Annotated in this window: 54 protein-coding genes, 2 tRNA genes and 2 pseudogenes (2 of these 58 only partly in view); 25 read left to right on the top strand and 33 right to left on the bottom strand. The window is 36.5% G+C overall.

Going from position 1 to position 57,671, the window contains the following annotated elements:
- Window positions 1–19: the 3' portion of a hypothetical protein gene (locus CY0110_RS16225; RefSeq protein WP_035799660.1), read on the top strand. Its footprint begins 299 nt before the window's first position; only the last 19 of its 318 coding nucleotides appear in the window; the start codon falls outside the window, past its left edge; its stop codon occupies window positions 17–19.
- On the opposite strand, the gene CY0110_RS16220 is transcribed toward CY0110_RS16225, so the two are convergent.
- A protein-coding gene (locus CY0110_RS16220) for a diflavin flavoprotein (RefSeq protein ID WP_008276576.1) crosses the window boundary here: on the bottom strand, window positions 1–1,705 show its 5' portion. Its footprint begins 23 nt before the window's first position; the window shows 1,705 of its 1,728 coding nt (coding positions 1–1,705); the start codon lies at window positions 1,703–1,705; its stop codon lies beyond the left edge, outside the window. The two genes, CY0110_RS16225 and CY0110_RS16220, sit on opposite strands and share 42 nt — an antisense overlap.
- A gap of 363 nt (window positions 1,706–2,068) precedes the next feature.
- Here CY0110_RS16220 and CY0110_RS16215 point away from each other — a divergent pair, with 363 nt between their 5' ends.
- From CY0110_RS16215 to CY0110_RS16185, 7 genes and pseudogenes are all read left to right on the top strand, one after another.
- Window positions 2,069–3,874 (top strand): dipeptide ABC transporter ATP-binding protein, encoded by a 1,806-nt coding sequence (locus CY0110_RS16215; protein WP_008276575.1) that lies wholly within the window; start codon window positions 2,069–2,071, stop codon window positions 3,872–3,874.
- 104 nt (window positions 3,875–3,978) lie between these two features.
- A complete protein-coding gene (gene psb27, locus CY0110_RS16210; protein ID WP_008276574.1) occupies window positions 3,979–4,383 on the top strand; it encodes a photosystem II protein Psb27 in 405 nt (134 codons plus the stop codon).
- A gap of 39 nt (window positions 4,384–4,422) precedes the next feature.
- Complete coding sequence (locus CY0110_RS16205; protein ID WP_008276573.1) at window positions 4,423–5,565, top strand: tetratricopeptide repeat protein; 1,143 nt, start codon at window positions 4,423–4,425, stop codon at window positions 5,563–5,565.
- Window positions 5,566–5,733: 168 nt separating this feature from the next.
- A pseudogene (locus tag CY0110_RS16200) lies at window positions 5,734–6,316 on the top strand (thioredoxin family protein).
- Between the two features lie 24 nt (window positions 6,317–6,340).
- Window positions 6,341–7,120 carry an ABC transporter permease gene (locus CY0110_RS16195; RefSeq protein WP_008276570.1) on the top strand — a complete coding sequence of 260 codons (780 nt, stop codon included), beginning with the start codon at window positions 6,341–6,343 and terminating at the stop codon, window positions 7,118–7,120.
- A 104-nt stretch (window positions 7,121–7,224) separates the two neighbouring features.
- On the top strand, window positions 7,225–8,418 hold the full coding sequence (locus CY0110_RS16190) for a glycosyltransferase (RefSeq protein ID WP_035799674.1): 1,194 nt from the start codon (window positions 7,225–7,227) through the stop codon (window positions 8,416–8,418).
- A gap of 228 nt (window positions 8,419–8,646) precedes the next feature.
- Window positions 8,647–9,732 (top strand): hypothetical protein, encoded by a 1,086-nt coding sequence (locus CY0110_RS16185; protein WP_008276568.1) that lies wholly within the window; start codon window positions 8,647–8,649, stop codon window positions 9,730–9,732.
- A gap of 70 nt (window positions 9,733–9,802) precedes the next feature.
- Here CY0110_RS16185 and CY0110_RS16180 read toward each other — a convergent pair whose 3' ends face one another.
- The 5 genes from CY0110_RS16180 to CY0110_RS16160 form a co-directional block, all read right to left on the bottom strand.
- The gene (locus tag CY0110_RS16180; protein ID WP_008276567.1) at window positions 9,803–10,156 is read right to left on the bottom strand and encodes a DUF1257 domain-containing protein; all 354 of its coding nucleotides are present in this window, start codon (window positions 10,154–10,156) and stop codon (window positions 9,803–9,805) included.
- Between the two features lie 136 nt (window positions 10,157–10,292).
- The gene (gene ycf46 / locus CY0110_RS16175; protein WP_008276566.1) at window positions 10,293–11,801 is read right to left on the bottom strand and encodes a stress-responsive protein Ycf46; all 1,509 of its coding nucleotides are present in this window, start codon (window positions 11,799–11,801) and stop codon (window positions 10,293–10,295) included.
- A 39-nt stretch (window positions 11,802–11,840) separates the two neighbouring features.
- Window positions 11,841–12,191: a hypothetical protein gene (locus CY0110_RS16170; RefSeq protein ID WP_008276565.1), complete on the bottom strand. Its 351-nt coding sequence runs from the start codon at window positions 12,189–12,191 to the stop codon at window positions 11,841–11,843.
- Between the two features lie 221 nt (window positions 12,192–12,412).
- Window positions 12,413–13,435, bottom strand: coding sequence for a glycosyltransferase family 2 protein (locus CY0110_RS16165; protein WP_008276564.1), 1,023 nt, complete (start codon window positions 13,433–13,435; stop codon window positions 12,413–12,415).
- Between the two features lie 121 nt (window positions 13,436–13,556).
- A complete protein-coding gene (locus CY0110_RS16160) occupies window positions 13,557–15,017 on the bottom strand; it encodes a glycosyltransferase family 39 protein (RefSeq protein WP_008276563.1) in 1,461 nt (486 codons plus the stop codon).
- Window positions 15,018–15,191: 174 nt separating this feature from the next.
- On the opposite strand from CY0110_RS16160, the gene CY0110_RS16155 reads away from it, so the two are divergent.
- A tRNA-Ser gene (locus tag CY0110_RS16155) sits at window positions 15,192–15,276 on the top strand.
- A gap of 109 nt (window positions 15,277–15,385) precedes the next feature.
- Here CY0110_RS16155 and lepB read toward each other — a convergent pair.
- A complete protein-coding gene (gene lepB, locus CY0110_RS16150) occupies window positions 15,386–16,027 on the bottom strand; it encodes a signal peptidase I (protein WP_008276562.1) in 642 nt (213 codons plus the stop codon).
- A 141-nt stretch (window positions 16,028–16,168) separates the two neighbouring features.
- Between lepB and CY0110_RS16145 the strand changes: the two genes are divergently transcribed.
- Window positions 16,169–17,482, top strand: coding sequence for a dihydroorotase (locus tag CY0110_RS16145; protein WP_008276561.1), 1,314 nt, complete (start codon window positions 16,169–16,171; stop codon window positions 17,480–17,482).
- A gap of 114 nt (window positions 17,483–17,596) precedes the next feature.
- Here CY0110_RS16145 and CY0110_RS16140 read toward each other — a convergent pair whose 3' ends face one another.
- The 4 genes from CY0110_RS16140 to CY0110_RS16125 all read right to left on the bottom strand — a co-directional run bounded on the left by CY0110_RS16140 (window position 17,597) and on the right by CY0110_RS16125 (window position 20,440).
- Window positions 17,597–17,854 (bottom strand): hypothetical protein, encoded by a 258-nt coding sequence (locus CY0110_RS16140; RefSeq protein ID WP_008276560.1) that lies wholly within the window; start codon window positions 17,852–17,854, stop codon window positions 17,597–17,599.
- Window positions 17,855–17,942: 88 nt separating this feature from the next.
- Window positions 17,943–19,028: a 3-isopropylmalate dehydrogenase gene (gene leuB / locus CY0110_RS16135; RefSeq protein WP_008276559.1), complete on the bottom strand. Its 1,086-nt coding sequence runs from the start codon at window positions 19,026–19,028 to the stop codon at window positions 17,943–17,945.
- A 156-nt stretch (window positions 19,029–19,184) separates the two neighbouring features.
- On the bottom strand, window positions 19,185–20,123 hold the full coding sequence (locus tag CY0110_RS16130) for a glycosyltransferase family 9 protein (protein ID WP_008276558.1): 939 nt from the start codon (window positions 20,121–20,123) through the stop codon (window positions 19,185–19,187).
- Between the two features lie 128 nt (window positions 20,124–20,251).
- Window positions 20,252–20,440 (bottom strand): hypothetical protein, encoded by a 189-nt coding sequence (locus CY0110_RS16125; protein ID WP_008276557.1) that lies wholly within the window; start codon window positions 20,438–20,440, stop codon window positions 20,252–20,254.
- Between the two features lie 113 nt (window positions 20,441–20,553).
- Between CY0110_RS16125 and CY0110_RS16120 the strand changes: the two genes are divergently transcribed.
- Both CY0110_RS16120 and cobJ read left to right on the top strand, forming a co-directional pair.
- Window positions 20,554–20,796 carry a DUF7219 family protein gene (locus tag CY0110_RS16120; protein ID WP_008276556.1) on the top strand — a complete coding sequence of 81 codons (243 nt, stop codon included), beginning with the start codon at window positions 20,554–20,556 and terminating at the stop codon, window positions 20,794–20,796.
- Between the two features lie 51 nt (window positions 20,797–20,847).
- On the top strand, window positions 20,848–22,767 hold the full coding sequence (gene cobJ / locus CY0110_RS16115) for a precorrin-3B C(17)-methyltransferase (protein WP_008276555.1): 1,920 nt from the start codon (window positions 20,848–20,850) through the stop codon (window positions 22,765–22,767).
- 139 nt (window positions 22,768–22,906) lie between these two features.
- On the opposite strand, the gene CY0110_RS16110 is transcribed toward cobJ, so the two are convergent.
- From CY0110_RS16110 to CY0110_RS28665, 7 genes and pseudogenes are all read right to left on the bottom strand, one after another.
- Window positions 22,907–23,293: a type II toxin-antitoxin system VapC family toxin gene (locus CY0110_RS16110; RefSeq protein WP_008276554.1), complete on the bottom strand. Its 387-nt coding sequence runs from the start codon at window positions 23,291–23,293 to the stop codon at window positions 22,907–22,909.
- A complete protein-coding gene (gene vapB, locus CY0110_RS16105) occupies window positions 23,293–23,547 on the bottom strand; it encodes a type II toxin-antitoxin system VapB family antitoxin (protein ID WP_008276553.1) in 255 nt (84 codons plus the stop codon). The genes CY0110_RS16110 and vapB overlap by 1 nt, the downstream gene beginning before the upstream one ends.
- Window positions 23,548–23,806: 259 nt before the next feature.
- Window positions 23,807–24,235, bottom strand: coding sequence for a type II toxin-antitoxin system VapC family toxin (locus CY0110_RS16100; protein ID WP_008276552.1), 429 nt, complete (start codon window positions 24,233–24,235; stop codon window positions 23,807–23,809).
- 5 nt (window positions 24,236–24,240) lie between these two features.
- Entirely contained in the window at window positions 24,241–24,504 is a 264-nt protein-coding gene (locus CY0110_RS16095; RefSeq protein WP_008276551.1) for a hypothetical protein, read from the bottom strand.
- A gap of 406 nt (window positions 24,505–24,910) precedes the next feature.
- A complete protein-coding gene (locus CY0110_RS30440; RefSeq protein ID WP_008276550.1) occupies window positions 24,911–25,759 on the bottom strand; it encodes a TaqI-like C-terminal specificity domain-containing protein in 849 nt (282 codons plus the stop codon).
- Complete coding sequence (locus CY0110_RS16090) at window positions 25,740–28,670, bottom strand: type IIG restriction enzyme/methyltransferase (protein ID WP_008276549.1); 2,931 nt, start codon at window positions 28,668–28,670, stop codon at window positions 25,740–25,742. The genes CY0110_RS30440 and CY0110_RS16090 overlap by 20 nt, the downstream gene beginning before the upstream one ends.
- A 209-nt stretch (window positions 28,671–28,879) precedes the next feature.
- Window positions 28,880–29,008: pseudogene (locus tag CY0110_RS28665) on the bottom strand (DUF29 family protein); the annotation flags it as partial.
- Window positions 29,009–29,305: 297 nt separating this feature from the next.
- Between CY0110_RS28665 and nifJ the strand changes: the two are divergent.
- On the top strand, window positions 29,306–32,938 hold the full coding sequence (gene nifJ, locus CY0110_RS16085) for a pyruvate:ferredoxin (flavodoxin) oxidoreductase (RefSeq protein ID WP_008276547.1): 3,633 nt from the start codon (window positions 29,306–29,308) through the stop codon (window positions 32,936–32,938).
- A 72-nt stretch (window positions 32,939–33,010) separates the two neighbouring features.
- Here nifJ and CY0110_RS16080 read toward each other — a convergent pair whose 3' ends face one another.
- Together CY0110_RS16080 and CY0110_RS16075 are read right to left on the bottom strand one after the other, a co-directional pair.
- A complete protein-coding gene (locus CY0110_RS16080; RefSeq protein ID WP_008276546.1) occupies window positions 33,011–33,982 on the bottom strand; it encodes a hypothetical protein in 972 nt (323 codons plus the stop codon).
- 43 nt (window positions 33,983–34,025) lie between these two features.
- Entirely contained in the window at window positions 34,026–34,316 is a 291-nt protein-coding gene (locus CY0110_RS16075) for a P-loop NTPase family protein (RefSeq protein ID WP_008276545.1), read from the bottom strand.
- 186 nt (window positions 34,317–34,502) lie between these two features.
- On the opposite strand from CY0110_RS16075, the gene CY0110_RS16070 reads away from it, so the two are divergent.
- The 3 genes from CY0110_RS16070 (at window position 34,503) to CY0110_RS30955 (ending at window position 35,497) form a co-directional block, all read left to right on the top strand.
- A complete protein-coding gene (locus CY0110_RS16070) occupies window positions 34,503–34,775 on the top strand; it encodes a BrnT family toxin (RefSeq protein ID WP_008276544.1) in 273 nt (90 codons plus the stop codon).
- A complete protein-coding gene (locus CY0110_RS16065) occupies window positions 34,762–34,983 on the top strand; it encodes a hypothetical protein (RefSeq protein ID WP_008276543.1) in 222 nt (73 codons plus the stop codon). Before CY0110_RS16070 ends, CY0110_RS16065 begins: the two co-directional genes overlap by 14 nt.
- Window positions 34,984–35,359: 376 nt before the next feature.
- Entirely contained in the window at window positions 35,360–35,497 is a 138-nt protein-coding gene (locus CY0110_RS30955; protein WP_008276541.1) for a hypothetical protein, read from the top strand.
- 84 nt (window positions 35,498–35,581) lie between these two features.
- Here CY0110_RS30955 and CY0110_RS16060 read toward each other — a convergent pair whose 3' ends face one another.
- The 4 genes from CY0110_RS16060 to CY0110_RS31660 all read right to left on the bottom strand — a co-directional run bounded on the left by CY0110_RS16060 (window position 35,582) and on the right by CY0110_RS31660 (window position 36,786).
- Complete coding sequence (locus CY0110_RS16060; RefSeq protein WP_008276540.1) at window positions 35,582–35,914, bottom strand: XisI protein; 333 nt, start codon at window positions 35,912–35,914, stop codon at window positions 35,582–35,584.
- Window positions 35,902–36,318: an element excision factor XisH family protein gene (locus CY0110_RS16055; protein WP_008276539.1), complete on the bottom strand. Its 417-nt coding sequence runs from the start codon at window positions 36,316–36,318 to the stop codon at window positions 35,902–35,904. The genes CY0110_RS16060 and CY0110_RS16055 overlap by 13 nt, the downstream gene beginning before the upstream one ends.
- Window positions 36,319–36,415: 97 nt before the next feature.
- Window positions 36,416–36,613 (bottom strand): DUF6887 family protein, encoded by a 198-nt coding sequence (locus CY0110_RS16050; RefSeq protein WP_008276538.1) that lies wholly within the window; start codon window positions 36,611–36,613, stop codon window positions 36,416–36,418.
- Window positions 36,613–36,786 (bottom strand): DUF6888 family protein, encoded by a 174-nt coding sequence (locus CY0110_RS31660; RefSeq protein ID WP_408605578.1) that lies wholly within the window; start codon window positions 36,784–36,786, stop codon window positions 36,613–36,615. The genes CY0110_RS16050 and CY0110_RS31660 overlap by 1 nt, the downstream gene beginning before the upstream one ends.
- Before the next feature lie 129 nt (window positions 36,787–36,915).
- On the opposite strand from CY0110_RS31660, the gene CY0110_RS31655 reads away from it, so the two are divergent.
- Both CY0110_RS31655 and CY0110_RS16045 read left to right on the top strand, forming a co-directional pair.
- On the top strand, window positions 36,916–37,095 hold the full coding sequence (locus tag CY0110_RS31655; protein ID WP_408605577.1) for a DUF6888 family protein: 180 nt from the start codon (window positions 36,916–36,918) through the stop codon (window positions 37,093–37,095).
- Window positions 37,095–37,295, top strand: a complete 201-nt coding sequence (locus CY0110_RS16045) for a DUF6887 family protein (protein ID WP_008276535.1) — start codon at window positions 37,095–37,097, stop codon at window positions 37,293–37,295. Before CY0110_RS31655 ends, CY0110_RS16045 begins: the two co-directional genes overlap by 1 nt.
- Window positions 37,296–37,379: 84 nt before the next feature.
- Here CY0110_RS16045 and CY0110_RS16040 read toward each other — a convergent pair whose 3' ends face one another.
- The 4 genes from CY0110_RS16040 to CY0110_RS16025 all read right to left on the bottom strand — a co-directional run bounded on the left by CY0110_RS16040 (window position 37,380) and on the right by CY0110_RS16025 (window position 41,868).
- A complete protein-coding gene (locus tag CY0110_RS16040; RefSeq protein ID WP_035799667.1) occupies window positions 37,380–38,597 on the bottom strand; it encodes a glutathione S-transferase family protein in 1,218 nt (405 codons plus the stop codon).
- Between the two features lie 134 nt (window positions 38,598–38,731).
- Window positions 38,732–39,082, bottom strand: a complete 351-nt coding sequence (locus tag CY0110_RS16035) for a hypothetical protein (protein ID WP_008276533.1) — start codon at window positions 39,080–39,082, stop codon at window positions 38,732–38,734.
- A gap of 222 nt (window positions 39,083–39,304) precedes the next feature.
- Entirely contained in the window at window positions 39,305–40,969 is a 1,665-nt protein-coding gene (gene mutL, locus CY0110_RS16030) for a DNA mismatch repair endonuclease MutL (RefSeq protein WP_008276532.1), read from the bottom strand.
- 158 nt (window positions 40,970–41,127) lie between these two features.
- Window positions 41,128–41,868 carry a response regulator transcription factor gene (locus CY0110_RS16025; RefSeq protein ID WP_008276531.1) on the bottom strand — a complete coding sequence of 247 codons (741 nt, stop codon included), beginning with the start codon at window positions 41,866–41,868 and terminating at the stop codon, window positions 41,128–41,130.
- A 1,225-nt stretch (window positions 41,869–43,093) separates the two neighbouring features.
- Between CY0110_RS16025 and ltrA the strand changes: the two genes are divergently transcribed.
- The 3 genes from ltrA to CY0110_RS16010 all read left to right on the top strand — a co-directional run bounded on the left by ltrA (window position 43,094) and on the right by CY0110_RS16010 (window position 47,275).
- Window positions 43,094–45,004, top strand: a complete 1,911-nt coding sequence (gene ltrA / locus CY0110_RS16020; RefSeq protein WP_008276530.1) for a group II intron reverse transcriptase/maturase — start codon at window positions 43,094–43,096, stop codon at window positions 45,002–45,004.
- 24 nt (window positions 45,005–45,028) lie between these two features.
- Entirely contained in the window at window positions 45,029–47,131 is a 2,103-nt protein-coding gene (locus CY0110_RS16015; protein WP_035799657.1) for a DICT sensory domain-containing protein, read from the top strand.
- 63 nt (window positions 47,132–47,194) lie between these two features.
- Window positions 47,195–47,275, top strand: a tRNA-Leu gene (locus tag CY0110_RS16010).
- A 9-nt stretch (window positions 47,276–47,284) separates the two neighbouring features.
- Here the strand turns inward: CY0110_RS16010 and CY0110_RS16005 are convergent.
- The 5 genes from CY0110_RS16005 to CY0110_RS15985 all read right to left on the bottom strand — a co-directional run bounded on the left by CY0110_RS16005 (window position 47,285) and on the right by CY0110_RS15985 (window position 52,255).
- Complete coding sequence (locus tag CY0110_RS16005) at window positions 47,285–47,725, bottom strand: hypothetical protein (protein WP_008276528.1); 441 nt, start codon at window positions 47,723–47,725, stop codon at window positions 47,285–47,287.
- A 148-nt stretch (window positions 47,726–47,873) separates the two neighbouring features.
- Window positions 47,874–49,643 (bottom strand): ribonuclease J, encoded by a 1,770-nt coding sequence (locus CY0110_RS16000; RefSeq protein WP_008276527.1) that lies wholly within the window; start codon window positions 49,641–49,643, stop codon window positions 47,874–47,876.
- 115 nt (window positions 49,644–49,758) lie between these two features.
- Window positions 49,759–50,649: a 4-hydroxy-tetrahydrodipicolinate synthase gene (gene dapA, locus CY0110_RS15995; protein ID WP_008276526.1), complete on the bottom strand. Its 891-nt coding sequence runs from the start codon at window positions 50,647–50,649 to the stop codon at window positions 49,759–49,761.
- Window positions 50,650–50,704: 55 nt separating this feature from the next.
- Window positions 50,705–51,748, bottom strand: a complete 1,044-nt coding sequence (locus tag CY0110_RS15990) for an aspartate-semialdehyde dehydrogenase (RefSeq protein ID WP_008276525.1) — start codon at window positions 51,746–51,748, stop codon at window positions 50,705–50,707.
- A gap of 141 nt (window positions 51,749–51,889) precedes the next feature.
- Window positions 51,890–52,255, bottom strand: coding sequence for a VOC family protein (locus tag CY0110_RS15985; protein WP_008276524.1), 366 nt, complete (start codon window positions 52,253–52,255; stop codon window positions 51,890–51,892).
- Window positions 52,256–52,421: 166 nt separating this feature from the next.
- On the opposite strand from CY0110_RS15985, the gene CY0110_RS15980 reads away from it, so the two are divergent.
- The 4 genes from CY0110_RS15980 to CY0110_RS15965 all read left to right on the top strand — a co-directional run.
- Window positions 52,422–53,555, top strand: coding sequence for a glycosyltransferase (locus CY0110_RS15980; protein ID WP_008276523.1), 1,134 nt, complete (start codon window positions 52,422–52,424; stop codon window positions 53,553–53,555).
- A gap of 138 nt (window positions 53,556–53,693) precedes the next feature.
- Window positions 53,694–54,647, top strand: coding sequence for an HAD family hydrolase (locus tag CY0110_RS15975; RefSeq protein ID WP_232285740.1), 954 nt, complete (start codon window positions 53,694–53,696; stop codon window positions 54,645–54,647).
- Between the two features lie 23 nt (window positions 54,648–54,670).
- Window positions 54,671–55,537 (top strand): bile acid:sodium symporter family protein, encoded by an 867-nt coding sequence (locus CY0110_RS15970; RefSeq protein WP_008276521.1) that lies wholly within the window; start codon window positions 54,671–54,673, stop codon window positions 55,535–55,537.
- A gap of 308 nt (window positions 55,538–55,845) precedes the next feature.
- Window positions 55,846–57,671 (top strand): hybrid sensor histidine kinase/response regulator (locus tag CY0110_RS15965; protein ID WP_157464588.1); only part of this gene is annotated, 1,826 nt, incomplete at its 3' end.

Raw genomic sequence — 57,671 nt, 5'->3', positions numbered from 1 at the left:
GGTGGTGAATGGCGGTTAAACCATCGGGGTTAGAAACTCGTCCATTGGTGACTTTACTGTAAACAATCCAATGATCACTACATTCCATGCGACTGACAACTTCGCATTCTAAATAAGCTAACGCATCCACTAAAATCGGTGATCCATTCTTAGCCGTTTGCACATCAATTCCTTCAAAGCGATCGGCTCCAGGGGGAAATCGTTTAAGAAAATGTTTCATTAAGGGTTGATATTTCCCTTCTTCGAGGATGTTTAAAATGAAGCTATCACCCACTTGCATTAAAGACTCGATCGCCCGATCTTTGGCCACAGCAACAGTAAACCCTGGGGGTTCAAAACTCGCTTGTGTCACCCAAGAAGCTAACATTGCCCCGTTAATTTCTCCTTTGTTAGCCGTTAGGATATATAAACCCCCACTAATACGACCGATCGCTTTATCTAAGTCACTATCTAAGGACTTCCGTTGCTTTACCTTGCGATCTTGGGTTAGGTTTTGTCCTAAGTCGGTTCCTGCTTCTTCGCAGAGTTGATAAATGGCTTCACTGGGAGTATCTTTAACCCGAATGGAGTTGAACCCTTTACTTAACCCAGCTTCTCGGAATTTGGTTAATAAGGGATCGATGGGTTCATCATTTCCCCCATAAGATTCAAACATCCCGATATACTGTTTATCCTTAGCTGCAGCAATAATAGTTCCTATGTTACTGGTGGTTTCTTTGTTATGATGACCTTCTAAGGGAGGCATACCTATCACTAAACCAGCAGATCGACTAACGATCTCTTGGACATCTTGAGTATCAGCAGATTTAAGATCCACCATTTCCACGGCCACACCAGTTTTGGTAATACCCTTGGCAATAGCTTGGGAAAGGCGATCGCTGTATCCATAGTCAGACACATAGAACACTGCTACGCTTTTATCGGCTTTGCTTTGTTCTTCGCTCCAAGTGCGATAGCGTTCCACTAATTCATGGAGATTATAACGCAGCAAAGGACCATGACCATTAGCCACCGTAGAAATAGTCCCTAACTTGTCCATGCGTTTCATAGCAGAAAGCACTGATCGCGCGTTAGGACCCATCAAACACTCATAATAAAAGTGATAGTCTGGAGCAATATCATCTAAATGTTCGTCATAAAGCAGATCAGAACAATAGTGCATCCCAAACACATCACAGGTGAAAAGGGTTTCAGTGCCTTTGTCGTAGGTTAACATAGTGTCAGGCCAATGTAAGTTAGGCGCGCTAACAAATTCTAAAACGTGACCTTTTCCTAAGTCCAAAGACTCACCGCTTTTGACTAAAATGCGCTCAAAAGGTTCATGAATAAAGTCTTCTAAGAACTTAATAGCCACTTTAGAACCCACTACTGTTGCTTGGGGAGCCAATTCTAAGATATCTTTCACCAAGCCACTGTGATCGGGTTCAGTGTGACTAATCACTAAATAATCAATGGTTTTAGGATCAATGAGTCCGATTAGGGTATCTAAGTATAACTGACGAAACTTAGCATGGGAGGTATCTATAAGGGCAACTTTATCACCGCGAATGATGTAGGAGTTGTAAGTGGTTCCATTTTGCAGGCCAAACTCAATATCAAAGCGATCGCGATCCCAGTCTAGGGATCGTATGGTGGTGGTATCTTCGGCAATATCAGCAGTTTGTATAGTTAAACGATTTTCTGTTTTGATGGGAGTTGCAACCATATCCCTCTCCGTATAATATTTCCATTTTTGTTTATATTGTGACACGGTTCTTGGATAATGTGACTTTAAGTTACTTATGGAAAGGGTAAGATTCTATTAATCAGTTATCAATTATCAATGAGATGGTTAAATTAGTCGTACTGAGAATAAACACTAACCAAAATAGCCACAGTAGCCGTTACTAATACCCCTAATAAAACATTAAATAGATTAATCGTTTATTCTATTCTATTCTATTTTACTAGATATTTCTGTCGTTCAATATAATTTTAATGAGTTATATTTGATAGAAGTCTAATAAAATTTTTGTCAAAATCAAAAAAATCGGTTAAAATCTGTTTAAAATTCTAACAGTCTAAGGTTATGAGTGATCTTGTTCTTGATGTATCTAATCTCCGTATTGAATTCCCATTACAAGGACAATCAAATAAGGTAGCAGTAGATAATGTTAATTTTCAACTCAAAAGAGGGGAAATTTTAGGAATTGTTGGCGAGTCAGGATCAGGAAAGTCTGTGACCTCTTTAGCTATTATGGGGTTAATTCAAAACCCTGGCAAAATTGTTGAAAGAAGTAGTATTAAATATTATCAGCCCTTACAAGATAAAATTGAATTAACTCAGTTAAAAGAGGAACAATGGACAAAATATCGTGGGAAAGAAATTGCCATGATTTTCCAAGAACCGATGAGTGCTTTTAACCCTGTTTATACCATAGGATATCAGTTAACTGAAGCCATTAAACTGCATCAGAATGTAAGTCGAGAACAAGCTAATCAAGAAGCAATTAAGTTATTAAAAAATGTAAGGGTTTTAAAGCAAACTTGTCCCCACAAACAAGCAACCGATTATTTAAAAAGATATCCTCATGAACTATCTGGGGGACAATTGCAACGGGTAATGATTGCGATGGCTATTTCTTGTCAGCCTACTATTTTAATTGCTGATGAACCCACAACTGCTTTAGATGTAACAGTTCAAAAAGGAATTTTAGAGTTATTAAGAGGTCTTTGCAAAGATAATAATATTGCTATGATTTTTATCTCCCATGACTTGGGCGTGATTAATAAAGTTGCTGATAATATATTAGTAATGCGTGAGGGTAAAGTGATAGAACAAGGAGACAAAGAACAAATTCTCCGTTATCCTCAAGACGGTTATACTAAAGGGTTACTTGCTTGTCGTCCTCCCCTCCATATTAAAGTAGATAAATTACCTACTGTTGCTGATTTTTTAGAAGATAAGAAAGACCTAAATTTATATAAAGAAAGTGATTTAATTTATAAAATCATTCCCCATGATGAAATTGAAGCAAGAACTAAAGAAGCAGAAGAAAAAAAAGTTTTGTTGTCAATAGAAAAGTTGACTGTTGAGTTTGGAAAGTCAGCGTTTTTTGGATTGAAATCTAATAAATTTACAGCCGTTAATAATATTAGCTTTGATGTTTATGCTGGGGAAACATTAGGATTAGTTGGGGAATCGGGTTGCGGAAAATCAACGTTAGCAAGAACAATTCTGAGACTTATTCCAGCAGCCAACGGAAATGTTACTTTTGAAGCCTACGAAATTTCTAAGAAATCTATGAGTAATAAATGGTTACGAAACCTGAGAAAAAATATGCAAATTGTTTTCCAAAATCCCTATAATTCTCTCAACCCAAGATTAACCGTAGGTCAAGCTATCAGTGAACCAATGATTATTCATCAAACTCAACCCAATAGCAATAAAAGAAGAGAAATTGTAGATGCTTTATTGAGCTTAGTGGGATTAGATACAAATAGTTATGATCGTTATCCCCACGAATTTTCAGGGGGACAAAGACAACGGATTTGTATTGCCCGCGCTTTGGCATTAAATCCTCGTTTTTTAATCTGTGACGAGTCAGTTTCTGCTTTAGATGTATCCGTTCAAGCACAGGTTTTGAACCTGTTAAAAGACTTACAAAAAAAGTTAAAACTAACCTGTATTTTTATCTCTCATGATTTAAGTGTCGTCAGATTTATGAGCGATCGCATTATGGTAATGAATCAAGGGGAAATTGTTGAAATAGGAGAAGCAGAACATATTATTAATCATCCTGACAAAGAATATACTAAAAATCTCCTCAATTCTATTCCTGAATTCCCCGAAGATTTGAGATGGACATCAGACCAAACAGTTATCAGTGAATAGTGACCAAATAACTGATAACTGATAACTGACTAGGGCTTCACTCAGTCACCCTTTGTAGGATAGGATAAGAAAAATCTAGAATTATGTAACTGTATTAACAACTTATGTTTTTCAAATCTGCCTTATCTCGTATTCTGGCCTTAGTTTTGGTGGCGGTTGTCGCTTTAACGGGGTGTGGTAATAGTTCTGCTGGACTCTCTGGTAATTATAGCCAAGATACCCTTAAAGTTATCGAAACCTTAACTACAGCCATTGATTTACCCAATGACGCTGAGAATAAACAAGACATTCAGACTTTAGCCAGAGAACAAATTAATGATTATATTTCTCGCTATCGACGGGAAGATCAATCTGGGGGACTTCGTTCTTTTACCACCATGCAAACAGCATTAAATTCCCTTGCTGGTTACTACACTTCTTATGGTAGTCGTCCTATCCCTGAAAAGCTGAAAAAACGCTTAAAACAAGAATTTAAGCAAGCTGAAATCGCTATTAAACGAGGCATTTAGTTAAACTCCGTCGTTAAAGACGGGATCTTTTTGCTTATAATGTTCCAAGGTTTGATCATTCAAGCCTTTTTTTATTACTCTTTTACAAACGCCATGATTTCTAAACTTACTCTCTCTATAATCACAACTATTATATTAGGTAGTAGTATTACCCCCGTTATCGCTTCTGCTGAAGTTCCTATATTATTGTCGCAAAATTATAATAAGGAACAATTAGATGAATTATTGCGCCGCGGTAGAGATTATGTTGATAAAGGAGATTATCAACGGGCGATCGCGACTTATGAACAAGCAGCAAGTTTAGATAATGATAATGCGAAAATCTTTTCAGGAATCGCTTATTTACACAGTCAACAAGGAAACTATCAAGCTGCGGTAAAATATTATCAACAAGCCCTTTCCATTGATTCAAGTAACGCTAATTTTTATTATGCTCTAGGGGATAGTTTAGCAAATACTGGTGATAATAATAATGCAGCCTCTGCCTATTATTATGCCATTCAACTGAACCCCCAATCTGTTAAAAGTTATATTGGTTTAGGAGTTGTTTTACTCCGTCAAGAAGATTATGAAGGGGCAGCCGAAGCTTATAAACGGGTGATTGCCCTTGATCCTAATAATCCCGAAGCGTTTGCTATTATGGGATCATCATTACTACAACAAAAACAACTCGATCAAGCCGTACAATACTTAGGGAATGCAGTTGAACGATTTTCTGGCGATGTAGATTTACGGTTATTATTGGCTACTGCTTATTTACAACAAGGGCAATTAGAATTAGGAAAAGAACAATTAACAAGAGCAGAAAGACTTGATCCAAGCAACACTAAAATTCAGTTAAAAATAGCCCGTATTTATGAAGTACAAGAAAATCTAGATGAAGCTTTAAAAATTTATCGTCGTATCTCTTATCTTAATCGCAAATCACCAGAAGCTTATGCAGGAGTGGGGAGAATTCAATTAGCTCAAAATGATTATTTAGGAGCAATTATTACTTATAAAGATTTAATCGAACTTATTCCCCAAAATCCTGAACCTTATTATTATTTAGGAGTCGCTTTTAAAGAAAGACAGAGAACATCAGAAGCGAAAAAAGCTTTAGAGCGAGCGAAAAAACTTTATCAAGAATATGATAATACAGAAGGAATAAAAAAGGCAGATGAATTATTAGGACAACTCTAACTATAGCTAGTCTATTTGAATCGCGAATTGACTGGTTGACAAAAAGAAAAATCTTAAATTTTCCCAACTCATTTAGACGGGTTATAGAAAAGGTATAATTTAAAATATTCCTAGAGACAATCAATAATTGTCTTCAAAGTGTCTTTAATTCAGTAGGAGCTATATATCATGGTTAAAACCCTTTCTACCATGTTACCTTTGGGAACAAAAGCCCCAGCTTTTTCTTTAGAAGATGTGGTATCAGGGAACAAAATTTCTCTAGATACCTTTGCTGAGAAAAAAGCTTTATTAGTGATGTTTATTTGTGTTCACTGTCCTTTTGTTAAACATCTTCAAGATGATTTAGCAGTCTTAGGAAAACAATATGTAAATAAAGGGTTAGGAATCGTAGCCATTAGTGCTAATGATATCATCAAACATCCCGATGATGCTCCCGAAAACATGAAAAAATGGCAGAACGTTAGGGTTTAATTTTCCTTTTTGTTACGATGAAAGCCAAGAAGTCGCTAAAGCTTATACGGCTGCTTGTACCCCCGATTTCTTTTTATTTAATAATGATAATATCTTGGTCTATCGTGGTCAATTTGATGATAGTCGTCCTGGTAACGATGTTCCTATCACTGGAAAAGATTTAAAAGCAGCTATAGAAGATGTTTTACGAGATAGAAACGTTGATACTCAACAAAAACCTAGTATTGGTTGTAATATCAAATGGAAAGAAGGGAATGAACCACCTTACTTTGGTGTATAAGTAACGAATTGGGAGAATTATCCATTGGGTGGCGTAATTGAACTAGATTTGTTAGATTTAGGGTGGTCTTTGGGTATCATGGCCATTGCAGTGGTTTTGTCCAACTGGCAACGGTTAGGCTTAGAAGGTCAACTTATCGTAGCCACAGGGCGATCGCTTCTTCAACTTTTAGCAGTAGGCTATGTGATCGCTGCTATCTTTGAATTAAACCATCCTATCCCTGTTTTATTCATTTTAGGGGTGATGTTAACCATTGCTGCTCAAGTCACTCGTAACCGTATTCCTCACAAGGGCAAAGGGTTTTTTCCTTTGGTTTGGGGATCGTTATTGGTGAGTAGTGGTTTAACCCTCAGTTACGCCCTCAGTTTAATTATTCAGCCTGACACCTGGTATTCTCCCCAGTATTTGATACCATTGACAGGGATGATCCTAGGAAATGCTATGAATAGTGCTTCTTTATCAGGGGAACGTCTAATTAATGCTATTTCTCATAACCAAATTGAGGTAGAAACCTATTTATGTTTAGGAGCTACACCTAAAGAGGCGATCGCAAATTATCGCAAAGAAGCCATTCGGGTGAGTTTAATTCCTACTTTAAATCAAATGATGGTAGTAGGTTTAGTTAGTTTACCAGGAATGTTTACAGGACAAGTTTTAGGGGGAACGGAACCGCTAAACGCAGCTTCTTATCAAATTTTAATTTTATTTATGATTATGTTGACTAACATTTTAACTGCTATTTTGATAACAGAAGGGGTTTATCGTAGTTGTTTTAATGAACAAGCGCAGTTAATAATTAATTAAGTAAATTTACGAGCTTGGAATAATAAAAATTAAATTATTCTAAGTAATTAGAATCCTATATCAATATAAGTTATATTATTTGATCATAGTGAGAGAGTGAGATGATGGTGAATTTTTTAATAATAATTACGAGTTTATCTTTGATAACCTGGATTTATTTACTCCTATTTAGAGGCTGGTTTTGGTTAAGTAATCAAAGAATTAATAGTAATCTTAAGCCATTAAATCAATATCCTTCTGTGTGTGCTGTTATTCCTGCTCGTAACGAAGCTGATGTTTTACCTATTAGTTTAAAATCTCTGCTAAATCAAGATTATCTAGGGAATTTTTCTATTATTTTAGTAGATGACCAAAGCGATGATAATACAGGAAAAGTAGCCCAAAATATTGCAGAAAAGTATCAAAAAGCTGACCAGTTACAAGTCATTTCAGGACAAGGATTAGCATCAGGTTGGTCAGGAAAATTATGGGCAATGAAACAAGGAATTGAACAAGCCAAAAAACTAGATAATAAACCTGATTACTTACTGTTAACCGATGCAGATATCGAACATCATAATAGTAATTTAAAAGAATTAATAAATCAAGCAGAAAAAGAGAACTTAGCCATGACTTCTTTGATGGTTAAGCTGAGATGCGACAGTTTTTGGGAACGATTTTTGATCCCTGCTTTTGTCTATTTTTTTGAGAAACTTTATCCTTTTTCTTGGGTCAATAATCCTCAAAAGAAAATGGCAGCAGCAGCAGGGGGTTGTATCTTAATTCGTCGTGATATTCTAGAAGAAATTGGGGGAATAGAAGTAGTCAAGCAAGCTTTAATTGATGATTGTTCTTTAGCAGCAGCAGTTAAAGCAAAATTACAAGAAAATCCCACAAAACCTACTCAAGGAATTTGGTTGGGATTAAGTGACAAAACCCTTAGTTTACGACCCTATGATAATTTAGAATCAATTTGGAATATGGTAGCAAGAACTGCTTACACTCAGTTAAATTATTCCCCTTTATTATTAATAGGAACTATATTAGGATTAACATTAGTTTATTTAGTAGCCCCTATTAGTTTAATTATTGGATTAATTATTCAAAATAAAATTATTGTTATTTTAGGAGGAATTACCTGGTTATTAATGACTATTTCTTATTTTCCTACTTTAAAGCTATATCGATGTTCTCCTCTGTGGGGATTAAGTCTACCCCTAATCGGCCTTCTCTATGGTTTAATGACAATAGACTCTGCTTGGCGACATTGGCGAGGAAAAGGAGGCGGTTGGAAAGGGCGTTTTTATGTCAATTCTTAATTAGCATAATTTGTTAATTTTGTTAATTTTGTTAAATTTTACTGGCTTTTTGATATTTTCTATTGTACAAAACACTTAGTTTTTTGAGAAATTCAAGAAAATTATTACAGTTAAGCTAAAATAGAGTAATCCTTAAGTTCAATCTAGCATCATTTTTTGTTAGTTAATTGAACTTATACAATTGAAAAGCTTTTAATCTATAAATTTAATAAAACTATAGATCCTGCTATGGTTGAATCAATTATTAATGCTATTAATAGCCAAAATTACGAGGAAGCGTCTCAGCTACTTCAACAGCTACAGCAAGACGACCCCGATAATATTTGGATTCCATTTTATCAAGCTCGTTTAGCTGAAGCACAAGGAGATGTAACCTTTGCCAATGAACGTTATCGAGAACTTCTACCTAATGCGGTAAACCCCAAGCTAATTAGGCAAATTCGTCAAGGGATTGAACGCATCAACCAACAAGACATCCAACAACGTCAAATCGCTTTAGATGAAGCGATGGCAGAAAGTGGGTCTCAAGAAATGGGGATGTTAATTCTTGAGGCGATTTCTAATGAGTTAAAAAAGACGGCAGCCCAGAAATTTGGGGAAATTATGGACATTGATCCCTATACGGCTAGATTACAACTCCCTAGTCGTTCCTGGCGATTATACCGCACCGGGGCTATGGGTAAGCTAAATTTTCAAGCGGAACAACTGAAACAAGCAGATATTCCGTGTTTTACTGCATTGCTTGGCAAGGTTAATACTTTAAATGTTTACAACGTTTTATATATTGAATCTGTTGAATCAAAAGTTACCATTGTCTATGAACCGAAAAAAGGACAACGGGATATCTTTACATTTGAATGGATAGAGGTAGGACAACGAGTAGAAGGATTACTTCCGATTTTTGAGGAATGTTTTGATATTGGGTTGAGGGGACAGTTAAAACGCACCACAGAAACCCTCGATTATGCGAAAATCTGCGATCTTCATCTTCCTGACAAAAATACTATTATTCGTCTCTGTGATCAACAATATCGTTTCCTCGAAGGAATGTCCTTTTCTGATACCCAAAAAGCTAAAGATGGCCAGGCAACCATGAAGAAAAGCTGGCAACATATTATGGCTTTTATTAGCGAAAAAAATCCTAATCTTCTTACTTTCTCAGAATTTACCCCTTTTGGAGAATCAGCTATTGATTTTCAAGAGTTACTTAAACTAATTAATTCTCATATTAATTTATTACGTCGGGAGGAAACTCCCTGGGATGCTGCTTTCCATTTATATAGTAGTCTGGCTTTTTTGAAAACTTTTTCTTAAAACAATTAAACCCAAAAAAAGGGTCAACCGAGGACTGGTTAACCCCAAGCTTGGGAACGCGCGCTAAATCTTAGCTGTGAAGAACTAAATTGATATTAGCTTTGCCTAAGTTACGCTGCTTAACTTCTGCTAAGGTCTTGTTAACAGCATACTTTTGGTTGATGGAGTTGATTAACTCGGTTTGGTTGTGCTTCTTAGCAACACCCCAAAGGTCAGCAACTAGGTCAAAGCTGCCATCGCTATTGCGAGACCAGCCAAGATCATATTCACCATCAAGAACGGCAACAATATCAGAACGAACGCGCTGACCGTTATAACCTCTTACATCAGCGTCGGTCTTCACGAAAATACCGAGATCGCGTAAAGAAGCTTTTAAAATTTCAGCGTCTGTGATTTTGGTACGCAGAGTGCTAAAGTGAGACATTTTCGATTTCCTCCAGTAGAACAGAAGTTGACAACAACAATTTAGGGTTTGAATGCGTCCTCTTTATGGGACGACTTTTGATAGGCTGCTAGCTATTGGCTAGCCTTTACACCTGTTGGGAGCAGGTGAAAGCTTGTTAAAACTCCAATCGCTGATATTCAGCGACGGAGGCCGAAGCAGGTCGCGCTCTTTGTCGCGCCCAGTCCCGTAGGGCAGTGACCTGTTCAGTCATGGTGCGAGATAGGGGTAAAGTCGATTTGATAGCAGCAATAATATCAAGCTGCGTAAACTCCCTATCTTGAGCAAAAGCTTCGTACATGGCTGCAATGATAGCCTGCTCAATTTCTGCACCAGAAAATCCATCAGAGACCTTAGCCAGTTGCTCAATATCGAAGCGAGAAATATCTGAGCGACGTTTACTAAGGTGAATATTGAAAATAGCTTGACGTTCTTCTAAACTAGGCAAGTCAACAAAGAATATTTCGTCAAATCTTCCTTTGCGTAGAAACTCTCCTGGCAACCGTTCAACACGGTTAGCTGTTGCCATCACAAAAACGGGTGAGGTTTTTTCTTGCATCCAGGTGAGAAAAGAACCAAATATTCGACTTGATGTTCCTCCATCAGAGTCTGCTGACCCGGCGCTGCCGGCAAAAGCTTTGTCTAATTCATCAATGAAGAGAATAGCAGGGGAAATGGATTCTGCTGTTTTGAGAGCATTTCTTAGGTTGGCTTCGGAACGACCCACCGCCGAATCATAGACTCTACCTAAGTCTAATCGGAGCAAGGGTAATCCCCATAACCGCGAGGTGGTTTTGGCAATCAGAGATTTTCCGCAACCTGGAACCCCTAAAATTAACATTCCTTTAGGTTGGGGTAAGCCATACTCTCTGGCTCTCTCCGTAAAAGCTCCTGACCTTTGTTTAAGCCATTTCTTCAGTTCATCTAAACCACCCACTGAATTTATAGTTTCATCTTCTTCGATGTAGTCTAAAACTCCATTTCGACGAATCTGCTGCTTTTTTTCTGACAAAACAATATTAACTTCTTCCTCTGTCAGACGACCCGCTTTTACATAAGCTTTCCGATACACTTTCTCTGCTTCGTCCTTGGTTAGACCAAGGGTTGCTTTAAGCAGTTTTTCACGAGCATCGGTAGTAATGCGATTACTTCTGGCTTGCTCAAGTTGTCTTGATAAAACTTGATTAAGTTCGCTTAAATCGGGGAAAGGAAAATCGAGAACAACAACGTCTTTTTCGAGTTCAATGGGAATCTGTTGTAGGGGAGAGAGTAAAATTATGGTTTTCTCTGTTCCCCGTAAGCTGATGATGGCATCTCGCAGAGAACGAGTAACGTTGGCATCAGCAATAAAGGGGTGCAAATCTTTAAATATGAAAATCCCTGGTTCTTTTTCGCGGATGACCCAACTAATAGCAGGTTCAGCATGAACCGTATTATGTTGAGTTGAATTTCCTGGCTGTCCGTATTCAACCATTCCGTGGGTCACAGTCCAAGAAAAGACGCGCCGATGCTTACTATATTGTTGAGCTATCTTGGCGATCGCTTGCTCTGCTCTTTGTTCTTCTGACGTAACAAGATAAATTAAAGGATACTGAGCTTGTATTAGTATGTTTAGCTCTTCTTTCATGGCATCGACCTAAAAATAATGGTTGGACAGTTAAGCAACTTAGCAGGGAACTAAGGCTTCTTCCCCAGGGGTTTCGGTATTGGTTGACACTGTTTCTCTGATATCTAAAGGAAAATCATCTGTAATTACACTAGGTTGATTTTTCAGAGATACCATTTGTCCATTTCGCATGACCATGGCGGCATCGCATTCTGGACAAACATGAACTTGATGTGTTTTTCCATATGCAGCTGCTTCTACCTCTTCTACCTTGTCTGGGTGTTTTAGATAAAAGTCAACTGCTTTTTCAACTAAGGCCGACATAGAATTTTCGTCGATGGCGGCTCTAATCTTGAGTTGCCGATGTATTCCAGGGGGGAGATATAGTGTGACTTTTTGCTTGTCTTGCATATCACTCTAGCTGAGGTTACCCGGGTATGTGTCACAACTCTAGCGATTTTTTTTAGGGCTGTCAAGCTGTTATGCCAGTATGACAGCATTATTGTAACATTGCTTAATAAAGTAGCTGTTCAGACATGGAATTTAGCCTTTTGCTTTCATTATTTTTGGCTTTGGCCGAGAGTCTAGGAACCAGTTTTTGAAAAAAAAATCTCCCGACTTCTACAAAAAGACTATTTAACAGTGACATCCGTCGAATTCGAGGACTGAACTATTTGACGGATGCGATAAATAGGGCGTTTTTGCGATTCGTGATAAGTTCTCATCATCAGTTCTGCTAATAATCCAGAAATCAATAGTTGTATGCCAGTGAGAATTAAAAGCACTGCGAGAATTAGTAGAGGACGATGACCAATGCTCAAGCCAAGAATTAGCTTGAGAAAGGTTAAGTAAGTACCCATCAACAGCCCTGCTATCAATAAAATTAAGCCACCGAGTCCAAAAATGTGCATGGGACGGGTTAAAAACTTTTTCAGGAAGAAGATAGTCAGTAAATCCATTAAGACTCGGAAAGTCCGCCCTAAACCATACTTACTACTTCCGTAACGGCGGGCATGATGACGAACAGGAAGTTCAGTAATTTTTGCTCCTTCAATATAGGCAAGAGCAGGTAAAAAGCGATGAAGTTCACCATAAAGATTCATATCTGATAAAACTTCTCGACGATAAGCTTTTAATGAACATCCATAGTCATGTAATTTAACCCCTGTGACTCGACCAATAATCCAATTAGCAATTTTAGAGGGCAGTAGTCGCGTTAACCGAGCATCTTGGCGATTTTTACGCCAACCACTCACCAAATCGTAACCTTCTTCAAGTTTGTTAACGAGCTTAGGAATATCAGCCGGGTCATTTTGTAAATCCCCATCTAAAGTAATAATAATATTTCCTTTAGCGTATTGAAATCCGGCTGCCATAGCTGGAGTTTGACCGTAATTACGACGAAAAATAATGGCGACTAAATCATCACGACTGTTAGCTAAGTCTTGTAATAAATCAGCAGAACCATCCTGAGAACCATCATCAACACAAATAATTTCGTAGGATAATTGGCTCTCTACTAAAATATCAGCAATTGCTTGAATTAGTAGGGGTAAACTCTCAAGTTCATTATAAATGGGAACGATTACCGAAAGATAAGTTTCGTTATAATTGTGATTATCTTGTTGAGTCAATAGTCTTAATGTTTCGCTCATTACTTTTAGGGATTTTGATTAAAAATTTTGTTGATAATATAACATGAAATAGCAAGAAAATTGAGTCAATCACGGAAGCCGATAACTCATCATTCTATTTCTATCTGTAAGTATCGAATTATTAAATTTCTGGATTGATTAACGATACATTACACTGGCCAAATTTTTTATAGTTTTTGACATTATTATACTTTTCTTTAAGTAATTGGCAGAAAAGCTCAGATTGGTTTGGATAAACTATCCACATACGAGATTCAATGGGGGGTAAGCTATTAAGCCATTTTTTTAGATTAGCTTCGTCAAAATTATATTCATATTCTTTCTTGATAATAGAAGCCGAACCACGATGATAATGTTCTAAAGGTTTAGATGTTCCATGAATGATAGACCAAATAATAACATCTCCTGGTTTTTCTTCTGCATTAATGATCTGAGCAATTCCCCGATAAAAATCTCCACGAGCGCCCATATAGCGTTCTGGTGAGCTATAGTAATGGGTTAATCCTATACTCACAGCGATCGCATAAACCATTGCCACAATTAAAGCCATAAACCGCCACTTTCGCCATATTTTCAGAAACCCTACGGCTAAAAGAAGAAATAAATAGGGTGCAACAAATAAGAAATAACGAGTAATCCAAATGGAATTGGAGAGATGAGAATAAACAAAAATTATGATTAAAGGAATAAACCCCCAAGCAGCTACCCATAACGTTTGTTGGCTACGAGGTTTCTTAACAATAGCAATCACCAATACAGCAACCGCCAAGAGAATGTAAACATGAAGAAACCTTGTTAAATAGGGGGGTGGAGGTGGATAAGAATAGGCAGTTAATATTCTTACTTCCCTCAAAACTTCTCTAATACCTGGAGTTGAACCGACTAAATAATGTTTTCCTGATGTGACGGCGGATAACAAATCAATGGCCACAGGAATAGAAAGAATGATAAGTCCTATTAAGGGTGTCGCGAAAGACAATAATCTTTGCTTTTGTTTGGAAAATTGTGTACCAATAAGTAACAAATCAGCTCCTAATAAAGTCCCATTAAAAGGAACTGTAAGAATAGCTAAAAATCTCATTATCGCCCACCCAGCTTTCGTTTTCCAATTATCAGGCTGTTTTAAAGCATGAGCTAAAAAGAGAGTCCCTGCTAAGGTGACACAAGTGGCTAAAGTATAATAACGAACTTCTTGAGCATGATTGATAAACAAGGGGGAAAGTGTCAACATCAAAGCAGCTATTAACCCTGTCGTTTCATTAAATAAGTAGCGTGCTAGTTCATAAAGCAAAATCACACTTCCCACAGCAAAAATAACAGATAAGCCTCTTAACCAAGCATCACTATTACTAAATGTTGTCCAGAAAGCTAATAAAGGATAATAAAGAAATCGTCCATCTTTCATCCTTAATTTTTCAGCATCAATTAAGCTAATAAATTCATCAATCCATAAACCTTTAGAATCAATTTTATAAATATAAAGGCCAATTGCTAAGAGCAGAATACAACCGAATAAAAACCATTGTCTTTGTTCATCTTTATGATGAGGGATTAAGGGAAAGTTCAATATTTTTAGTTTCATTTTTAAGTCTAGATTAAAATTTTAAGAGCATCATATATCTTGACCTATATGTTAAACCAAAAAGGTCGATTTTTTGTAGAGAATTTAAAAAGTTCGTTTTTTTTAAGCTAATGAAAACAAGGTCGAACAGACGAACCCTGTTATAATGAGCGATAGGTAAACCCTCATTCTCTTGGAGAGGTGGCAGAGTGGTTGAATGCGGCAGTCTCGAAAACTGCTTTGTCGAAAGGCAACGAGGGTTCGAATCCCTCCCTCTCCGTATTCATCTTTTATTGAGAGAAGCCACGGAAAACCTTAAGATTTGAATCTAAATAAAAAAAGGAAGTAGGTTACTTATCTACTTCCTTCTAGACTATTAATGATTAAAATTAGTATTCAGGTAGTAAAGATTGTTGACTTCTATCGGGATTTTGATTTTGTCCAGGATAGATAGGTTGTTGATCAAGACTTCCTAGACGGTTGAAAGGCCAAAAACGGACAAAAGCTTTACCAATAATTTTATCTTTGGGGACAAATCCCCAATAATGAGAATCGTAACTGTTATTACGATTATCTCCTAAGACTAAATATTCTCCCTCAGGAACTACCACTGGACCGTAATCATAATTAGGGTCTTCAGCGATGTATTTTTCAGTAATTTCTTGACCATTAACGTAAACTTTTCCCTGTTTTACTTGAACGGTTTCTCCGGGTAGTCCGATAATACGCTTAATAAAAGCGTCATGGAAGTCTTGGGCTTGAAGGGCTTCTGTCGGGTTAAAGACCACTACATCTCCCCGTACTGGTTCTCGAAAATGATAACTTAATTTTTCAATAATCAGGCGATCGTTGATCTCTAGGGTTGGTTCCATCGAAGAAGAGGGAATGTAACGTGCTTCAGCCACAAAGGTACGAATACCGAAAGCTAAAATGACGGCAGTAACAACTGTTTGGGTGAGTTCAACCCAAGGATTTTCCTGTTTAGAAGATTGAGGACGCTTATGTTTATCTTGTTTTACGCTTCGAGCCATAGGATATAGATATTGTGGGAGTTAAGCGAATCGATATTGTGAGAGTTAAAAGTAACGAATATTTGATTTTAGTTTAGTCAAACTTAAGTGGATGGGACAATTAAAGTATTCTTCATTTTATTTTAGGGGGTTTTTTGTCAAATGACATCACTTCTTATTCGTCACTCTCGTATTTTCTTACCTGATGGTGAGTTTCTAATAGGAGATATCCTAATCAAAGAGGGTAAAATTGTCCAGATTGCCCCAGAAATCACGGAATCGGATGTTACTACTATTATAGATGCTACAGGATTAACTTTGTTGCCTGGCGTTATTGATCCTCAAGTTCATTTTCGAGAACCGGGTTTAGAGCATAAAGAAGACTTGTTTACGGCCAGTTGTGCTTGTGCTAAGGGAGGCGTTACGTCGTTCCTGGAAATGCCGAATACGCGACCTTTAACCACGACGCAGACAACCTTAGATCAGAAATTACACTTAGCTTCACAAAAGTGCTTAGTGAATTATGGATTTTTTATTGGAGCAACAGCCGAAAATTTGCCTGATTTATTAACCGCTAATCCGGTGTGTGGGATTAAAATTTTTATGGGGTCGTCTCATGGAGCTTTATTAGTTTCTCAGGAGAGTGAAATTGAACCTATTTTTGCTAAGGGCGATCGCTTGATTGCCGTTCATGCAGAGGATCAAGCTAGAATTTTACAACGTCGTCAAGAATTTGCCGGTATTACCGATCCGGCAATTCATTCTCAGATTCAAGATGAAACGGCTGCTTTAAATGCCACAAAACTAGCATTGAAACTCTCAGAAAAATATCAAAGACGTTTACATATTTTACACTTATCGACAGGTATCGAAGCCGAATTTTTAAGAGAACATAAGCCTAGTTGGGTAACCACAGAAGTCACTCCACAACATTTATTATTAAACACAGAAACATACAAAAAAATTGGCACGTTAGCACAAATGAATCCACCCTTAAGATCCCCTGAGAATAATCAAGTTTTATGGCAAGCTTTATTAGATGGAGTGATTGATTTTATTGCTACTGACCACGCTCCCCATACTTTAGAAGAAAAAGCAAAAGGGTATCCTCAATCTCCTTCAGGAATGCCTGGAGTAGAGACTTCTTTACCAGTCATGTTGACTCAAGCAATGGCTAGAAAATGCAGCATTGCTCAAGTGTCTCATTGGATGTCTTATGGCCCAGCACAAGCTTATAAAATTGCTAATAAAGGATTAATTAAACCTGGTTATGATGCAGATTTAGTGTTAGTTGATTTAGATAATTATCATCCTGTTCTAAGAGAAGAATTACAAACTAAATGTGGTTGGAGTCCTTTTGAGGGATGGCAATTAACCGGATGGCCTGTTATTACCATTGTTGGAGGAAATATTGTTTATGAAAAGGGCAAATTGAATACAGAAGTTAGGGGAAAAGCTTTACAATTTGGCTCATAAAAATTGCTTAGTTGATAGATGGGAAAATATAGTAAGAACGATATTCTCCCCATCTATTCCTCTCAACTATTACCTCAAACGCTAAGCCGCTATCCCTAACTAATTTCAGTTAGGCTATATTTCTACTTCTAATTGCTTGGTGGGGACAAAACATTCCCCTGGTAAAAGAACTGGGTTGTTACGGAAAATTAATTGGCCTCGATAACTCTTACGATGAATAGCAATACCATAGGGTCGCTTGGCATTTCTGGGATGTAACATACAATAGGTACGATAAATTCTTTGGGCTGCTCGTAATAAAGTGGGATCTAAGATAATAGTGGAGTCCATAGTTTGTTGTCTGGGATCTTTCATTTGAGATGTATAGGCCATAACTTTAATTTCCTCGCAGAATCATTGAGGTTTATCTTTAAATATACTAATGCAAAGAATACACATCAAAAGACGGAAAAACCCCTAACTATGATTCCAATATTCTTAATAAAACTTCTCCCATCGCTTTACATCCCACAGATTTCATGCCTTGAGACATAATATCTCCTGTGCGATATCCTTGGGCTAGGGCTTCTAAAACCGCTTTTTCTAACTTGGTGGCTGCTTTGGCTTCGTTTAATCCATAACGTAGCATCATCGCAGCACTAAGAACTTGTGCTAAGGGGTTAGCCTTATCTTGTCCAGCAATATCAGGAGCCGAACCGTGGACGGGTTCAAATAACCCTGGCTTTTCTAAGCCTAAACTCGCTGAAGGTAACATTCCAATACTGCCCGTTAACATGGCCGCAGCATCAGAAAGGATATCCCCAAACAAATTACCCGTAACGATGGTATCAAACTGTAAGGGTTCTCTGACTAACTGCATGGCCGCATTATCCACATAGAGATGAGATAATTCAACATCAGGGTATTGTTCTGCCATCAACGTAACGCGATCGCGCCAAAGTTGAGAGACATCTAAGACATTGGCTTTATCGACAGAACAAAGTTTACCTGTTCGTTTTTGCGCCGTTTCAAAAGCCACTTTAGCAATGCGATCAATTTCTGACTCGGTATAGGCCATGGTATTGACCCCCCGTTTTTCTCCAGTTTCGGTCTCAAAAATACCTTTGGGTTCTCCAAAATAGATCCCCCCGGTTAATTCTCTGACCACCATAATATCAACCCCTCTGACGATATCTGGTTTTAAGGAAGAGGCATCAATTAACTGGGGTAGAATGGTTGCTGGCCGTAAATTTGCGAATAAATTAAGACCAGCACGAATCGCTAATAATCCTGTTTCAGGCCGTTTTTCACGGGGCAAATTATCCCATTTATAACCCCCAATGGCTGCTAATAATACTGCGTCACTATTGCGACACATTTTTAGGGTTTGATCGGGGAGGGGCTCACCTGTTTCATCGATGGCAGACCCTCCAATGAGGGCTTCTTGAAATTGAAAGTCAATGTCTAACTGTGTCCCGATCAGTTTGAGGATATCAACAGTCACAGTTAAAATTTCAGGCCCGATGCCATCCCCTGGAAGTAGGGTAATGCGATATTGCCTCGTCATAATTAAGTTCTTCTTTTCGTTTTCAGTGAGCGATCGCCAATCTTAAACTGGGAGGGTCGCTTTATATCCATTTCACTAGCAGTCTTACTTTACCACGAGTTGGTATGAGGACTAAGCATGACTCGGTTATAACAAATAACCGAGTTTAATCAAGATTTAAGTGCGCCAAATTTTTTCTAACACTTTTGACGCTTGAATATCTCCTAAATTGTAGGTAGAAGATTGAATCGCAATAAAGCGATCGTCATTAGGAGGAAGCCGTTTCTTAGCGTCGGTTTTACCAAATAAAGCGACAGTATAGGTTCCGACGGCGACTCCTAATTGTAATGGAGGACTATCGGTGCAAATCATTAAATTAGCCCCTGCGATCATGGCAGCTAATTTGCCTATATCTCCAGGTTTGGTAACCTTTAAGTCAGAACAACGACTGAGTAAAGGACTAATCCAAGCTTCATCTCCACCACTTCCTTGGAGTAAGACAATGGATAAGGAGGGCTGTTTTTCTTGAATTCTATTGATGATATTATTCCACTGAGGTATAGGATAGGACTCATTAGCCCCTCCATAGATCACGATATAACCACTTTCGTTAAGTAATAAGCGTTTTTGCTCCGCTTCGGCCCAGGCAATGTCTTCTTTCGGGAGGGCTATTTTCAGAGAGGGACAGGTCGATTTAATGTCTATTCCCTGGAGCAAATCGTGGTACATCTCGGCGGTGTATTGTTCTGTTTTTTGGGGAACAGGGTTTGAAATAAACCAACTGGGTTGGGTTTTATAGCCGACGGTCACAGGAATACCATTCAACCATAGTAATAAGCTTATACTCCAACGTTTTTCTAAGGTTAAGGCAATATCGTATTCGCGATCGCGGATAATCCCTAATAAGTTTAAATAGTCAGCCAATCCATTGCGATCTTGATAGTCGAATAAGAGAACTTCATGAACCTGAGGACACACCCGATAAGCGGATTTGGCACGGGGTTCAACCAGGACATCAATAATAGCATTAGGATATTGAGTTTTGAGGTCTTCTAGGGTCGGAAAAAATAAAATTTGTTCGTTTATCCCCCCAGGAACCAGGGCTAATATTCGCATAGTTTCGATGTTTTAATGGGTAGAACGTGGGCTTCGTTACAGCACAACAGCTTAATTTTAAGGGAAGAGTCCTCTAATTTGCTTTAATGTTCAGAATTAATTATGAACTACCCATAACTGATTGCCGATCATTGTTCTATCACTTCAAAGTCTGACTCCTCAAGAGATAATACAATTGATTCGGGTTGATGATTAATGGGATTTTGCTCTAGCCTTACCAACCACCTTCCGTTGCTTTCTTGTGCTTCAATACGCCCTTCTATCCCCTTAGCATAGTCAGGGTAAATGACACGCACGACCATTCCAATGCGGATCATAAGTATACTATTACCTACAATAAAATAAGTAAAATAAAATTAACTTTAGATTAAGTCTAGGTTAAAAGTGGGTACTCTACAATAGAAAAATATGGTCAACAGGAACAAACATCATGGACAATATACCAGCTAAGATTAAAGAGAATTTTCTTTGTCCCATCTCTCCTTATCACGGCTCTCTAACTAACCATACCGTGATGTTTAACACTAAACTACAACAGTTTGCTCAAAAAGTGGGTTTTATTGCCAATCTGCACACCGGAGGAAAATTACCTCCAAAAGAAGCCTATGATCAAGTTGAAGGATTGTGGAGAGAGTTAGAGGCAACGAAAATGACAATTTTTGAAGCTGAGTAATATTGGCTTTGTTATGATGAGCGAGAATCATCCACAATGCCATGATCTTTAATGAGTCTTTTTGATGCTTTTCAACCGATCGCAGCGATCGCAACTACGCCCCAGGCTACTCAATTATTACATCCCCTCTGTCAATCCTTAGGGGCAACACTCTATGTTCCCGAAACCTTACCTTTAAGTGATACAACAATTTGTCATTATCAAGGTTCCCTTAAAGCCCATTTAGCTACAATTTGGCCAAATAATCGGGCTTTTATTTTTTGTTTAGCGACGGGTGCAGTGACTCGTCTTATTGCTCCGTTGTTAAAGGATAAAGCCTCTGATCCGGCTATTATTGTTATCGATCCCACAGGTCAATATGTTATTAGTTTATGCAGTGGCCATCAAGGTGGAGCTGATCGCTTAGCCCAACTCATCGCTCATCATCTCCACGCTACCCCCATCATTACCGGCGCATCTCATCATCTCAATTTACCGGCGATTGATTTGTTAGGGTTGCCCTTTGGTTGGCGCAAAGGACCAGGGGATTGGACAGGGGTCAGCCATGCCATTGCTTCTCAAAAAACGATTCAGGTGATACAAGAAGCAGGTTCTCGGCTTTGGCAAGAAAATTTACCTCAAAATCATCCTTTTTACTTTGGGTTCGGTGAAATGGGGGAAAATGCTAGACCAGAGGGGAGAATATGGATTAGTGCTACCCAACGCAGATTTGCTGAAGGCTCTAGCCTGCCTAAAGTGCAATGGTATCCTAGGGTGTTATGGGTGGGTATCGGGTGCATTCGGGGAACGTCTCAGGAATTGATTGCATCGGCTATCCAAGACGTTTGTCAAAAGTATCATTTAGCTGAAGAGGCGATCGCAGGTATTGCCACTATTGACATTAAAGCTGATGAAGTTGGAATAATTCAATATTGTCAAGAAAAACAGTATCCTTTATTAACTTATTCGGCTGATGTTTTAAACACTATTGATGTTCCTAATCCTTCTGATATTGTAAAAGAAGAAGTCGGGACTTATAGTGTAGCAGAAGCAGCAGCCGTTTATGGAGCTAATTATTGGTTTAGTTCTCAAGGAAATAGGGAACAGGGAACAGGGAACAGGAAACAGATTCAGTTTAAAAAACCTCTTTTGGTTAACAAACAAATTGTTAAATCTGAACATGAAGCGGTGACAATTGCGATTGCTCAAAGCGAGTTAGAATATACAGGAAGAACAGGAAAAATATATTTAGTTGGAATAGGTCCAGGAAGTTTAGAACAGATTACTGCTGCTGCAAAAACGGCAATTAATGAAGTAGATTCTATTATTGGTTATTCTTTATATTTAGACTTAATCAAACCCTTACAACGTTCTGGTCAAATCATTGAATCTTTACCGATTACTAAAGAGAAAAAAAGAGCGCAAAGAGCTATAGAATTAGCCCAATGGGGCTTATCAGTAGCTGTAGTTTCATCGGGAGATTGTGGTATTTATGGTATGGCTGGATTAGTATTAGAAGAATTAAAAAATAGTAATTGGGATGGCAACAATCCCAGTATTGAAGTATTTCCAGGAATTACCGCTTTACAAGCAGCAGCAGCAAGAGTAGGAACCCCATTAATGCACGATTTTTGTGCCATTAGTTTGAGTGATTTATTAACTCCTTGGGATGTGATAAAAAAGCGATTAACTGCAGCAGCAATGGGAGATTTTGTCACAGCACTTTATAATCCGCGATCGCAAACTCGTCAAACTCAAATTGTTGAAGCACAAAATATTTTTCTAAATTATCGTAATTCTAATACCCCTGTTGCTTTAGTTCGTTGTGCTTACCGTCAAGATGAAACCATAATATTAACTAATTTAGGAGAAATGTTAAACTATGATATTGATATGCTGACCACTGTTTTAATTGGTAATAGTAGCACTTTTTATTATGAAAATTGGATGATTACACCCAGAGGATATAAGCAAGTCGATGAACAAAAATAACTATCAATTAATGTTAAAAATGCTTGCTTTTTCTTGACTTGACATGATATTCTATACACAATGGAAAAGGTGTGCGCTTGTTACCTCTGTTTTTGAGAAAGAAAAGAAGTAAAATAAAACAGTCTTGATTATTGAGAGTTTATAACCAAAAACGACGAATAGGATAATTATCAAACATTTGATCTCTGCTAACTAAGGTTAACGAATTATTAATGGATTGAGCAATTAAAATGCGGTCAAAAGGATCTTTATGATACAAAGGTAAATGGTAAAGCTTAATAGTATCCTGTAAAGTAATCGATAACAACTTAAAACGAGTCGCTAAAAAACGAGTTTCTATATCGTTAAAATCACAACTTAAAGCAAGTTTACCGATTTTCACTTTAATAGATATTTCCCAAAAACTAGCAACACTGACAAATACATTTTCTGTATTTTCTAGATAATCTATTATTTTAATAGGTAAACTGGAATCATTTTCTGCTAACCAGATAAAAACATGGGTATCGATTAAAACACCACTCATTACATATAATCCTCAAACTCTTCTAAAGGTTCATCAAAATCCTTAGATAAGGGTAAAATAAATGTACCTTTCATTGAACCTGCTAATTTTTGTTTAGTTGTTATTTCTTTTGCTACTTCAAGAAATAATACGTGTTTGTCTATTGTGTCAGGTTCTATTTTTGATTGTAGAAACTCGATAAAGTCTAAGACTTCTTGCTGTTTTTCAAGGGGAAGTTTTTCTATTTTTGCTGATACTATTTCTGAGATTTTCATTACATTTACACTATTTCATTTGTAACTACAATTTATCATATCTTCCTGCTGTGAGCGATCGCTGTTTGTTTTGGCAACTTTAGGGATGATGGGTTAATGATACTGTAGCGCAATAGTTAGGCAAGACTGATGATGAATTAATGTTAAAAATGCTTGCTTTTAGTTGACTTGACATGATATTCTATACACAATGGAAAAGGTGTGCGCTTGTAACTTCTGTTTTTGGGGAATAGAAGAGACGAGATAAAACAGTATTGAGTTATCGCTGAGGAAAAAATACCCGATTGAAAGGTTCTTTACGATAACGTCGATAAACATCAAAATCTTTATCTAAAGTAGCAATTGCTGATATATTTAATCTTTCAGAGATGACAATAAGAGATAAGTCAGTAAAGTCTCCTGGTAAGTCTTGATAAATGGTGTTAAGTTCAATAATTCTTTGATAATCTGATGGAAGTAAATGTTCACAAACAAAAGCTTCTTTTTCTAACGCTAATAAAAACTCATTTTGCAAATTAATATTAGGGGATAGTAACCACATCACTTCTGTGACACAAGCAAGGGTGGTAATCAATTGACTATTACAAGTATTAAAAAAATTCAAAACTTGCTGATGATAGTAATCTTTAACATCATAAAAAGCAACGATAATTCCTGTATCTATTAAAACAAAAGGATAGTTATTCACAATTTTTATGTATGTCTTTTTTGATGTTTTTCTTTAATTTTCTTTGCTATTGTTTTTTTACGAACATCTCTATCTGATAAATTTTCAGAACCTTCTAATAAAAACTCAGGATAACCTCCCATTTTTTCTATAATTGTTTGTTGTGGAGCTTTCTTCTTTGCTTCTAAGATTTCTATTGATTCGATAAATTCTAAAACTGTGTTCAGTTGTTCTGAAGATAAATTAGATAGTTTTTCATTAATTCTCGTTTGTAATCGTAATGAGTTCATAACTTAATTGATTTTTTTAGTTGTATAAAGTTTATCTATAACTACAATTTATCATATTCCTCTGGTGGGTGATCGCTGTTTCTTTTGGCTACTTTAGGGATGATGGGTTAATGATACTGTAGCGCAATAGTTAGATAAGACTGATGATGAATCGATGTAACAAATACTTGCTTTTTCTTGACTTAACATGATATTCTATACACAGTGGGAAAGGTGTGCGCTTGCAACCTTTGTTTTTGAGAAAGAGAAGAGACAAGATAAAACAGTCTCAAAATTCAAAAATTTTAGTTACTCATATAAGTTAAAGGTGTTGTGCAGATTTAATTTAATAGTCTGGTTTCTGTAGTATGTTGGCAACATAATAGATGTATAGTCAAAAATCATAGAATTAGAGAAGATTCTAAAGTTAACATTGCTTACCTTCCTTACCTTCTACTATAGCAATCTCTTCAGGTGTTAATTCATATAATTTATAGACTATTTCATCAATTTCTTTCTCTAAGTTACTGACATCTGCATCAGGATTATTGTTTTTAATTTTGATTATTTTATTGACTATTTCTGTAATCTCAGTATCTTGCTTATTTGTTGCTGTTGGGATAGGTATTTGTGAAACATACATAGGTTTAAATTCTAAAAATCCATTTTGTCTTTCTGGTGCAATATATTTAATAAACCACCATAATAATTGTGAATTTAATAATCCAATAAGATAAAATAAAGAATCACTAATACAAATAGATGTCTTATCATTAGTATAGTAACTCTGTTGATCTATTAAATATTCTACATTATCTATAATAGAAGGAATAATAATTTTATTATTTTCAAACTCATCCCAATATTTACAACTTCGTAACTCCCAAAAATATTTACCTTGATCATATCGTTGAATTAATTGTTCTCGATATTGATTTAACCATTGATAAATTGCAGGATAAGTCTCAGAAAATATCATTTCTGCTTCGATGTCTGGTTTATCACTCCAAGGATGTTTTTTGTTTTCAGATGATTCTATTTTAATCAAATATTGTTCAGCAAAGTTAACAACCCATCGTTTAACATCTCTTCCTCTTAAAAACGGTTTTAAAACTTCTGCGGAGGAAGAATATTCAGAAATTAATCTATCTTTGGTTGCTTTATCAATAATAAACGCTTCATTAAACCCTGTTAAAATACCCCGATAAAACCTACCATTAACATAGTCTCCTAATGGTATCCCTGCATTTCTTAACTTATCTAATAACTGTAACACTTGAGAAGATTCTAACCTCCAACCGTCTGATAATAAATCTTGTTGTTGTAGCGTAAACTATCTTGATTAAGATAGTAATAAAATCATCAATAGAATTATCGCTTTCCCAGTTTAATACTTGTATTGTTTGACCATCTTTTAACAACTTTTCAACTTGTGTTACGATAATACTAGGATAAGCGATCGCTTCTTCAAATACCGGTGCATCACCAAAGTCTATTAACGTATGTATGGTAGTATTTGTTGTTAAAAATGAGCGCAATTTTTCCCCATATCCTGATCGAAAATATTTATTAGAAGAAATATAAGTTAAAATTCCTTGTTTCTTAAGAAGAGTGTAAGCTTTTTCATAGAAATAAACGAATAAATCAGCAACTCCTGTATAACAGTTATATTGTTCTTTAAAATAAGGTTTAAATTGTTTTATTTCTTCTTGACGAATATATGGAGGATTACCAATAATGATATCAAAACCAACAAAATCACCCTTATTATTTAACACTTCTGGAAACTCAAACCGCCATTCAAAGGCATTTTGATATAACTTACCGCTTTCTATTTCTTCCAACTCAACGGTTAACTTATCTATCTCATTTTGTAACTTAATTATCTTCTTTTCTTTTGCTTTATTTTCTTTCTCAGTCTCCTCTAATAAAGTGGTTTGATTTTGTAATAAATATAAATCTGACTCTAACTTTCTCAGTTTAACCTTTTTGGGATCAGTACCAGATAAAGTTGTCTGAAAATTATCCTTAATTTTTGTAATTAATTCTTCCATTTCTCGCTTTTCTTCTTTACTTTTTGCACTGCGATAGGTTTGTACGGCAGTTTGATAAGTATTAATGTTTGACTTACTCTTACTCAACGCTATTTTTAAGTCTGAGTTTAACGGAAACCGACTAATTAAAGAATTCCCACACTTAATATTAATGTCAATATTGGGTAACGTTTCTAACTCATTTTCCCCTTTATAATAAGCATTTTTCAATAACTCTATCCATAACCGTAACCGACAAATCTTAACCGAGTTGGGATTAATATCTACTCCAAATAAACAATTTTCGATAATTTTTTGTTTCTCATGAAATAAAGTTTCTTGTACCCGTTGACTTTCCTTATTCTTAGGATTATATTCAAACAACGTTTCGTTATCATCTTCAATGACTAACTCATCATTGACCACTTCTATTTTATAGTCTCGTAATGTCTTACCTTCTTTATCTTGTAAGATTTTCAACTCACTTTTTATTGCGATGATTTCATTCAACGCAGACACCAAAAAATGACCCGAACCCACCGCAGGATCACAAATTTTTAAACTGTTGATGATCTCGTTTGCTTCTACTTTATCATCAATCTTATTATAGAGATCATTAATCGTGTTACAGTTCCATTTTTTAACCTCATTAAACTTTTGAATCACTCCCCGTCTAATAGTTTCTTCACACATATACATGGTGATAAAACCAGGGGTAAAAAAGGAACCATCTTTATAACCGTTTATCTTCTCAAAAATTAACCCCAAAACCGACGCATTAATTAAGCGTTTGTTGTCTTCTTGTATTGCTTCGGAACCCTCGCTACTAAAATCATAAGCATCTAGAAACTCAAATAAATATTGTAGTGCATTTAAGTCTCCTGTTCGTTTTTTTCCTGTAGTATCTTTTAACACGGTTCCTGAAAAAACAGGTAAGTTTTCATTAATAAGATTACTAATACAGATAGTTTCTTGTTCTAACTCTGTTTTCTCAAATAATGAACTATTAAGATAGGGAACTTTACCAAATTTTTGATTAATATATTCATTCCTTTGACTATTTTCGTAAGCTAAAACCTTAAAAAAGAGAAAATCTAAGTCATTATAATCTTTAATCTTATCTAGGTTTAAAAATGCAAAAGATTTATCTCCTTGATGATAATTAATTAATTGTGCTTCTAATAACTTTAAAAATAGAATACGATTAATCCAAGTAATTACTAATTCTAAACTAACATTAAAAAGTTGTTCTTCTTTGCTATCACCAAACTGTAACGGATTTTTGAGATCAAGATCATTATCCAATTGTATGATTGTATTTTCAATTAATGATCCAATGTTTCTTTTTGCCGCTTTATTTCGTTTAATTAACTTCTTATTTTTCTCCTTAACTTCTGTCAATCCAATAATATATAATAACTCGTTATAAAATTCTTTATCTAAACTGTTACTATCATTAATAAACGGTAACTTTAATAAATGTTCAGGAGAAAATAACTTATATAAGTCCCGTAACTGCTTTTCATTGTCTATACTTTCTCGTAAATTAACATAAACGAAAGTTAAATCATCGGTTTTTTGATCAATTGCAGGTTTAGCAATGTCTTTGTAGAAAAAATCTGTACCTTTACCCGTTAACCTTCCATCTTCAAACTCATTAAACTGCTTAAATAAAGCTGTATCCTGATAAAATAACCGTTCAAACTCTTGTGCATCAAAAATGAACCACTCGTAAACATTAGTAATAATTAAATATTTGAGATTAATATTATTCTCTATAACTCTCTCTCGCAAAAAATATAAGAGTAACTGCTGTAATGCTTTGACATTAAGTTTATCTAACTTTGGCATTTCAGATTTATTATTGGGTTTTTTACACTCTAAAATAACCCCTACTGTACTATCATCACTTTTATCAGTGCGAATCACTAAATCGTTAATAAATTTAGTATTGATAAAATAATTATCTTGATAATAAGTATTTTTAAGAAAATCTCGCAATAAATTTTTGTTATATTCTTCTGACTCTCTGTCCTTAATATTATCTAGTAATTGTTTTAAATTAATTTTAAACTGTTCAAAATGTTGACGAGTGGGTTTAACTTTGAGGAAAGCTTTATTTAATGATTGATGGGGTGATAATAGGTTAGACATAACATTAATAATCAAAAAAGTTAGAGTTAAAAACTATTGATAAGGTGGGCAAAACATTAATTTATTTAGTTGGGTAATATAAGTTATCTATTTGCCCACCCTACTGTTTTGATTGAATACTTGACAGGAAAATAAAACATTTATGGTTCATTATTTAAAATATCTTCTAAAATTTCAGGATTTAATCCTCATTTTTCTGCTTTATCAGCAATTTCTTCAATTAAATTATTTATATCAATCTCATTAAAATCCCCTGATTTAAGTTGTTTTACTGTTTCTTCTATCCACAAATTAAAATCTTTATCATAGAGAGTTTGTGAATTAATCTGAGTGACCATATTTTGACATCTTCAAAAATTTAAACTATTCAATCCCATTATAACAAAATGAATAGCTGAAATAACGGTATTAAAAAAAGATAATAAATCGTTCTATCTCTGAAATTATGTTTGATCATAAAAGTAGAAGTCTCATTATTAACCCCTATGACAAACCCCTACCAAAAACAACTCTAATGTTGCCTTAATCAGACCTCAAAAATTAATGATTTTTTGATATTTTTCCCTAAAACTGTCAAGTCTTTGCAACAAAAATTACCATTCAACCTAATCGATCGCTAAGTAGAGAAAACACTTATGAACAGCAAAACCTACGCTACTATTGATGGAAATGAAGCCGTTGCCAGAGTTGCCTACCGTCTCAATGAAGTGATCGCCATTTATCCTATTACCCCCTCCTCACCGATGGGAGAATGGGCAGATACTTGGGCATCTTTTGAACAACCCAACCTCTGGGGAACCATTCCCTCTATTGTGGAAATGCAAAGTGAAGGCGGGGCAGCCGGGGCCATCCACGGATCGTTGCAAACAGGGGCGTTAACGACCACATTTACCGCCTCTCAGGGCTTATTATTGATGCTTCCTAACCTCTACAAAATAGCAGGGGAACTCACTGCTACTGTCATTCATGTGGCTGCGCGATCGCTGGCGGCCCAAGCCTTATCTATTTTCGGGGATCATGCTGATGTCATGGCCGCCAGAAGTACCGGGTTAGCCTTGATCGCCTCTGCATCCGTGCAAGAAGCTCAAGACTTTGCAGCTATCACCACCGCAGCTAGTTACGAAAGTAGAGTCGCTGGACTTCACTTTTTTGATGGGTTTAGGACTTCCCACGAAGTACAGAAAGTAGAATTATTGGATGATGCGGTACTGCGATCGCTGATCAAAGACGAATGGGTGATCGCCCATCGAGAAAGGGCATTAACGCCAGATCGCCCCGTTATTCGAGGAACGGCACAAAACCCCGATGTTTACTTCCAAGCCAGAGAAACCGTCAACCCCTTCTATGCAGCTTATCCTGACATTTTACAGAGGACAATGGATAAGTTTGCCCAACTAACGGGAAGGCAATATAACTTATACGAATATCATGGTGATCCTGAAGCAGAAAGAGTCATTATTTTAATGGGTTCTGGTTGCGAAACCGTCCATGAAACCGTAGATTATTTAATGAATCAAGGGAAAAAAGTCGGGGTTTTAAAAGTTCGTTTATATCGTCCCTTTGTAGCAGAAAAGCTAATTGAATCTTTACCAAAAACGGTTAGAAAAATTGCTGTTTTAGATCGCACTAAAGAACCCGGTTCAGCAGGGGAACCCTTATATGTAGATGTTGTGACTGGGTTTATGGAATGTTGTCAGGAAATACCTTTACCGAAAATTGTTGGTGGTAGATATGGTTTATCTTCCAAAGAGTTTACTTCAGCAATGGTTAAAGGGGTGTTTGATAACTTAACATTAGATAACCCAAAAAATCATTTTACCATTGGTATTAATGACGATCTTAGCCATACCAGTATCGATTATGATCCCAATTTTTCCACAGAACCTAATAACGTTGTTCGAGCCATCTTTTATGGATTAGGATCAGATGGAACAGTAGGTGCAAATAAAAACTCCATTAAAATTATTGGAGAAGAAACCGATAACTATGCCCAAGGCTATTTCGTCTACGACTCCAAAAAATCTGGGTCTGTTACGGTGTCTCATTTACGCTTTGGACGCGATCCCATTCGCTCAACCTACTTAGTGAATCAAGCTAACTTTGTTGCCTGTCATCAATGGGAATTTTTGGAAAAATTTGACCTCCTAGAACCTGCTATAGAAGAGTCAACGTTTCTCATTAATAGTCCCTACAAACCCGAATATGTTTGGCAACATCTCCCCCGTCCTGTCCAAGACCATATTATTAACAAAAACCTTAAAGTTTATGTGATCAACGCTTACGAAGTGGCCAGAAATGCAGGGATGGGTGGCAGAATAAACACCGTCATGCAAGTCTGCTTCTTTGCCTTAGCCAATGTTCTCCCCAGAGAAGAAGCCATAGAACAAATTAAAAAATATATTCGCAAAACCTACGGTAAGAAAGGGGAAGACATCGTACAGATGAACATGAAAGCGGTTGATGCTGCTTTAGATCATCTTCATCAAGTAACTGTTCCAACTACGGTAGATAATAACGCCCCAGACATTGATCATCCTATCCCTGATACCGCCCCTGCCTTCATCCGAGATGTATTAGGAAAAATGATGGCAAGACAAGGGGAAGATATCCCTGTGAGTGCCTTACCTTGCGATGGAACTTATCCCAGTGGAACAGCAAAATGGGAAAAACGCAATGTCGCCCAAGAAATACCCGTTTGGGATGAAGATGTGTGCGTTCAGTGTGGGAAATGTGTTTTAGTTTGTCCTCATGCGGTGATCCGGTCTAAAGTATATGAAGAAGCAGCGTTAAGTAATGCCCCAACCAGCTTCAAAAGTGCAGAGGCAAAGGACTTAGACTGGAAGAAAACTGATCTCAAATTTACCATTCAAGTGGCGGCTGAAGACTGTACCGGTTGCGGTGTCTGCGTTGATGTATGTCCCGCGAAAAATAAATCCCAACCCAAACTCAAAGCCATTAATATGGCCCCACAATTACCTATAAGGGAACAAGAACGAGAAAATTGGGACTATTTCCTCTCTATTCCTAACCCTGATCGCAATACCCTTAAACTCAATAAAATCAGCCATCAACAGATGCAAGAACCCTTATTTGAGTTCTCTGGGGCCTGTGCCGGATGTGGCGAAACCCCTTATATTAAACTGGCAACACAATTATTTGGCGATCGCATGGTAGTCGCCAACGCAACGGGATGTTCTTCTATTTATGGCGGAAACCTACCCACTACTCCCTGGACCCATAACCAAGAAGGAAGGGGCCCAGCTTGGTCTAATTCCTTATTTGAAGATAACGCAGAATTTGGTTTAGGGTTCCGTGTCTCCATCGATAAACAAGCAGAGTTTGCGACGGAGTTAGTCAAAAGTTTAGCCTCTGATATTGGAGAAAACCTAGCGCAAGAGTTATTAAACGCAAAACAAATAGATGAAGCAGACATCTTTGAACAACGGGGACGGGTAGCTATCCTCAAACAACGGTTAACCCAGTTAAGCAGTGGCAACTTAGAGGAAACCACCCAAGCTAAAGTAACCATGTTGCAGTCTGTGGCTGACTATTTAGTGAAAAAGAGTGTTTGGATCATTGGCGGTGACGGTTGGGCTTATGATATTGGTTATGGTGGGTTAGACCATGTGTTAGCCAGTGGACGCAACGTTAATATTTTGGTCATGGACACAGAAGTTTATTCTAATACGGGGGGACAAGCATCCAAAGCCACCCCTCGCGCTGCCGTTGCCAAGTTTGCAGCAGCAGGGAAACCCTCACCCAAGAAAGACTTAGGGTTAATGGCTATGACTTACGGTAACGTTTATGTTGCTAGTGTAGCTATGGGTGCAAAGAATGAGCATAGTATCAAAGCCTTTTTAGAAGCAGAAGCTTATGAGGGTGTCTCTTTGATTATTGCCTATTCTCACTGTATCGCCCACGGTATCAATATGACCACTGCCATGAGTTATCAGAAGGACATTGTAGACAGTGGCCGCTGGTTATTGTATCGGTATCATCCCGACTTAGTAGGAGAAGGAAAGAACCCCTTACAGTTAGATATGAGAAGTCCTAAGCTTCCCATTGAACGAACTATGTATCAAGAAAACCGTTTCAAAATGTTAGCCAGAAGTAAACCAGATGCTGCCAAAAAACTGCTTAAAGAGGCGCAAGCAGATGTTAATACCCGTTGGCAAATGTATCAATATTTAGCTGCAAGGCAGTTAGAAATAGGTAACGGAAATGGACATAGTAAGGCTAATATTGAGGCGGAAACAACGGTTAATTAGGTAATTAGGTTTCCTTTGTAATGGTTTAGGGTGAGTTTTTAGGGACTTACCCTATAAAACATAAAACTTGCTCTAATTTTGATCTCTTAAATAATTTTCAACTGGAAGATCAAAGTCTTCAATAATTTCTTCTTTATTTGCATTTCTTAAAAAGAAATAAAGTGTTGAATCTATTATTTTAATAGTGCGTGTACTTATATCGTAATCAAATAATGGAGGAATTATATTTTTTTTGACTTGTGTTTGTATTAACTTGTTTAAAAAGTTACTCATATCAGAAGAACGTACATCATCTGGTCTATGATGAATTTCTTTTATCTTATTATGAAGATTAGTTCGTTTTAAACCAATCTCTACGTCTTTCCATTCTAAATCACATAGTATTTTAACAAAATAATATGCTAAAAAAAGAGGAATATTATCAGAAGTTCTTACTGGTTGCTCTATAAATGTTTCCAAACTTCTAATATGTCTTCCCGAATAATCTTCTAGCTTTTTATAAATAGCTTGCTGTAAAGTATCTTCGCTAATTTGTTTTATTGAGTCTACTTTTCGAGTTATTTGATTAGCTAAACAGCATTCCTTACAAAGTTCCTGAAAAACTCCAATGCTATCGAATGAGTTTTCGATAATTTTTGTAATAAGTTGATCATCAAATTGAATATTTAGTTTTTCACTACCTTTCTTAATCACACTTATAAAATCATTTTTTGTCCAAGGTTCAACCGGAATTTCAATAATTCTATCTTGAAGATCACCATTAAATTGAGCTAATCTATTTTTTTCTCTCCAAATACCTAAAATAATAAATAAAATATTATAATCTTCAAAAACTCTTAAATCAAAAGCAATACGTCTTTGAACAGCTTCTTCTAAATAATGAAAATTTTCAATTATAATTCTTTTACGAAACTTAAAAGATTTAAGAATTTCACTAATATCTTGTGGTAAATCTAGATTATATTCAATCCTTTTATATTTAGTATCTTGCTCTTGCCCAGATTTCATCTCTACTTCTGGAGAAGCACTTGCTTCCCCAAACAAAGGGATTTTTACAATTGCTTTTATGCTTGCTTTTCCTGTTAACTCAATATGTTTTTTTTTCTATTCTTTCTTCTTGAAAATCTATTTTAAGTTGTCTAAGAATTGATTTATAAATGTCAATAGTTTGAGTTGTAGGTGAACAATTAATTCTGATAAATTGTTTTTCTTCTAAATGCCTATTAGTTAATGCTGTTTTTCCTTGTTTAGATGCACCAAAAACAATAATATGCTTATTTCTGTTTAGTCCTTCAAGAAATCTCTCATCTACCTGTTTTCTTTCTATGTATGATGCGACTTTTTCATTGGAAACGCCAAATACTTCTATTGTTTTCATATTCTTTTATAAATTGCTTACAATATTTTTCTACATAATAGCTAAATTTTTAGTTAATTGCTCACTATTTTAGCATAGTGCGATCGCCGATCTCGTAGGTTGGTTGAGGGACAAAACCCAACATAACTATTTTTTATCTTTATTTTAGGATAATTTAGGGGATATAATTACAATCTTTAGTTAATTATGGAATTTGAGTGGGATGAAAACAAAGCAAAACAAAACTTATCAAAATATGGTGTTTCTTTTGAAGAAGCAAAAACGATTTTTGATGATCCTTTATATGTTGACTTCTACGATCCTGATCACTCAGAAAATGAAGAACGTTATCTGATCGTAGGACAATCTAATCGAGAACGTATATTGATTTTATCTTATACTGAAAGAGGGAATAAAATTCGCCTTATTAGTGCCAGAGAAGTCACACCACAAGAGAGAAAAGCTTATGAACAAGGATAACCCTAATATCAAAGATGATTTACGAGAAGAGTATGATCTCACCACTTTAAAAGTTAGAAAATTTGGTCGCAATAGAAAAAGCTTTGCAGGACATACTGTTCGCTTAGATGACGACGTTGCTGAAATGTTCCCTAACTCAGAAGCAGTCAACGAAGCATTACGATTTTTAATGAGGGTGACACAACAAAATCAATCTCCTAAAAGATAGAGTGCGATCAGTGATGGATAATATATTTGGTTAATTACTTATAGTCAAAGTAGCAAATAGGAGAGAAAACTTTATGCACAAAATTTCAATCAAGAACTTGAGCAAAAAATTGAAGCAGGAGAGGAAGTGATTGAGCGTTATTTTGATGCCTCAACTACCAGAGTTGGAAAAGTTTATACAAAAGTTTCTAGGAGAAAACACAGCAAAAAAGAACAGGAAGAAAAAGTAAAAACGAGTGATATTAAATGAGTTATGGTTTAGGGTGAGTCATTCAAAACTCACCCTATTATTGAAAAAAGTTGAGGTAAAAAATAGGTTTAGTATTTAGCAAAATTCAATTAAGAAATCCCAGTAAATCAGAACTTAATGCTATTGAATGAGTTTAAATAATTTTAATAGGAACTTTTTTTTGGGGGAAGACGTTGCTGAGATGTTTCCTAATACAGAAGCAGTCAACGAAGCATTAAGATTTTTAATGAGGGTAACACAACAAAATAAATCTCCTAAAATATAAAATATAACCTCCTATCTTGTAGGGTGGGTTGAGAGACGAAACCCAACATAACTTATTGTTGTGTTTTACATCTATATGGATAATTCAATTAACTGCATATTCCGTAAATTGTCGCTTAAAAGGAGAATGAAAACCAATAACAATATCTGATTTAGGAACACCCTGTTTAACTAATTCTTCCCCTATTTCCATTTCTGTTCCATTATGTTGAATCCATACTTTATCATTCTTAATATCTAAATGTAAAATACAACCATAAATCCAATTATCATTTTTCCAGCCTACATTAACAATTTGATAATGATGTCTAATAGTATCAAAAACTAATTCAGTTTCAATATCTTTATCTTGGCTAAATTGAGCATACTCTTGCAAAATTTTTTGTATAGTAGAGCTATATTTTTCTAACTTATCCATTTTTTAATAATCTCCTCAGTTGGTTGATAAATAATAAGTTTTAATTGATAATCCATCATTATTTTTTGAACAAATCGTGTTTGAAAAAGGGAATTGTAGGTATCATCAGGAATAGCTAAATATAAAGTTCTATCAGGTTCCGATTCTTTTAAGATAGTCCGATAATTAATAAATTGACCTAGTGCAGTATGAAATTCTGAAACTGCAGCCGTTTGAATAAAACTTTTAATTTCAACTGCTATTTTGTTGTTCTCTTTTTCAGCAGCTAAAATTTTTTCAGCCCCTAAATCTATATACATCTTACCTAATTCATAGTAAATTAGATAGGGATCATGAGTAATTTTCCATTCCTCCCTTTGCAGTGCATGAATAACAGCATCATGAAAAATATCTCTAGCGGGCATATTGTTCTTATAATATAAATAGATTTAGCGATCGCCGACGGGTGTAGGTTAGGTTGAGAGACGAAACCCAACATAAAACATAACTCCTTATTATCTTTTACTGATTGTCATTATTTTTATCTAAAGCTTTCGGAAAATTATGTACATCTTCGATGGTTTTTGGTGCAGGATAAATTTCTCCAGGTTGTGCCATTACTCTATCAAGATAGACTTGAAAAGCTTCTTCATCCTCTCGATTTTCAAGCATATAAGTGCGTAACTCTTGACGACTCATGTTATTAAATTTTGATGTCATTATACATACCTCCAATTACCATTAGAAAAAATCACAATTTCGTGTTCATCTCCTGAAAGAAAAAAGATATTTTTTGTTCTTTCATCAATACGAATGAGATAAACAGGTAAATACATTTTAGTCGCCCAATAACTTAAAATAAAACAAGTTAACTGTTGTTCTGCTGTGGGAATTTCTTCAACTCCTTCTTACAATTATTCTCTATATTTTACTGTAAAATCGCTAAAATTATATAGCGATCGCACTAATCTTGTAGTTTGTCTAGCATAATTAGTCAAAGAAATAATTAAAAGTGAGGTAAGATTATTTTACCAACGGCTGAACAAGGCATAATGTGTATTATACTGTGTCAATCATTAACCAATACTTTTACCCCTATTTTTATTGTTAGACTAGATGAAAGGACTGGTAACCTCTTCATCTTAGCTGGTGATGACATACAAATAGAAATATACAAAAATGGTCTTTGGAGATTTTTATAATGACCCCTAATTTCGAGAAAATGACAAAAACTGAACTAAGAGCTTATGTAATCTCACATCCGGACGATCAAAACGCATTTCACGCTTTTGTAGATCGTTATACTTCTGATGCACCTTCCGATACTTATGGTATGGCAAAATCTCCTGAAGATATCAAAACAATTGAACAATTAATTAGACAAAAAACTAGCGATCGCTGATTTTGTAAGTTGAGTTAAGAAACATAACTCAACCTAACTAATGAATGATTATTTTTTACCTCGAAAAGACACAATAATGTTTCCCTAAATTGCATCTTTTATGTACACAAAATTAGCTGGATCTTGATCTCGTCGATGTTTGACTGGAATCGGTATTTCTTGACGATCGCTGACTAAACTTGCAGTAGTTTCTAATGCTTCTCTTAATCGTTTTCCTGCATAGATAGACATATCCCGTGGTACATTGATTCTATCTCGTAAATATCGTAACGCCACATCTGATCCCTTCGGTGGTTGACAAGTTTCTCCAGTCATCAGGGTAGTTAATGCACAGCGTAACGCTTCATCGAACACCTGATCCTCTCCAGGGTTAACCCGAATAATATTATGACGATGTTTAATCACCCGTTGTAATGCTTCTTGACGGGAGGTTTCGGGTTCAGGATAGATTACATCGGGTAAACCCAACCAAGGACCATTATCTACCCTGTCTTGATTAATTTTTGTTTGCTCATCTCCATTACTGTAACATCCACCCATTTGTGGGGGTAAGTCGTGGACATGGGTGTGAAAGTCGCTTTGTGTTCCTCGATAAGTCGAACGGGTTTCCATTGCATCAAACCACTGACTAAAACGCTCATTTTCTTCCCGCAGTGAATAACCTTTATAGTAGTATAAACTAGCATTCATTCTTTCAACGTAAGGGGTAAAAATAACATCCACTGTGCCAAACTTGTCTAAAAAATAAGGACTTGGACTATCTCCTAACACTTTTTCTACCATCCCCACGACTTTAAGGAACTGTTCACGGTTTTGCTGTTCTTGTTTTTGTGACAAAGTGGGATAACATAACCAAGTACACCAGGCCCGAAATAATAACCGTTCTAACTGTCGTAAGGGGATAACGTTTGCATCTTTCATGCTATGGTTTAATGCGCCAAATTCTGCTTCTAAGGCCATTAAAATATCATCACTTTCGGTTATTAAACGTCCATCTAATTCAACTGCCGGAAGCATACCAGATGGTACAATTTTTTTATACCATCGTTCTTTTTGTCCGTAACAAAACATGGTAATTTTTTTGATACGATAGGGAATTTGTTTTTCTTCTAACCATAACCAAACTTTTTGACAGTAGGGACACCAAGCATGGTTATCACGGTAAAGGGTAACTCTAACATCACTTTCTTGATGACCGAAAAGCCGTAAAATAGCTTGGGAGTTGGTCGGCCCATTAATATTATCTATTTTCCAGTTAGTTAAGTTTTCGAGTTCTGTCCAGCTTAAGGGTAGTGTTGTCATTTTATCAATTAATTCAGTCAATTTTTTTATAGTAGCTATCAATAATATAACATTCTTGAAACTAATATTGCTATATTTTCACCGTAAGGTTGAAAGCTATCTAACTTACAAACTATTTAATGGTGACACTAAAATTATTTGATACTATTTTGAAGTTTGTTTATTAATTCTTCTACACTTTTCAGTTTGTTTAATTGCTCTTTATTAATAAGTTCATGGAATTCATTATTTTTATTGCTCATTAAAATAGTAGGATACTCTCTAACTTGTTTATATTTTTTCTCAAATTCATCTTTATGTAAAAATTTTAACTCATGATCTGATGATTCTCGAAATGTTTTCCATTCTTCTTTTTCCTTTAAGATACCATAAGTAATATTACAAAGATTACAGTTATACGTCTCTGGACTAATAATTTTATGTCCAATATCTAAAACTGTATTTATGAAGCCACTATTAGCATTGTAAACAAAGATAATTTTCATTTTAAGAACTTTTGATCTCCTATGACTCCATATTTTTATTGTTATTCATCTAGTATAAACTTTCTTGTATTAGTGTAACCTTAAATCTAATTTAATTGTCTTAATGAATAAGCGATCGCATAACAATTTTTAACATTACACTAGGTTAAGATTAATTTTCCTTTCTCTTTCCTTCTAAGCAATTTTCTAAATTACCCATACTATTAAAGGAATAGTTAAAACTTATATTCCATGACTCTTTCCAATCACCCAATGACGACGAAAGAAACTAGATAAAGAAGATTCTTCTAAGGATAAATAAATCGGTCTACCGTGGGGACAAGTTCGAGGATTACGAGTTTTTTTCCAACTATCTAAAAGGTCTTGCATTTGAGTTAATTCTAATACCATTCCGTTACGAATAGCACTACGGCAAGCTACTGCTACTTGTGCTGTTTCTAAGTCTCCTCCTAAACTTAGTTCTATCAAAGCATCTGGAGAATCTTCTCTATTTTCTAACAATTTGGGAATATTACGAATTGCCCAAGTATTGTCCCCAAATGGTTCAATATCTACACTAATTCTTTCTAATTGTTCCACTTGTTTACTAGATAATTCTGTTAAAATAATGGCTTGTTTTACAGGAATTAATTGCCATTCATCTTGTATCTGTTCATATAATACCCTTTCATGAGCAATATGTTGTTCAACTAACCACAAACCTTGGGAATGTTCGGCAACAATATAGGTTTTATTAACCTGTCCCACTGCTCTTAATTTCATGAATTCTAATTCGTTTGAATCAGAAGAAGCAATATTATAAATTCCTCTATTTTCTGAAGCTTTAAGTAACTTTTTAACGCGCTGATTTTGTCCGGCTGTGGTGATAGTTAAAGGCGATAATTTTAAAACTTTTTCAATAATTTCTGTAACTTTATCTTGCCAAAATTGCAAAGATTGTAAATAAATTTCTGTTTTAGCCGGATGACGATTCCAATCAATTTCTGATGGTGGTATCTTGAAATGGAGAAAACCAACGGGAAAACGCCCTTTCGGTAAGGTTCGACTTAACGCTGCTAATACTGTTTGTTCTAACTGAGGCGATCGCACGACACGGCCATTAACTGCTATTTTTAACCAATCTAAACGGCCCCGTGAAGTTCGATCAGGCAACCCTAAAACCATTTCTAGTTTAGCTTCTTCTTGGGAAGGAGTAACAATTGTCTCAGACAGAAATTGTAAATCATGAAAATGAACCGACTTCAGTAACTGAGGTAAAATCTGCTGTGGTGTTTTCCCAGGACTGATAGTCAACCAAGATTTATGATTATGGTGAACTTGCCAAGTAATCTGGGGATGACATAGGGACATATTGTCAATTATGCCCTGTATCGCCTTTAATTGCTGCTTTAAGGTGGGTAAACCTTGACGACGTACAGGAATAGACCCAAATAGGTCAGAAGCTGTCACAATGGTTCCTGGTGCCATTGGTGAGGTTTCTTCTTTGATAACTTCCCCTTGCTGATTATAATCAACACACCATCCCACTTGATAGTCCGTAGCGTCTCGACTTTTGATGGTTAACTGTCCGACTTGAGTAATACTAAATAAAGCTTCTCCTCTAAACCCCAAACTGGTAATTTTCCAAAGATCATCCAGGTCACAAATTTTGCTAGTATGATGAGCTTTAGCACAGTGGCGTAAATTTTCTAAAGATATTCCCCTCCCATTATCAGCTACCTCTACCTGCCATAGTTCAGGAAAGATTGAAATAGTTAAGCGAGTAGCTTTTGCATCAATGGCATTTTCAACCAATTCGCGAACAACCGCAGCTAATGAGTCAATTACTTCTCCTGCTGCGATTAAATTAACAATCTCAGAAGAAAGAAGTCGAATGGGGGGTGACATAAATGGAAACTATGATTCCTTTAATGGTTTGATCCTTGAATCTACCATCTTAATCCATCGTTCAGTTGTTTTTAGGGAACCGATGTTTAAGATGTCCCCCCCACTTCCACATAATTCAGGGATTTTGTCACCAATAAATCCCTACATTTCGGAACCATTTACACCACTGCAGCATCAGTAGACAAAGGTAACTGTTCAGAACTCGGTAACTCTAAACAGTAACCAGCCCCGTAAACGGTTTTGATGTAGCAAGGATGTCTAGGGTCTGGTTCTAATTTTGTCCGTAAATGACGAATATGAACACGAATAGTCTCAATATCGTCATCGGGATCATAACCCCATACTTCCTTGAGAATTTCGCTAGGGGACACGGTTTGACCATGACGCTGAAGTAAACAGTGCAGTAACTCAAATTCGAGGTGAGTTAACTTGACGGTATCCTCAAACCATATTGCTTCAAATCGTTCAGGAATTAAAGTCAACGGACCATAATTCAAGATTTCTGAATGTTTGGCTGCTTGAGGGATGCGATCGGTTCGTCTTAATAAAGCCCTTACCCTAGCCAGCATTTCTGCTAACTCAAAGGGTTTGGTGAGATAATCATCGGCCCCGGCGTTAAACCCTTCGACTTTGTCTTGGGTTTGGCCTAAAGCTGACAACATCAATACGGGAATATCGGCGGTTCTGTCGTCCCGTCGCAGTCTTTGACAAACGGTAAATCCATCCACCTTGGGCAACATTAAATCCAGCATGATTAAATCAGGCTGTAATTGAACAGCTAGGGCTTGTCCTTTTATACCGTCTGGTGCTTGTTTGATGTCATAACCCGCCATCTCTAGGTTGGTGGCGATAAGGTCTCTAATGGCATCATCGTCTTCAATTACGAGTATTCGAGGCATTGCAACAAAATGATAACTAAATGTAAACGTTAACTAAGAACTATGTTCAGATCATAATGAATCCTGTACCGATTATAAGCATGATTTCTTAAATCGTTGTCGAATTGTTAAATTTTCCAGATAAAACTAGGTAACTAACCTCAATAAGTTAAGAATTGTTAAGAAATATGTGAGATAAAATGACGGTTAATTTTTTCTGCTACTTTGATGAAACAGCCAACGAAATCCCTACTAAATTCAAGAAAATAAAGTCATTATGATTATTGATTATTGCAACAGACCCGTCCTATAACCTTTACTGTTTGGGAAATGCTCTTGCTCCATTTGAGATAGAATGACAAGAGAACCTCGATTTTGCTAGGATAGTGCGACTCGTTTAGTCCAAAACAAGGGATAAAACTCTTGGTGGGACTAGCTTGGAACTGATTTATTAGAACCAAGATAACTGAATATCCGTGTAGGTGAGAATGCCTATTGAACGGTCAAAAACCGCAAAGAAATAGGTGGTAAATAATAACAAAACCCTAAAATCTCAAGCCCTACCCTCTCGGTGTTGGGAGCGAAAGCATAACCCTTACGGTAGCGATTGGTCATCAATCCGTAAAGCAGGGTTAAACGGGGACTTAACTGATAGTCTAAATTGGTTAAACCTCTAGCAAGAGTCTATGGATAGAGCTTTAGCTCGAAGTACCACAAAAGTACCGTCATCGTTAAATAGCTAAAAAAGACTGACAAGCTATAACCAAAAAGGTAAAAGTGCAAAATATTATTTCCTATAAATGGCGTAGGAAATACAACACCAATAGCACTCGGTATAGAGGTAAAAGTCAAAAATCACCGTTACAAAAAAGTAGCCAAACAGACTTATAGGCTACAGACAAAACGTCAACAGAGAAAATGATTATTACTTGGTTATCCTACAAGTAACACAACACTAATCTACTCTCGGTGAGAGACACATCCTAAAGGTTCATATCAACGGATATTCGGAACGAGGAAACCCCTCTATAACTCTCAGAAATGGTCGAATCTCTGAGTAGTCAACCAAGATGTAAAATCTCCAATTTGGAGGTTATAGGGGGAGTAGGATTCAGTAAAAAGCAAATGCCTTAACTCGAAATGACGAGGATAGCTTTACTGAAACAAAAGTAAAGAAGGGTAATGCCGAGGATAAGCTGACGTACTGACTGTATATAGGAAGATAGCTGAGTTAGTAGAGGCTAATATGTCTAAGACTGATTTGAAACCAAATACAGTGGAATGCAACCAGATTAATTGGCGTAAAGTCGAAAAAGCTGTGTTTAAGCTTCAGAAGCGAATCTATCAAGCCAGTGTCAGTGGCGATGTTAAGAAGGTTAGAAAACTCCAAAAAACACTCCTAAACTCCTATTTCGCCAAGTTACTAGCGGTCAGAAAAGTAACCCAAGAAAATAAGGGTAAAAAAACAGCCGGAATCGATGGGGTCAAATCATTGACACCAAAGCAAAGGTTAGAACTAACCCAAAACCTAAAGTTAGGGAAAAAAGCCAAACCTGTTCGCAGGGTATGGATACCCAAAGCCAACGGTAAACAAAGACCCTTGGGAATACCAGTCATGCACGATAGAGTTAAACAAGCCTTAGTCAAATCAGCATTAGAACCCGAATGGGAAGCAAGGTTTGAAGAAAATTCTTATGGATTCAGACCAGGAAGATGCTGTCAAGACGCAATTGAGGCAATCTTTACTCAAATCAGACAAAAATCAAAATTTGTACTGGATGCAGACATAAGTAAATGTTTTGACCGCATTAACCACTCAAAACTCCTTGAAAAAATCAACACTTTCCCGACATTAAGGAAACAAATAAGAGCATGGCTAAAAGCAGGGATTCTCGACCAAGGAAACACAATATTTCCAGAAGAAGGTACTCCTCAAGGTGGCATCTGCTCACCGTTACTAGCCAACATAGCTCTACACGGAATGGAAGAAAGGATTAACGAATACGCTGTTACACTAAAAGGGAGACGTTTGGATAACATTAAAGCCATCTCCTTAATTAGATACGCAGACGATTTCTTAATAATCCACGAAAACCTGAACGTAATTAACTCCTGTCAGGAAATAATCCAAGATTGGTTAAAACCGATAGGTCTGGAATTAAATCAAGAAAAAACCAAAATAATAAACACCCTAGAAGAACACAAAGGGAATAAACCAGGGTTTAATTTCTTAGGATTCAACATCAGACAATTCAAAGTAGGAAAAAACCAATCAGGCAAAAATAGCAATGGAATAAAGTTAGGATTCAAAACAATCATCAAACCGAGTAAAGAAAAGATAAATGAATACTACAAAAAACTAGCTCAAATAGTAGATAAACATAAAGCATCATCCCAAAATGTGTTGATAACAAAACTATCACCAATTATTAGAGGATGGGCAAACTACTATAGGACAGTATGTAGTAAAGAAACCTTTTCAAGATTAGACCATTTAATGTGGTTAAAACTCTATAGATGGGCGTTGCGAAGACATACTAACAAATCCAAACATTGGGTGGTAAGAAAATACTGGCACACCAAAGGAACAGACAACTGGAGTTTCGGATGTACATTCAAAAATAAAGAATATACCCTTCAAAAACATAGCCAAACAGAAATAGTTAGACATACCAAAGTAAAAGGTAAATCTAGCCCATACGATGGAAATACTAACTATTGGGCATCTAGAATGGGTAAACATCCTGAAATGAAAACATCAGTTGCCATACTGCTCAAAAAGCAGAAAGGTAAGTGTAATCATTGCGGATTAACCTTCATGCCTGGAGATAAAATCGAAACCGACCATATAACACCTACAAAAGCAGGTGGTAATAACCAAAGAGATAATCTCCAAGCATTACACATACACTGCCATGACATTAAAACCAGGAAGGATTTAATAGACATCAAGTCCTACAAAAGTCAAAAAGTATGGAGTAAAACCCTAAAAGAAATCAACTTTCATTTTGAAATTATCAAATGGGAGTGGAAAGACGACTTACCCACATTGGTCAATGGTACTCGTAACAGGAGCCTATTTACAGAGGAGCCGGATGAAGGGAAACTTTCACGTCCGGTTCTGAAGACGAGTCGGGCTGGTGACAGCCTGGCTTAGTTTAACCCTCGGACACAATCATTGATGAGCAGATCAAAATCGGTTTTAACACAACTATTGCGAATTTTTCCTCAATGGAGGCCTCAAATGTATTTTAAGGCTTCCTTAACGGCCCTGTCTCATGCTATGGAAGATCAGGTCTTAGCAGGATCAGAACAACCATTAGTAATCGCGAGTTTTCAACGAGAACGATTTTACCGTCAAGAAGCTCAACGATATCGACGTATTGCTCAAAAAAGTAATCAAGTCTATGTGTTGGCTGCCCCAGAAACCGACTTTAAACACCGTTCCCAAGACTATGAAACCGTCGCTTTTGATGCTGACGACCCCTTAACTAAAGAATGGCATTTAATCGTTTTAGGGAAAAATTACGCCAGTTGTTTAATTTGTCAAGAAAAAAATAATTTTACCAGTCAAGAAATGACGGCGGATATGGATAATAACCGTCGTTTTGAAGGGATTTGGACTTTTGATCGCCAAGTTACTCAACAGGCGGCCAATATTCTTTTAAAGACAATTGTTAATTATCGCCCAGAATTAGAAGAAAAAGCCCAACAAGCCCGCGATCAATATATACCATCTTATATTTTAAGAGACGAACCCCCTCAAACAAAAGATATAGATAATACGACGTGGGATGTGACCAAAAACAAGCCCGATCCCTTTGTACAGCGATTAGTCACCTATTTACAAGCAGGGCAATATAAACTGATTAAAGCGAATCGGACTCTATCGACAAAAGAACATAAAGAAAGATTAATTAACTCTGTTACCACAGCTATTCGTTTATCCCTAGACCCAGATGAAATTCTACAAATTGCAGTACAAAAATTAGGAGAAGGGTTAGGGGTTTGTCGTTGTTTAGTTTATCGTTGCAAAGAAACCGACACAACTGCCACCATTGAACACGAATTTCTTAATCAAGGCATTCCCTCAATTAAAGGACAAACCTGGCCTCTACAACATAACCCTTTATTTCAAGAAGTGGTTGAGTTAAGAGATCCTTTAACCATTGATGATGCAATTAACGATCCTCGCTTGGCTAATGGAAAAACAGGAACAACCTCATCACAACAATCCTTAAAAACATTAGTCAGTAGTTGTTCGATTTTATCCTGGATGCTAGTACCAATTTTTTACAGTGGTCGACTGTTAGGAATGCTGGAGTTACATCATTGTGGCCCTAAACCCATTACCTGGAAAGAAGAAGATGTTGCTTTAGTTAATGCGATCGCCACACAAATTGGGGTAGCACTCATCCAAGCAGAAGCTTATGCTAATCTTCAGGATCTTAATGAACAATTAGAAGCCCTCGATCGCACTCGTTCTAATTTAGTTGCCATCACAGGCCATGAATTACGCACCCCGTTATCCACCATTCAAGTGTGTTTAGAAAGTTTGGCTACAGAACCAGATATGTCTCCTGAATTGCGTCAAGTCATGCTAAATACGGCATTACAAGATGCTGAACGAATGCGAAAACTGGTACAAGATTTCTTGACCTTATCTCAGTTAGAAAGTGGACGGGTAGAGTGGAATATTGAAGCGTTAGATTTACACGAATGTGTTGAATTATCCTTAAGCAACGTTAGGGCCCGTCATAAGGAAACAAAACTCCCTACCATTGAAAATTTGGTTATGGAAGAATTACCCCTAATTAAAGCAGACGGAGAATGGTTAGTCGAAGTCTTAGCCAAATTATTAGACAACGCTTGCAAATTTACCAGCGAAGAGGGCAAAATTACCATTGAGGTTAGTTGCAGTAGTCCCCATCATTTAGAGGTCACTGTAGCCGATACGGGGCGAGGTATCGAACCAAAACGCTTAGAAACCGTCTTTGATCGTTTTTACCAAGAAGAAGGGGCATTACGGCGCAGTACAGGGGGAACTGGTTTAGGGTTAGCTATCTGCCGTCAAATTGTTCAGGGTTGGGGTGGAAAAATTTGGGCTGAGTCCCAAGGGAAAGATCACGGTAGCAAATTTCACTTTACCGTGCCTATTTATATCGATCAAATGCCCAATCAATCCTCTTCTAAAACTATTACCCGTTCCCGTCAATCACGGCAAAAGGCAAGAGGGAAAAGCGTTCAAGGCAAAAGGCAACAGGCAAGAGGCAAGCGTGAATAGATTGGAAAAATCTTCTTAATTTATGACAAAAATATGTTACGATTATAAATCGGACAATAAAATGCGGACGTGGCGGAATTGGTAGACGCGCTAGATTTAGGTTCTAGTGTCTTAGGCGTGAGAGTTCGAGTCTCTCCGTCCGCACTTTTAAACTTAATAAAGATAAATTGCACCAGTTCTTTGTAAATTAATAGAACGATGTCCTAAAAAACTAGGCTTATCTTTAGTAACCGATACATTAACAATATTATTGTTTTCATCCACTTCTACTTTGTATCGTAGATTAAAATCCGTTGTATCATTAACCAACGGATAAATAACAATATTAGCTGAACTGCCAAAACCTTTTAAATTCCCTGTTTCTTTAGGTTGTAAAGCTTGGGGGTTCATGGCTTCTATATCAGTTAAATCAAATTCAATAGGAATATCGGTTTCATTGATAATATTAACTTCTACAATTCGTTTCGTATCAAACCTTGCTATCGGTTGCCAATAACCGGGTTGATAAGTTTCGGCAGGGGGATCTTGTGCTTCAGTTACAGTAACATTAAAAACCCCTAACGTTAATAACAAAATAAGTGATAATGATTTCATAGAATTATGGATTCAAAGTCATGATTTATTGTCTATTTTATCAACTAATTTTAATCAGTAAGTTTTCTATAGCCAGTTGTATTGACTGTCTATAAAAGTAGGGATCAACGGTTGTTGATCCCCAGGAAACTATTGACAAAGTATTAACTTAAGACGCTGTTGAAGCCGTAGGACGACGACGACGATAAACTTTGCGGTTTGAAGTTTGTTCTGATTTAGAAGGTTGTTCTGGGGCTTGTAACAAGAAGATAACTAGAGGATAACTCCGTAATTCTCGTTTAACTAACCTTTGTAGGGTATTTTCAAGTTCTTCTTGTAAGTAATCCCAATCCACCTCTGTTTTACCATTGCTAGAGGCAAACTCGTCCCAACGATTTTCTAGTACATTCTCGATCGCCCGAATAATCAATTGTTTGATTAAAGAATATTCGACTTTACTGACCACACCCCGTAAGTCTACTTCAGGGGGAGTCAATAACTTGCCTTCCCAATTAATGGCCGCGGCCACTGTCACCACTCCATCTTGGGCGAGTTGTTGACGATCTTCCATGACGTGTTCATGAACGACTCCTGCTTGATCGACTAATTCGATGCCGGAAGGAACTTTTCCTGCAACACCGATACTGTCGTCAGAAACTTCAACAATATCACCGTTGTTAATAATAACGATATTTTCTGCAGGAACTCCCATCTTATAAGCGGTTTCAGCGTGTTTAACCAGCATTCTGTGTTCTCCATGAACAGGAACAAAGAACTTAGGACGGGTTAATGCTAACATCAATTTATGATCTTCTTGACAACCATGACCCGACACATGAATACCATGATGACGGCCATAGATGACTTTTGCCCCTTGCATCATTAGGCGATCAATTGTATTAACCACAGCAATTGTGTTTCCTGGAATGGGATTGGCAGAAAAGACAATGGTATCTCCTGGACGCACTTTAATATGACGGTGAGAACCCCTCGAAATACGGGTTAAGGCTGCTAAGGTTTCTCCTTGTGACCCTGTGGTTAAAATTAGAACTTGCTCATCGGGTAAGTTATTGGCTGCTTTGAGGGAAACAAAGAGATCATCAGGACATTTAAGATAACCTAATTCCCTGGCATGAGCAATGACATTTAACATCGAACGCCCCACCACAGCTACTTTGCGCTTATGTTTTTGCGCTAGTTGTAAGATAATATTGACTCGATGCACCGAAGAGGCAAAGGTGGTTATCATTAACCTGGCTTCGGCTTGGCTAATAATGCGATCTAAGTTGGGATAAACTGAACTTTCTGAGGGGGTACTTCCAGGAACTTCTGCATTAGTGGAATCACTCAATAAGCAAAGAACGCCTTTTTCTCCGTGTTCAGCGAGTTTTTGAAAGTCGAAAAATTCTCCATCCACGGGAGTATGATCAACTTTGAAATCTCCTGTATGAATAACCACCCCTAAAGGTGTATGAATGGCTAAGGTAAAGCTATCAGCGATAGAATGGGTGTTACGGATAAATTCTACCAAAAATGAGGGACTAATCCTCACCATTTCTCTAGGACTGACGGTTTGTAGTTTGGTGCGATTACTAACTCCGGCCTCGTCTAATTTATCTCTGAGTAAGGATATGGCTAACTTAGGACCATAAATTTTAGGAATATCAAATTGCTTTAAATGGTAGGGAATTCCCCCGATATGGTCTTCATGACCATGAGTGGCAATCATTCCTTTAATCTTATGGCGATTTTCCCGTAAATAGGTCATATCGGGTAAAACAATATTTACCCCGTGCATTTCTTCTGTGGGGAAGGCAATACCTGCATCAATGAGAATAATTTCGTCATTGTACTCTAAGACACAGGTATTTTTTCCGATTTCATGAAGTCCCCCTAAGGGAATAATTTTTAGATTGGTTTGCTTTTTAGTTTGACTCATTTTCCTCCTTATTATTTAAGTTATGAGTTAATCATTTCGTTTTGTAAACTTTAATAAGACGCTATCGACAGTTAAAATTACTGCACTAAGGTATAAATTTATTTATTGATTACTTTTAAATTAAAGATAAGTTTTCTAAGACGACTTTAACCTCTTCTTTTAAGGTTTCGGATAATTCTACGAGGGGAAGTCTTACGCTTCCTACTTGCCATCCTTGTAAGTTTAATGCTGCTTTGATAGGGATTGGATTAGTGGTACAAAATAAGACTTTAAATAAGGGAAAAAGTTTCACATTAATTTCACTTGCTTTAATACCTTGATTATTATTAAATGCTGTGATCATTTGTTGCATTTGTGTGCCAACTAAATGACTGGCTACGCTAATAACACCTATTCCTCCCACGGTTAACAAAGGCAAAGTTAAAAAGTCATCTCCTGCATAAACTAAAAATGAAGGATCAGTCATCCTCCTAATTTTACAGGCTTGTTCTAAATTCCCACTGGCTTCTTTTATAGCAATAATGTTATTAATTTCTGCTAGTTTGGCAATGGTTTCTGGGGACATATTTTGTCCGGTGCGCCCAGGTATATTATACAATATTATCGGAAAGTTGCCTACACTTTCAGCAATTTTTTTAAAATGTTCATATAGTCCTTCTTGAGGTGGTTTATTGTAATAAGGAACCACTTGTAATGAACCATCTAACCCCATTTTAACAACTTTTTGGGTCATTTCGATGGCGTGTTGAGTAGAATTTGCCCCTGTTCCTGCTAATACCTTAGTCTTCGCTCCTACCGCTTTTTTAACCACTTGAAATAACTGGGATTTTTCTGACCAACTCAGGGTAGGAGATTCTCCTGTGGTACCACAAAGTAATAAGCTGTCGCTACCATTATTAACTAAATGAATGGCTAATTTTTCGGCCATTTCATAGTTAATATTTCCCTCTTGATCAAATGGCGTTACCATTGCGGTAATCACCTTACCAAAACTTTTCTCACTCATTAACTTGCTTATCCGTTACAGTTTTTTAGCACCTAATTATAGCTAAAAATTATCCTTATACTTTTAGGGATGATTTAGCTGTATTTAACCAACTTTTCTCCATTAATAATTCAGCAATTTGTACGGCGTTCAAGGCTGCCCCTTTGCGAATTTGATCTCCACAAACCCATAATTCTAAACCATTGGTATGGGAAATATCTTGACGAATTCTACCCACTAAAACATCATCTTTGCCGGAAGCATCCATAGGCATAGGAAAATAGTTCTTCTGCCAATCTTCGAGTAATTCAACCCCTGGAGATTTAGCGATAATTTCCCTGGCCTCAGCCACAGAAAAAGGATTTTTAAATTCCAGATTAATGGCTTCTGAATGGGCCCGTAGCACTGGCACTCTAACACAAGTTGCGGTAATTTTTAAATGGGGTGTATTAAATATTTTACGGGTTTCATTAACCATTTTCATCTCTTCTTCACAATATCCCTCATCTGTTAAGGGGGAGTTATGGGGAAAGAGATTAAAAGCAAGGGGATAAGGTAAAACTTCTGGTTTTGGCTCTTCTCCCTTGAGAATAGCTTGAGATTGAATTTTCACCTCTTCCATTGCCCTAGCACCTGCACCACTAGCCGACTGATATGTTGCAACCACAATGCGTTCAATCGGTTGAACCTGGTGTAAAGGGTAAATGGCAACTGCCATAAGAATGGTAGTACAGTTAGGATTAGCGATAATGCCTTGATGGTGGGCGGCCGCCTCCGGGTTAATTTCTGGAACAATAAGAGGAACGTCTGAGTTCATGCGGAAGGCACTGGAGTTGTCTACCATTACCGCTCCTGAGTCCACAATGGTTTGCGCCCAAGCTTTAGAGGTAGAACCACCAGCAGAAGCCAAAACCAGGTCAACGTCATCGAAAGCCTTTGCCTCTACTGCCTCAACTTTAATGGTTTCTCCTTTAAATTTAAGCGTGGTTCCTGCTGACCGAGGAGAAGCTAAGAGCTTGAGGTTATTGAGGGGAAAGTTTCTGCTTTCTAAAAGTTCTAGCAACTCAGTGCCGACGGCTCCTGTTGCTCCTAGGATAGCGACATTGACTGACTTTGACAATCGACTGTTCCTCCAGAATCTGTAGAGTCTTCTATTTTACCATTATACAGAGATACTAATATTCTGAATTTTAACTGAATCCAAAATACTCTATCCTATCTTTTTGTTGACTAATCTTTTGTTCTCTAAAACAAACATAAACTAGACGCGGGTGAGCAATTCAAGGTTATGGCCATCTTTGTCATAGAAGTAGAAACCACGTCCTCCTTTACGATGATTAATTTTTCCTAGATTGTTGTGCATGGGATCACTACTGTATTCCAGTCCAGCTTCTTTTATCCGTGCAAAAATCATATCAAATTCCTCATCACTGACATGAAAAGCATAATGGTGGGACTCGAATACATCCCGTTCCGCAAAGTCAAAAGTTAAACTATCGTTAATATGAACAACCGTAAAATGACCCCTAGAAGGTTCTACTTCAAGTCCGAAAAGATAGGCAAAAAATTCAGCTGAAGCCTGTTTATTTTTGGTTGGTACAATGGTGTGATTGAGATTAATGGTCATCTCACACCTCCTAAACAATATTTATCTATTTTTCATTTTACCAACATACGCCTTAATACCAACCTATTTTGCAATTAAAGTTTTAGGTTTATGTCAGTTATTTTTTGATTCAAATGACCCGCGATCGCCTACTATATGGATTGTTATCCTTAGAAGTGAAAAACCTATGCGAATTGCCTTATTCACAGAAACTTTTTTACCTAAAATTGATGGTATTGTTACCCGTTTACGGCATACGGTTGATCATTTACAACGCAACGGTGATCAAGTTTTAGTTTTTTCCCCTGATGGTGGCTTAAAAGAACATAAAGGGGCAAAAATTTATGGGGTCAAAGGAATTCCTCTCCCTTTATATCCTGAATTAAAATTAGCTATTCCTACTCCTAAAGTGGGTAAAGCATTAGAAAAATTTAAACCTGATTTAATTCATGTCGTTAATCCTGCCGTTTTAGGAGTTGGGGGAATTTATTATGCAAAAACCATGAATATTCCTTTAGTGGCTTCTTATCACACCCATTTACCCCAATATTTACAACATTATGGTTTAGGTTCCTTAGAGGGGGTTCTCTGGGAACTGTTAAAATTAGCCCATAACCAAGCTCGTTTAAACCTCTGTACGTCAACAGCTATGGTAGAAGCGTTAGAAAGTCATGACATTGAACGAGTGGACTTATGGCAGAGAGGGGTGGATACAGAAATGTTTCAACCTCATTTAACTTCCGGGCAAATGCGATCGCGTTTATCAGGGGGGAACCCAGAAAAGCCTTTACTTCTCTACGTTGGCAGAGTTTCGCCTGAAAAGCAAATCGATCAGATTAAACCTATCCTAGAGGCTATTCCGGAGGCACATTTGGCTATTGTTGGTGATGGTCCCCATCGAGAGGCGTTAGAGACTCATTTTGCAGGGACTCAGACCCATTTTATCGGCTACCTCCAGGGGTTAGAATTGGCTTCTGCTTTTGCTTCTGCTGATGCGTTTGTTTTCCCTTCTCGAACGGAAACCCTAGGCTTAGTATTATTAGAAGCGATGGCCGCTGGTTGTCCCGTAGTTGCAGCGAATTCTGGAGGAATTCCTGATATTGTTACGGATGGGGTTAATGGCTATCTTTTCGATCCTCAAGATGCAGATGGGGCAATTCTGGCCACAAAACGCCTACTTGCTGCAACAGAGGAACGGGAACAGTTACGCAGAAATGCCCGACAAGAAGCAGAAAAGTGGGGATGGGCCGCAGCTACTCATCAGTTAAAACGTTATTATGAGGCTGTTTTGGCAGACAAGACTCTACCGTTAGCAGCTTAAATAATTAAAATACGGAGCAATAACTGATTGCTCCTTCATAACCTATAACTAAATATGCAAAGAACTAGGTTAAATCTTTTTTTATTTATCATGAAAGCTTGTTTCAAACTAACAAAAATCATAATAATTGTCATACTATTGACTTTAACTTTTTCAAACGTTGCTATGGCGCAAAATCTTTCTGGTGATCCTTTACCATCTTGGAACGAAGGAACAAACAAACAAACCATTATAAATTTTGTTGAAAGTATTATTGATCCTGAAAATCCTAATTATGTTGCCCCATTCTTAAGAATTGCTACCTTTGATAACGATGGGACTTTATGGGCAGAAAAACCGATGTATTTTCAAGCTGCTTTTGCCCTTTCTCGCATTCGCGAATTAGCCCCTCAATTTCCTGAATGGAAAGAAAAGCAACCTTTTAAAGCTGTACTAGAAAATGATCAAAAATACTTAGCGAACATAACAGTTAATGAATTATTAGAAATAGCAATGATGACTCATGCAGGGACGAGTCAAAAAGAATTTGAACAAGAAGCCAAAGAATTTCTAAATACGGCTAAACATCCTCGTTTTAATCAATTATATAAACAAGTTATTTATCAACCTATGCTTGAATTACTAATTTATTTACAAAATAATCAGTTTAAAACCTATATTTGTTCAGGGGGTGGACTGGATTTTATACGCCTATTTTCTGAAGAAGCTTATAATATCGAGCCTGAAAATGTCATCGGTTCTAATATTCTCAAAAAATATCAAATTGTTTCTAATTATTCTCAATTTATTCGTCAACCGCAACTAATTGAACCTATTAATGACAAGGCTGGTAAACCCGTTAATATTGAGCGTTTTATTGGCAAAAAACCAATTCTTGCTGTAGGAAATTCTGATGGTGATATTGAGATGATGCAATATACTGTCATTGATCATCAACCCTCTTTAGCATTATTATTACATCACGACGATGAAATTAGAGAATATCGTTATACGAAAGGAACAGAAAAGGCTTTAGAATTAGCGAAACAATATCGGTGGTCAGTTATTAGTATGAAACAAGATTTTAAACAAGTTTTCTCCTTTACTCCTTAATCAAAATAAATTGCTTTTAAAATATGATAAGTAGTTCTTTTTTTGCAATTTTTGTCAAAACCACTTTGTTTACATTAATGTTAGCTATTGGCGTAAATTTCTCCAAAGAAAAATTGATATTTCTCTGGCGTGATCCCAATAAATTATTACGCTCTTTATTAGCAGTTATTGTCCTAGTACCTCTTATCGTCATATTATTATTATCGGTGTTAAAATTACCACCAGAATCAGCCACAGTATTAGCTCTTTTGGCAGCATCTCCAGGCGCACCTTTAACGACAAAACGCTCCGAAATGGCTGGTGTTAATACTCCTTATTCAACCAGTCTTCAATTAACCTTAGCTATTCTTGCCGTTATTATTACACCCTTAACCTTGACTATTTTTGATAGTATTTTCGATTTACCGATTCAAGTTAGGGCAATAGAAGTAGCAAAACAAGTTATTCAAGTGCAGTTTTTACCTATTGGGATTGGTGTGTTATTTAAAAAAATTCAACCTCAATTAACAGAAAAAATTGCTAAACCTCTTAGTATTTTAGCTAATATATTATTTATTGTTATGGTCTTATGTATATTGCCTGTGGCAGTTTCCTTTATTTTTAAAATGGATATTTTGTCAGTTATTGCTATTGTAGTTACGGCTATTGCTGCCTTAGTAATTGGATATTTTTTAGGAGGACACAATTTACATGAACGGTCTGCTTTAGCTATTTCTAGTATTGCTAGAAACATTGGTTTAGTGCTTTTTATTTTGTTATTGAATGGAGTAGCGAAACCCTTTATCCCTGCTTTGATTTCTTATACTATTTTAGGGGCGATGATCGCTTTTCCTTATTCTGTTTGGAGTAAAGGTAAACTGGCTAAATTACCATCAAATTCTCTAAATTGATTTTTTTTTAGACAACTTTGAAACTATTTTTATTGTAAGAAGATAGGGTAAAATATAGCAGTTCTTAAAAAACGGTCATGTCTTTGGAGAATTTGAAGAATTCATAGGATTTCTCATAAGCCAAGTTTGATTAAATTTAGTAGTAGTGTCCTAAATCACACCATTGTTTATTAAATAACTATAAACTATATAATGCTTCTAAATAGTCTGTAACTATTTTAAAAATTAAAAAATGTACATTTGTTTTGACGATTTATTTAAAATAGTTATAGTAGATTAAGAATAAGTTAAGTGTTTATGTATATCTAATGAGCAAGCTCTCCATACCACAATCAACCCGAGAAAGGATACCTCAAATACCTTTGCGGTTATTTTTGCTGATCCCTTTCATTTTACAAATTGTTGGTGCGGTGGGAGTCACAGGATATCTTTCCTTACGTAATGGTCAAAAAGCAGTGAATGATCTGGCTCATCAATTACAATCTCAAGTGAGCGATCGCATTACGGAACGTTTAGAAGACTATCTTGAAACTCCCCCTTTAATTAATCAGATTAATGTAGAGGGGACTGAGTTAGGAGTTGTTGACATCAACAACTGGCAGGGATTAGAACGCTATTTTTGGCAACAGATGAATACGTTTCCCTCAATTTATAGCATTTATGTTGGCTTATTGAAAGGTGAAAATATCGGTGTTAATCGTGAAAATGATGGAACTTTAATCTCAAAAATGACTCAAGATAACGATTTTCCTAAAAGGGATCTTTATCTACTAGATGACCAAGGAAATCGTCAAAAATTAATTAAAGTTCAACCAAGCTATGACTCTACAACAAGACCTTGGTTTATCGAGGCTAAAGCCAAAAAAAAAGCAATTTGGAGTGATATTTATCAGTTTGCGTTTGATAAAGAAGTATTAGGCATTACTGCTGCTCAGCCATTTTACGACAAACAGGGGACATTTCAGGGAGCTTATGCCGTCGATTTAAGCTTAAATTTTATCAGTGAGTTTCTTAACCAACTGATGGTTAGTCCTTCTAGTCGTATTTTTATTATAGAACGTTCTGGATTATTGGTCGCTAGTTCTAGTTCCGAAAAACCTTTTGTACTTGATTCCAAGACTAAAGAACCTCAACGTCTTAATATTAAGAATGTCAAAGATCCTACGATGCAAACCATCGCACAAGAGCTATTAAAAAAGTTTTATCGCTTTGAAAATATCCGAGCAATTAACCAATTAGAAATATTGAATAACGGACAACGTATATTTGTTAATATTTGCCCTTATCAAGATACTAAAGGAATTGATTGGTTAATTGTGGTTGCTGTGCCAGAAGCGGATTTTATGGCACAAATTAATCATAATACGAAAATGACCGTAGAACTGTGTATAACTGCTTTAGGAATTGCAATTATTATTGGGGTGTTAACCTCTGAATGGATTACTAAACCAATTCTTAAAATTAGTAAAGCATCAGAGGCAATTGCTTCAGGAAAACTAATCCAAAAAGTAGACGCAAAAGGAATTAAAGAATTGCATAAACTAGCTCATTCTTTTAACTACATGGCTCAGCAATTATCTGCGTCTTTTGCTGCTTTAGAACAAAGTAATGATAAGCTAGAAAATCGTGTTCAAAAAAGAACTCTTGAATTACAAAAGGCAAAAGAAGTAGCAGATTCAGCGAATCAAGCCAAGAGTGAATTTCTGGCAAATATCAGTCATGAATTACGCACCCCCCTCAATGGAATTTTAGGCTATACTCAAATTTTTGAAAGAAATGAAAATTGTACAGACCAGCAGAAACATGATATTCAGATTATTCATCAATGTGGGACTCATCTCTTAACCTTAATTAATGATATTTTAGATATTTCTAAAATTGAAGTTAATAAACTGGAAATTTATCCCCATGATTTTCATTTTCTAATTTTTTTAGAGACAATTACTGAAATTTGTCAGATTCGGGCGCAACAAAAAGGTATTTTCTTTGATTTTCAAATTCTTGGAAACTTACCCAACTTTGTGCAAGCTGATGAAAAACGGTTAAGACAAGTTTTACTTAATCTGTTAGGAAATGCCATTAAATTCACACAACAAGGAAAAGTTATCTTTAAGGTTGAAAAATTATCAACAAA

It is taken from the genome of Crocosphaera chwakensis CCY0110 (assembly GCF_000169335.1).
Taxonomy (GTDB): Bacteria; Cyanobacteriota; Cyanobacteriia; order Cyanobacteriales; family Microcystaceae; genus Crocosphaera; species Crocosphaera chwakensis.
The sequence above is the reverse complement of the archived record's forward strand: the minus strand, read 5'-3'. Positions and strand labels throughout refer to the sequence as shown.

Excerpts from the sequence above, each read along its gene's own strand:
- CY0110_RS16005 (WP_008276528.1), bottom strand. The coding sequence starts at position 47,725 with ATGAAATCATTATCACTTATTTTGTTATTAACGTTAGGGGTTTTTAAT.
- CY0110_RS15970 (WP_008276521.1), top strand. The coding sequence starts at position 54,671 with ATGATAAGTAGTTCTTTTTTTGCAATTTTTGTCAAAACCACTTTGTTT.
- CY0110_RS16015 (WP_035799657.1), top strand. The coding sequence starts at position 45,029 with ATGAGCAGATCAAAATCGGTTTTAACACAACTATTGCGAATTTTTCCT.
- CY0110_RS16125 (WP_008276557.1), bottom strand. The coding sequence starts at position 20,440 with ATGATCCGCATTGGAATGGTCGTGCGTGTCATTTACCCTGACTATGCT.
- ltrA (WP_008276530.1), top strand. The coding sequence starts at position 43,094 with ATGTCTAAGACTGATTTGAAACCAAATACAGTGGAATGCAACCAGATT.
- CY0110_RS16050 (WP_008276538.1), bottom strand. The coding sequence starts at position 36,613 with ATGACATCAAAATTTAATAACATGAGTCGTCAAGAGTTACGCACTTAT.
- CY0110_RS16075 (WP_008276545.1), bottom strand. The coding sequence starts at position 34,316 with ATGAAAACAATAGAAGTATTTGGCGTTTCCAATGAAAAAGTCGCATCA.
- CY0110_RS16180 (WP_008276567.1), bottom strand. The coding sequence starts at position 10,156 with ATGTCTCACTTTAGCACTCTGCGTACCAAAATCACAGACGCTGAAATT.
- mutL (WP_008276532.1), bottom strand. The coding sequence starts at position 40,969 with ATGTCACCCCCCATTCGACTTCTTTCTTCTGAGATTGTTAATTTAATC.
- CY0110_RS16160 (WP_008276563.1), bottom strand. The coding sequence starts at position 15,017 with ATGAAACTAAAAATATTGAACTTTCCCTTAATCCCTCATCATAAAGAT.
- CY0110_RS16145 (WP_008276561.1), top strand. The coding sequence starts at position 16,169 with ATGACATCACTTCTTATTCGTCACTCTCGTATTTTCTTACCTGATGGT.
- CY0110_RS16045 (WP_008276535.1), top strand. The coding sequence starts at position 37,095 with ATGACCCCTAATTTCGAGAAAATGACAAAAACTGAACTAAGAGCTTAT.
- leuB (WP_008276559.1), bottom strand. The coding sequence starts at position 19,028 with ATGACGAGGCAATATCGCATTACCCTACTTCCAGGGGATGGCATCGGG.
- CY0110_RS16170 (WP_008276565.1), bottom strand. The coding sequence starts at position 12,191 with ATGCAAGACAAGCAAAAAGTCACACTATATCTCCCCCCTGGAATACAT.
- CY0110_RS15980 (WP_008276523.1), top strand. The coding sequence starts at position 52,422 with ATGCGAATTGCCTTATTCACAGAAACTTTTTTACCTAAAATTGATGGT.
- CY0110_RS16090 (WP_008276549.1), bottom strand. The coding sequence starts at position 28,670 with ATGTCTAACCTATTATCACCCCATCAATCATTAAATAAAGCTTTCCTC.
- CY0110_RS16215 (WP_008276575.1), top strand. The coding sequence starts at position 2,069 with ATGAGTGATCTTGTTCTTGATGTATCTAATCTCCGTATTGAATTCCCA.
- lepB (WP_008276562.1), bottom strand. The coding sequence starts at position 16,027 with ATGGCTCGAAGCGTAAAACAAGATAAACATAAGCGTCCTCAATCTTCT.
- CY0110_RS16205 (WP_008276573.1), top strand. The coding sequence starts at position 4,423 with ATGTTCCAAGGTTTGATCATTCAAGCCTTTTTTTATTACTCTTTTACA.
- CY0110_RS16025 (WP_008276531.1), bottom strand. The coding sequence starts at position 41,868 with ATGCCTCGAATACTCGTAATTGAAGACGATGATGCCATTAGAGACCTT.
- CY0110_RS30955 (WP_008276541.1), top strand. The coding sequence starts at position 35,360 with ATGAGTTTAAATAATTTTAATAGGAACTTTTTTTTGGGGGAAGACGTT.
- CY0110_RS16185 (WP_008276568.1), top strand. The coding sequence starts at position 8,647 with ATGGTTGAATCAATTATTAATGCTATTAATAGCCAAAATTACGAGGAA.
- CY0110_RS16110 (WP_008276554.1), bottom strand. The coding sequence starts at position 23,293 with ATGAGTGGTGTTTTAATCGATACCCATGTTTTTATCTGGTTAGCAGAA.
- CY0110_RS16095 (WP_008276551.1), bottom strand. The coding sequence starts at position 24,504 with ATGAACTCATTACGATTACAAACGAGAATTAATGAAAAACTATCTAAT.
- CY0110_RS16130 (WP_008276558.1), bottom strand. The coding sequence starts at position 20,123 with ATGCGAATATTAGCCCTGGTTCCTGGGGGGATAAACGAACAAATTTTA.
- psb27 (WP_008276574.1), top strand. The coding sequence starts at position 3,979 with ATGTTTTTCAAATCTGCCTTATCTCGTATTCTGGCCTTAGTTTTGGTG.
- CY0110_RS16120 (WP_008276556.1), top strand. The coding sequence starts at position 20,554 with ATGGACAATATACCAGCTAAGATTAAAGAGAATTTTCTTTGTCCCATC.
- CY0110_RS16040 (WP_035799667.1), bottom strand. The coding sequence starts at position 38,597 with ATGACAACACTACCCTTAAGCTGGACAGAACTCGAAAACTTAACTAAC.
- CY0110_RS16140 (WP_008276560.1), bottom strand. The coding sequence starts at position 17,854 with ATGGCCTATACATCTCAAATGAAAGATCCCAGACAACAAACTATGGAC.
- CY0110_RS16035 (WP_008276533.1), bottom strand. The coding sequence starts at position 39,082 with ATGAAAATTATCTTTGTTTACAATGCTAATAGTGGCTTCATAAATACA.
- CY0110_RS16070 (WP_008276544.1), top strand. The coding sequence starts at position 34,503 with ATGGAATTTGAGTGGGATGAAAACAAAGCAAAACAAAACTTATCAAAA.
- CY0110_RS16190 (WP_035799674.1), top strand. The coding sequence starts at position 7,225 with ATGGTGAATTTTTTAATAATAATTACGAGTTTATCTTTGATAACCTGG.
- CY0110_RS16165 (WP_008276564.1), bottom strand. The coding sequence starts at position 13,435 with ATGAGCGAAACATTAAGACTATTGACTCAACAAGATAATCACAATTAT.
- CY0110_RS16055 (WP_008276539.1), bottom strand. The coding sequence starts at position 36,318 with ATGCCCGCTAGAGATATTTTTCATGATGCTGTTATTCATGCACTGCAA.
- CY0110_RS15985 (WP_008276524.1), bottom strand. The coding sequence starts at position 52,255 with ATGACCATTAATCTCAATCACACCATTGTACCAACCAAAAATAAACAG.
- ycf46 (WP_008276566.1), bottom strand. The coding sequence starts at position 11,801 with ATGAAAGAAGAGCTAAACATACTAATACAAGCTCAGTATCCTTTAATT.
- CY0110_RS16065 (WP_008276543.1), top strand. The coding sequence starts at position 34,762 with ATGAACAAGGATAACCCTAATATCAAAGATGATTTACGAGAAGAGTAT.
- CY0110_RS16060 (WP_008276540.1), bottom strand. The coding sequence starts at position 35,914 with ATGGATAAGTTAGAAAAATATAGCTCTACTATACAAAAAATTTTGCAA.
- nifJ (WP_008276547.1), top strand. The coding sequence starts at position 29,306 with ATGAACAGCAAAACCTACGCTACTATTGATGGAAATGAAGCCGTTGCC.
- dapA (WP_008276526.1), bottom strand. The coding sequence starts at position 50,649 with ATGAGTGAGAAAAGTTTTGGTAAGGTGATTACCGCAATGGTAACGCCA.
- CY0110_RS16000 (WP_008276527.1), bottom strand. The coding sequence starts at position 49,643 with ATGAGTCAAACTAAAAAGCAAACCAATCTAAAAATTATTCCCTTAGGG.
- vapB (WP_008276553.1), bottom strand. The coding sequence starts at position 23,547 with ATGAAAATCTCAGAAATAGTATCAGCAAAAATAGAAAAACTTCCCCTT.
- cobJ (WP_008276555.1), top strand. The coding sequence starts at position 20,848 with ATGAGTCTTTTTGATGCTTTTCAACCGATCGCAGCGATCGCAACTACG.